This is a genomic window from Ruania albidiflava DSM 18029 (genome assembly GCF_000421225.1).
Taxonomy (GTDB): Bacteria; Actinomycetota; Actinomycetes; order Actinomycetales; family Beutenbergiaceae; genus Ruania; species Ruania albidiflava.
In genome coordinates this window covers 1-56,809 of the sequence record NZ_ATWL01000011.1, presented here as the reverse complement: position 1 = coordinate 56,809, position 56,809 = coordinate 1, and the positions used below count along the sequence as shown (strand labels likewise).

Here is a 56,809-nt window from a genome sequence, read left to right as displayed (position 1 = left end):
AGGAGCTGGAGCAGGTTGCCGCACTGGATGCGGGTGACCCGGACGTGCCGGACTCGGAGGTCGCCGGACACTGAGGTAGCGCCGGGCACTCACTGGCGGGGCAGCTGCTCGGCCACGTCCTTCAGGCGCGACAGCCGGGCCTCCCAACCGCGCCCGATCGTCTCCAGGTGGTCGGCGAGCTCGGTCAGCCGGGCCCCTAGTGCGCGGTAGCGCACCTCCCGGCCGGCGCGTTCCCGCTCGGCGAGGCCGACCTGGGCGAGCAGCTCCAGGTGCTTGGCGATCGCCTGCCGGCTGACCGGCAGCTCCCGGGCCAGCTCGCTGGCCGACGCGGCCCGGGAGCCGAGCACAGCCAGGATCTGCCACCGCGTCTCGTCCCCGAGCACAGCGCACAGCTCCACGATCGAGCCGTCGACGGCGGGACGCGCCGTCACTGCGCTGCCTCGCCTGTCGCCGTGGTCGAAGTCGAAGTCGAGGTCGTACGCGAGGCCGCGGTGACGCCATGGGTGACGAACGCGGCGAGGGCGTCCAGCACCTGGTTCCACCCGCCGACGTTCTCCTCGATCGCGGCCCGGCGTGCTGCCTCTGCCCGGCGAGTGAAACCGGACTCGACGACTGTGACCATGGTGGCTGCGCCGTCGTCGGCAAGCGTGAACCGCACCGACGTGGTGGTCTCCTCCTGCTCCAGCCCCCAGCTGAAGGCGAACACCGCTGGTGGCTCCAGCTGGTCGATCCGCACCGCGAACTGGCCACCCTCGTAGAAGAACCGGCCGCGGGACCCGGGCTTCCAGCCATCGGGGAACTCCGACGGGTGCCCCCACCAGGAAGCCAGGTGCTCCGGAGTGGTCAACGCCGTCCAGACCGCGCTGCGCGGGGCGTCGACGCGCACCGTGCGCAGGATCGTGCCCGCCTCGAGGTCGGCAGCAGCGGGCCCGCCCGCGCGGGAGAGGGAGAGGGTGTAGGCCACCAGTTCGTCGAGCTCGGCGGTCCAGCCGGAGGCGTTGTCCTCCATCGCGGCCCGACGGCCAGCAGCATCGCCCAGGGTGTCGAAGCCGGACTCCACCACCCGCAGCACCGTCTGCCCGGCATCCTCCCGTAGGGTGAAGGTGGCAGTGGTGGCGTTGTCCTCGCGGATCGGCTCGCCGGGTGTGCCCCAGGTGAAGGCGAACTCCTCAGTGGGGGAGAAGGTGACGATCTGCACCGGGAACGGGCCGTGCTCCGGCCAGGCGAACGTGCCGCGGGCACCGGTGTGCACACCGTCCGGGAAGAGCGCCTGTTGCCCGAACCACCCGGCGATGTGCTCCGGGGTGGTCAGCGCGGCCCAGACCGTGGCCTGCGGGGCATCGATGCGGATCTCCCGCTCGACGGTGGACGCCTCGTCGTCGATGCTGGCGGGTGGGTTGGTCATCATGCCTCCTATATGCAACGGATAGGTTGCAAGAGACCTTACTCTCGCCAACCTTGACCTGCAACCCTGTGCTTGCACGACGTTGTCTGCACGGTCGTCAGAACGGTTGTCAGAACGGTCGTCTGAACGGCTGTCAGAACGGTGGAGGTCCCCAGTCGGGCTGGTCGTCGGCATCCTCGACCGTGCTGGTGTCGTAGTGCGCCAGGTGGTCGGGGTGGGACAGCATCGTGGTGGTGCCGTCGGGCTCCCGGCGGTACCGGTGCCCGGTGGGAGTTGTCCACTCGAAGACACCCGGGCCGGTCTGGGTGAGGCGGAAGTCGCCGTGCGTCTTGACCTGGTGGTCCCGTCCGCACAGCGGCGCGAGGTTGTCGACGCTGGTAGGTCCACCCCGGGTGGGGTGAGTGTGGTTCCACTCTCGGGTGTGGTCCAGCTGGCACTCGATCGCACGATGACCGCAGCCCGGCCGGGCGCACGTGCCGTCACGGGCTCGGATGTGGTCGACCATGGCCTGGGTGGGCCGGTAGCGGGTGTGACCCACGTCCAGGACAGCACCGCTGAGGGGGTCGGTGACGATGCGGTACCAGTCGCCGCCGGCGGCCAGCGCCCGGGCGAGAGTGGGGGTGATGTGTCCGTAACCCTCGAGGACGGGGACCTGGTCGGGGCTCAGGTGTTTCCCGGGCAGGGGAGGCGGCCAGCTCGGAACCTGACCGGTCGAGGTATCCAGGCCGGCCATGGTGCCCTGATCGGCTCGATCACCCTCATCGGCTCGGACGCACTGACCGGCGCGGACGCCCTGGTCGCCGTTCTCGCTGCCGGGCCGGTTCTGCGCAGGGACGACGCCGGTTGCGGGCGTCCAGCCGGGCAGGAGCTGGTCGAGGGGGACGGTGACCATGATCGTGGGGCGGTGCCCGCCCTGGCTGGCCAGCGGCAGGTCGGCATCCTGGCCCTGCTCCCTGGCGACGAGGCGTCCGGTGGCCAGTGCTCGGTGTGCGATGCCAGCGAGGGAGTCGAAGCGCAGCTGGTCCATCGTGCGCTCGTCCCCGCTCGCCTTTGTCGCCCGTGCCGCGGCGTGCAGCGCCACGTCCAGGGCAAGGACATCCGCCGCAGGACCCTCGATGCGCATCGCCGCCATGCCATCAGGCAACGCCCGCGGGCGGGAGACCCGACGTTCGGTGGCCCGGCGGTGGGCGCGCTCGGCGGCAGCGTCCGCGTCGACCGCGACCAGGGCCTTGGCCACGTCTGAGCGCAGCTGGGCCACGGTCCGTCGTGGCGCCCGAGGCAGCACTCGTTCCTCCACGGTCGCGGCAACCTCCGGCGGGACATGGTCGAGGCCGTCGACGATCACCCGGGCGCGACTGGCATCGATCACCCCGGAAGCCAGGGCCTCTCCGGTGTCCAGCAGCACCCCGTCCAGTGCGCGACCGCGCCGGACCAGGTCGGTCCCGGCACGATGGGTGATCCGCATCCGCACCGCCAGCTCGTCTGCGGCCACGTCCTGCTGGGTGGCTTCGGTGTGCGCCAGGGCGGCGGGGTTCATCACCAGGCGGTGGGACAAGGCGGCGGCAGCGCGCAGCTTGATCGCATGGGCTGCCGCCTCCAGCCGCTCGGCTGCCGCTGCCGCCTCCACCAGGTCCTCATCGTCGGCTTCGTCGAGGTCCAGCTGGGTCAGCAGCGTGTACAGCTGGGGGTCGACGCTGCTCCGGGCGAGCTGGGTACCCACCGGGGCCGCATGAGAGGTCGAGATCAGCTCGGCCAGCGCGCGTTCACCGGCCGTGTGGGCGATCGCGCCCAGATCGATCAGGGCCACCGGATCAGCCACCGGTGCGCACACGTTGAGCACTGGCAGATCAGGTGGGCACACCACGGTCTGCTCCGGGGCGGTCTCGCCACCCGGAGAGCCCTGGTGCTCCGACTCCTGTGCCATACCAAGAAACTAGACCCGACCACTGACATTTCCGCGAGGAGCGCGAGATATCAACGAAAACGCGGCCTACGCCATCGGACACACAGGACCAGCCCGACACCGCCACCGAGCGCACACGCCGATCAGGGCGAGCCCAGCCCCACCTCGTGGTGCCGGGCCCGGGCCAGCCTGCACCGCGCGACGGAGGCACGCCTCGCGGTGTCGGCGCCGGTCGCCAGCGGATCCACGAGCGCGCGAGCGCTCGGAAGGGGATGATGAAGCATGACGTCGACGTCACCCCACCCGCAGTTTCCCGCCTCATCGGCCGGACCTGCCGCCCGCGGGCACCGGCTGGGCTGGTTGGGCGTTGCTGGCGTGGTCGCGTTCGGCCTTGCGGCACTCGCCTCGATCGTCCTGCTGTTCCTACCGGTGTACAGCACGGTCAGGACGACGGCGAAAGGCGTCCAGACCCAGGACACGGCGACCCTGTGGGCTGTGAACGGCCCGGGGATCCTCATCCCGCTCGCACTACCGGTGCTGCTCACCGCTGCGATCGCCCTCGCTCGCGGCCGGGCTGGGTTGCTGGTCGCCGCGCTGTGCACGATCGTGCTGGTCGGGTACACCGTGCTGGCGCTGGCGTCGATCGGGGTGTTCTACATACCGGCCCTGGTAGTGGCGGTCGTGGCGGTGCTCGGCCGGACGGTACGTGCCGGCTCGCGCCGGTAGCTCCAGCCAGCTCGCGCCGGTAGCCCCAGCCAGCTCGCGCCCGTAGCGACTGTCGGCCCGCGCCAGTAGCCGTGGGGCGGGCCAGTGTCCCAGGGTGGCCGTCCTAGGCCCGTTCCAGGAACGCCCGCACCGTCTCGATCGTGTCTGCCTCGGCGGCGGTCTTGTCGTCCCGGTAGCGCAGCACCCGTGCGAACCGCAGGGCCAGGCCGCCGGGATAGCGGGAGGAGCGCTGCACGCCGTCGAACGCGATCTCCACCACCTGCTCCGGGCGCACGCGCACTACCCGGTCGGAGCGCTCCGTGGCCAGCTCGGTGAACCTGTCGGTCTGCCAGGCAAGCATCTCGTCGGTCATCCCCTTGAACGTCTTGCCGAGCATGACGAACCCGCCAGCAGGGTCCCGGGCGCCGAGGTGGATGTTCGACAGCCAGCCCCGGCGCCGCCCGCTGCCCGGCTCCACCGCCAGCACCACCAGGTCCAGGGTGTGCACCGGCTTCACCTTCACCCAGGCGGCACCACGCCGCCCGGCAGCATAGGGCGCAGTCGTGGACTTCAGCACCACACCCTCGTGCCCTGCCTGCAACGCGCCGGCGAGGAACGCCTCGGCAGCCGTCTGCTCGGTGGTGAGCAGGCGTCCCACCCGGTGCTCGGCGGGCACCAGCTCCTCCAGCTGGTCCCACCGCTCCGAGGCGGGAGCGTCCAGCAGGTCGAGGTCGTCGCGGAGCAGCAGGTCGAAGAAGAACGGGGTGATCACCGTCGCCTGCTCAGGGAGCATCGTCGCTGTGCGCGCCGCCGTCTCCTGGAACGGCCGGGCGCGTCCGTCCGGGCCGAGCGCGAGCGCCTCACCATCGAGCACGAGCCGCTCTGCCGGCAGGCCCCGCACGACCTTGGCCACCTCTGGCAGCCGGTCGGTGATGTCCTCCAGCGACCGGGTCACCAGCAGCACCGTCTCGCCGTCCTTGTGCGCCTGGATGCGGATCCCGTCCAGCTTGTGGTCTACCGCCACCTGCTCGACGGCGGAGGTCACCTTGGTCCACGCCGTCGCCAGGTCCGGGGCGGAGGAGGCGAGCATCGGGGAGACTGGCCGGCCCACCTCCAGGTGGAACGTCGCCAGAGCGGCTGCACCACCCTGCCGCGCGGCAGCGGCCACCGGAGCGGTCGCCCCCGCGAGCATCACTGCGCGCCGCACCAGCGCCACCGGGATCTCACTGGCTGCCGCGACCGCCTCCTGCACCAACGCCTCCGAGGCGCCCTGGCGCACCTCGCCGGTGATCGCCCCGCGCAGCCAGGTCTGCTCGGGGCCGGTAGCACGAGCGAACAGCTCCTCGAGAGCTGCCGTGCGGGCGGTCTGGGAGCCCGGACCGGACATGGCCGCGATACGCGCCAGGGTGCTATCCACCTCGACCACGGTCAGCGACGGTTCCGCAGCTGGCGGCGGTAGCTGCTGCAACGAGCGCCAGCCCACCCCGGTGCGTCGCTGCACCAGCGCCCCGGCCAGGTAGGTGGCTACCGTCGCCACCTCCTCGCCCTCGCAGCGACGCAGCGTCTGCGCCAACGTCGCCACCTTCGCCGTGCGCGAGCGGGTGCCGGCCACCTCTGCGGAGGTCGCCACCACCTCAGCCAGTCGCATCGCCACCCTCGCGCCGCCTCAGCTGCTCCGCCTCAGCCCGCGGGGCGCCCAGACCCGGCGGGCTGGGCCTCGGGGTGCCGGGTGCGCAGCGCCGGGAGCACGTGTCGGGCGAGCAGCGGGGCCACGTCCGGCGGGGTCTGGGTCAACGGCTGCCAGCGTAGCGCCTCGATCTCGCGAGCGGCCTCCGGCTGCTCGGACAAGGAAGCGGTATACACGGTCGCCGCCACGCGGGTGTCCGCCTCGTTCGCGGCTACTTCGTCGAAGCTGCCGAGCAGGGCCAGGTCGGCTGTGGTCAGGTTGAGGCCGATCTCCTCAGACACCTCCCGCACCGCGGCCGCTGCAGCCGTCTCACCTGCGTCGAGCTTGCCACCGGGCAGCATGAACCGGGTGGTGCCCCGCTTGCGCACCGTGAGCAGCTCGGCTCCACCGGCGCCGGACCGGAGGAAGCAGACGCCGGCGATGGTCAGGACCGTAGGTGGGGAGACAGGCACGCCGCTACGTTATCGCGCCCGCCCGTCGTGCAGCTCCAGCACCTGGTCGGCCCGGCCGATCAGCAACGGGTCGTGGGTGGAGACCACGGCGGCGATCCCGCGGGAGTGGGTGAGCTCGGCGATCAGGTCCATGATCGTGGCCGCTGTCGCCGAGTCCAGCTGCCCGGTGGGCTCGTCGGCGATCAGGATGGCCGGGTTGGTCACCAGCGCGCGAGCGATCCCCACCCGCTGCTGCTGCCCACCGGAGAGCTCATACGGGCGCTGGTTCGCGTGCCCGCCGAGCCCGACCACCTCCAACGCCGCCGCCACCCGCTCCTCCCGCTCCTCGGCCGGGGTGTTCAGCAGCCGCAGCGGCACCTCCACGTTCTCCGCCGCGGACAGCACCGGGACCAGACCGAAGGACTGGAAGATGAACGCCAGCACGGTGCGCCGCAGCTCGAGCAGCTCGGTCTCCGGCATCGCGGAGACCTCCTGCTCGTCCAGGTGCACCGACCCGGAGGTGGGCCGGTCCAGCCCGCCGAGGATGTTCAGCAGCGTCGTCTTGCCGGAACCGGAGGGGCCGCGCACCACCAGCAGCGTGCCCTGGGTGACGGATACGCTCACGTCCTCCAGGGCGAGGACGTCCCCACCCGGGGTGGGAAAGATGCGCCCGACGCCCTCAGCGCGCAACGTGATCCCCTCGACCACGGCACCAGCGTGCTTGCTCACTTGCCCTCCTCCTCAGGTGAGGCCGACCCCTGCGGGCGAGCTCCGCCGTCGTGATCTCTGCTCTGGTCCCGCCACACCCCCACATGGTCCGGCTCCAGGGCGAGCCGCACCCGGTCCTTCAGGTCCAGTGCGGAGACGAAGTCCTGCGGCAGCTGCATCCGGCCGACCCGGTCCAGCACGGCGAACTCCTCGGCCACGTGCCGCTCGGCGCCGGTCTCGTCGGTCTCCTTGCGGCGCAGCACCTCGGTGGAGGTTCGTCCGTCGCGGATCTGCACCGTGCGGCGCACGTGCTCGGAGACGGTGGGGTCGTGGGTGACGATCAGCACAGTCACGCCCAGCTCGGCGTTCACCGCCCGCATCGTCTCCAGCACCTCCACGCTGGTGGCTTCGTCCAGCTCACCGGTGGGCTCGTCGGCGAGCAGCACCTGCGGGGAGTTCGCCACTGCGACCGCGATCGCCACGCGCTGCTGCTCACCCCCGGACATCTGTGCCGGAACCCGGTCAGCGCAATGATCCACCTTGAGCAGCTCCAGCAAGGAGTCCACCCGCTCAGCATCCACAGCCCCGGCGAGCGCCATCGGCAGGCTGACGTTCTCCCGCCCGGTCAGGTACGGCAGCAGGTTCCGCGAGGTCTGCTGCCAGACGAAGCCGACGACGTGGCGTTGGTAGTGCGTCCGGGTGCGGCCGGACATGCCGAGCAGGTCGATACCGGCCACCCGCGCCCGCCCGGCGCTGGGGGAGTCCAACCCGGACAGGATGGTCAGCAGCGTCGACTTGCCCGATCCGGACGCTCCCACGATGGCCACCAGGTCCCCGGCGTCCACCCGCAACGTCAGACCCTGCAGCGCCTGCACCTCGATGCCCTCGGCGGAGAAGATCCGCACCAGGTCGTCGCACTCGATCGTCCCACCGGCCTCGGCGGGAGCGCGGTCTGCAGTTCTCATGAGGCCTCTCCGATCCTCAGCACGGACAACGACAACCGGCGGGCCACCACCGTAGCCAGCCACACGCACAGCGCCAGCACCACCGCCAGCGCCGCCAGCACCCCGACCAGCAGCAGCGGGTCGTAGACCACTGGAGGCTGGGTCTGGGCACCGGTGAACGGGCGCAGGTCGATCCCGGCCGCCACCAGGTACGGCAGCGCGAGCCCGACCAGCGTGCCGGACACCATCGCGGCCACCACCACCGGCACGGTCTCCCAGGCCACCAGCCGGCCCGACGTGCGTGGTGGCACACCGAGGGTGCGCAGCACCGCCAGCAACCGTCCGCGAGCCGGGGCCGCGAGCACCAGCGTCATCACGATCGCCGCGACCGCCAGCAGCACGCACAGCACCAGCGCCGCCACGAACCCGGCCTGCATCGAGGCAGCCGCCGGGGAGGCGGAGAAGTCTGCCGCGCTCTGCGCCGGTGACTCCATGGTTGCTCGGTCCCCGAGCAGTGAGTCCAGCTCGCCGAGCACCTGGTGGGCGTCGGCGTCATCGGCGATATCGACCAGCACGGTACGAGGCAGCAGCGCCAGCCCGGTCAGCTCGCGCACCTGGGTCAGGTCCGCCAGCACCCAGTCGGTGGACTGCACCAGCAGCCCCGGGGCGGCGTCGGTCTGCTGCACCACAGTGATCGGCACATGCTCGTCGAACAGCAGGAACGGGTCCTTGTCCGCAGCCACGACCGGTGTGCTGGAAACGACCACGCGCAGCGTGCCCTGGTCCAGCTCGGCGAAGTCGTCGGGGAGCTCGACGGCGCCCGGTACGTCAGTCTGCACCTCGCCCTGGGTGCTGGACTCCACGGCATACACGGTCACCCGGTCATAGTCGTCGCCCTGGTAGAGCGGGACGCTCGGCGCGGTGGAGACAGTGGTGGTCGCGGTCACCCCGTCCACCTGGCCGATCGCCTCGACGTCCTCGGCGGAGAACCGCTCACCGGTGAGGCGCACGTCCGCGCCGACCTCCGCGCGGGCGCCGGCGTCGGTGCCGTGCTGCAGCGTGGTGATCATCGTGGTGGCGAACAGCGCGATCGCAGTGCCCACCACCAGGGCGAACAGCGGCACCATCGCCAGCCCGCCCTCACGGATGGTGCGCGCCGAACCGAGGAACGCCGACAGCCCGCGGCCGCGCCGGGCAGCGGCGTGCAGGGCGCCCAGCGGCAGCGGCAGCACCCGCACGGCCGCCACGCACACCGTCAGCGCCAGCAGCAACGGCACCGCCGCAGCCACCGGGTCGGTACCGCTGCTGCTCGCCCCCACCCCGCGGGTGACCACCAGGTACACCGCAGCCGCGGTGAGCGCCACCAGCGCCACCTCGGCCACCCACCGCCACCGGCTCGCCGAGCGCAGCGCCAGGTCGCCGCGGCGGGCGCGCAGGTTCGGCAGCCTGGCGGCGGCCAGGAACAGCCCGGGCGCCAGACCGGCCACCAGCGCCAGCCAGTAGTCGCCGATCTGGAACGACCCGGGGACGGCGACCGTGGCCACGGCGGCGCCGAGGGCCGCCACCGGCAGCCCGACCAGCGCACCTTCGGCACCGAGGAGCCCGCGCAGCTGCAGGCCCGAGGCACCCCGGGCGTGGGCCAGGGCCAAGGTGATCTCCCGGCGGGCCACGACCACTCGGGAGGCCAGCGCCAGGATCGCCAGCGCCACCCCGATCGGCCCAGCGGCGACCATGGCCAGGACCGCGGCGGTCCCGTGCCAGCGGTCGATCGCCCGGTCCAGCACAGTGATCAGCCCGGCGGAGAACTCCAACGACAGCCCGCTGCTGCCGCCCGGTGTGTCCAGCCGGTGGGTGGTGGCGACCAGTGCCCGCATCTGCGCGGTGAGGGCCTCGGCGTTGGTGGCGCTCGGCCGCACCGGGACCCAGACCTCGGTCTCCGGGTGAAGATCGCCGGCTGTCGTCAGCCAGGTGAGGTTGTCCGGGGCGATGTAGGCCATCGCGGTGGCGGCCAGGCCCCGGTTCGGGTCGTTGTCGATCCGTGGGCTGAGCGTGTTCAGCTGGAACTGCCACTGGTCGGCACCCGGGTCGTTCGCGGTGAAGATGCCGGAGACCTGCAGCGGCAGCCTCCCGAAGTACACCGGCAGGTCGAAGCGGTCGCCGACCTCGAGCCCCATCGCCTCGGCGGTGTCCTCGGCGAGCATCACGTCCGCCGGCTGGAGGCTCTGGTCCGCGGTCTGGGTCAGCAGCGCGTCCATGGTGGTCGGCCACTGGGACGGTTCGGGGGCGGTACCCTCGGCCACCGTCACGTAGTCGCCGATGTCCGGGTCGGCCCGCAGCCGGGCCGCCACCTGGTAGAAGGTGTCCGGCTTGCCGTGCTCGATCTGCATCTGCACGGCCGCAGTGGTCACCGAGGTGCGCGGGGTGCCGGTGCCGGCGGCCAGCTCCGGACCGGCCTCGGTGACCAGCTCGTCGATGGACTCCGTCCAGGCCTGCCAGCCCTCGGCGTGGTCCACCGGGTACCCCTCGGTGCTGGCGGTCAGCGCCCGCAGCGTCGGGGGAGTGGTGGCGATCTGGTAGCTGACCTCGTCGGCGAACGTGCCCCGCTCCAGGCGCGGCCAGGCGGTGAACACTGCCGCGGTCACCGCCACGATCACCAGCAGCGCGACCGTGGCACCCCGACCGGAGCGGGCCTGGCGCAGCAGCAGGCGCCACCGCATCCGGGAGCTGCCGCGGCGGGGTGCAGCGGGGCGCTGCTGGGGCGCCGGTGTGCGCGCGCTCATCGGATCTCCTCCCGCCAGGTGGTGTCCAGCACCTGCCGGCGCACCCGCCGCCCGTACCAGAACGCCACCGCCAGCACGGTGGCGGTGATCACCAGCAGCAGGCCCACACCACCGAGCCAGTGTGCGGTCAGGTCGAGCGGTACCGCCCGGGAGGTCTGCGGCGAGGTGGCCCGCACCAGGTCAGTCATCACCAGCGCCGCCACCCCGTAGCCAGCCAGCGCGCCGGCGAGCACCGCCGCGATCTCCAGCCCGAGCAGCTCCGACCGCCGGGTACGGGCCTGCAGGGCCGAACCCACTCCGACGGCACGCAGCACCACCACCTCACCGCGTCGGGCGGAGGCCTGGGCGAGCGCCACGGCTGCCACTGCCGGCAGCGCCAGCAGCAGGGCGCACACCGCGGCGATCCAGTAGACCGCCTGCGCGGGTTGGGCCACCGGGTCGGTGGCATCGGACTCGGCAGTGCTCACCTCGGCCCGTGGGCCGGCGAGCGTGGCCACCTGAGCAGCCAGCGCCGGCTGGTCCTCGGTGGCCAGCCACACTGCCGACACCGCCCGGGCGCTGAGGGTCTGGCGGAGCAGGGCGGCCTGCAGGCTGGGCAGGTCCACCAGCGCCGCGCGGGCGTCCGGGTTGCCCGGCACCACCGGGATCTGGCCCACCGAGTGCACCAGCAGGTCTGTGCCGGCCACGGTGAGCTCGGTGTCGGTCTCCAGCACCTGCTCGGCCCACTCCGGGGTGACCAGCACCGGCAGCTCGGGCACGTCGCCAGGGGGCATGAACCGGGTCACCTCCACACCTGCGCTGGTGCCGAAGCCGATCTGCAGCGGGGTGGTGGTCGCCGTCAGGGCCAGCGGACCGTCACCGCCGTCGACGCTCGCCTGGTCCGAGCGCAGCGCCAGCGTGGTCGGGTCCCACGGGCTCTCCACCTGCGTGAGCAGGTCCTGCGAGGCGGCGGACAGGCTGTCGATGCTCACCTCGTAGTCGGTCTCGATCACCGCAGCGTCCAGCAGCACGTCCACTGCCACCACCCGCCACGGTGCGGTGCTCTCCGGCAGCTCGAACGTCAGGTCGGCGGTCACCGGCTCGCCCTGGTCGGCCCTGCGCTGCACGTCTGCAGGCCCCGGTCCGGTGGCGGGGTTTCCCTCGGCGCGCAGCGCGGGCATCGAGTCGGTGCGGGTGACGATCTCGCTGCCGTTCCACAGCTCCACGCGTACGTCCACCCCCCGTCTGCTGCCGGTGTATCCGCTGGTGCCGGAGTCCGCAGAGGCGGTCACGGTCATCGCGAGCGTCTCAGCACCCTCCGGCACGTCCATCCCTGCCAGCGGGTCCTGCTCAGGCCCGAGCAGCGCAGCGGTCTGCTCCGGGTGCAGCACGGCCTCCGGTGCGGACGACACGGACAGGTCGGCCGCGCTGACCGCGGTCAGCGTGCCCGTGCTCTCCCCGGCGATCACGCTCTCCTGCACCACCGGCGCGACCGCCTCGGCACCTTCCAGCCCGGCGTAGGCGCTCACGTCCCGCGGGTGGGCGTCCGCGACCGCGGTACCCAGCTGGGCCCGGACGTCGGCGCCGTTGGTCACCTCGGCCGACGTGGTCCGCAGCGTGTCCCAGGTGCCGGCGTAGGTGGCGGCCAGCGTAGCCACCCCCGAGGCGAGCACGATCAGGATCACCGGTACCGCCATCAGCTGGATCCGGCGGGACGCCTGCCGCAGCGCCGCCACCGTGGCATAGCCGGGGCGGCGCGCCGCCCGCCCGGCCAGCCCGCGCAGCACCGGTCCGGCCACGGCGACCGCCAGCAGCGCACATGCCAGCAGCGCCAGCCCCGGACCGGACACAGCCAGCGGGTCCACTGCCGAGGTACCCGGCACCAGCGGCGAGGCGTTCCGGATGAACCGCCACAGTGTGAACGCCGCAGTCAGGGCGAGCAGCACCAGCACGCCGGAGGCCATCAGCTGAGCAGAGCGGCCGGACTCGCTGGTGGGCTCGAGCGCCCGCATGATGGCCCGGGCATTCACTGCGGTCAGGATCGCTGTGGTTACCCCCGCCACTGCCACTGCCAGCAGCGCGACCACCAACGGCTGCACCCCCGGCTGGGAGGCGAAGCCCAGCAGCACCACGGCCACCCCGACCAGCGCGCCCAGGCCCATCACCACACCGGCCTCGGCGGCTCCGGTGCCGATCAGCTGCCGGTAGGAGCCGCCCCGGGAGCGCAGCAACCGGTTCTCCCGCTCCCGCACCGTGGCCAGCAGCCGGGCGATCTGCCAGGTGGCCACCAGCGACACCAGCGCCACGATCACCAGTGGCACGGTCGCCGCAGCGCTCACTGACGCCAGCCCGGAGGACATGTGCGCCAGGGTCTGCGGCAGGGTGCCGGTGATGGTCAGCCCGCGCACGGACACGTCGGCGTCGTCCAGCGCACCGGGTAGTGCACCCAGCCCCGCGGTCCAGGTGTTCACCTGCGCGGGCTCCAGCGGTGTCGGTGGGGCGATGACCCACCGACCGAACGGATCCAGGTCCAGGCCGGTGATGTCCTCGACCGGTACCAGGAGCGGGCCGTAGGTGGCCGGCAGCAGCGGGTCGGTGCCGTGCTCCACCATCAGCTCACCGCCCCAGTGCGGGTCCTGCGGGTCGTCCGGCTGCCACAGCCCGGTGATCTGCACGACCTGCTCGGCCGAGCCGATGGTCAGCTCGTCCCCGACGCCCACCTCGAGCGCCTCGGCCGCCTCGGCGTGCAGGGCGCCCTGGCCGGAGCCGGTGGGCCAGTCGCCGTCGGTGAGGGTGGCCACGTCCGGCAGGCGGGGGTCGGCGAGCAGCACCATGTCTGCGTCTGCGTCAGCGACCGCCAGCGGTGGGGTGTGCACGGTCCCGGTGATCACCGCCTCGGGCAGGTGCGCCTCGACGACCGAGCGCACTGCGGCGTCCTGCGCCTGGCCGTCCGTCGCCACCCGGGTCTGCACGGTGCTGGTGGCCGCGGAGCCCTCGCTCTGGGCGAGCACCGTCTGCACCGCGGAGGCCGAGGAGGTGGACAGATAGGTGACCGTGCCCGCCAAGGCGATCGTGATCAGCGCTGCCATCGCGCACAGCACCGCCACCAACGGCAGGTGCGCGCGCGTTCGCGCCACTGCGAATCTCAGGCGTTGCACCGTTCCCCTCAGCCCCCGAGTCGTGAGTCGGTGCAGTCTATCCTGCAGACGCCGGTGTCATGTCAATGATCGACGCTCCGCGACCTGAGTCTGTCAGTCGTTACCGTCGTCGCCAGCAGTCGCTGCACGTGCTTGGCGAGCACGTCGGTCTCCAGGTTCACCCGTTCACCTACCGTCCGTGCCCCGAGCGTGGTGGCGGCCAGCGTCGCCGGGATCAACGAGACCTCCAGGTAGCCCTCGCCGAGCGCAGAGACTGTCAGCGAGACGCCGTCCAGGGCGATCGAGCCCTTCAACGCCACCTGCGGGGCCACGGACTCGGGCAGCTCGACGCGCACCACCTCCCACGCCTCGCCCGGTCGGCGCTCGAGCACTGCGGCGGTGCAGTCCACGTGCCCGAGCACCACATGCCCGCCGAAGCGGCCGTCCGCCGGCATGGCCCGCTCGATGTTCACCTGTGCCCCGACCGCCAGCGCGGCGAGTGTGCTGCGGTCCAGCGTCTCGGCCATCACATCAGCGGTGAACGTCTCCGCATCCAGGTCGGTCACCGTCAAGCACACGCCGTTCACGGCGATGGAGTCGCCCGGCTGGGCATCGGAGCAGCCCAACGGTGCCTGCACGGTGAGCACGGCTGACTCCTCACCACGCCGGAGGCGGACCACAGTGCCGAGCTCTTCCACGATCCCGGTGAACATGGCTCCGGATCCTACGACCATCGCGAACGCCCCCTTCCGCGGCGTGAATCGGTTCACGTGCCGCGGAAGGGGGCGTTCGCGAGATGGGGTTAGTGGCTGACGGCCGCCACGGCTGCCAGCAGCCGCTCCCGGAGTGCGTTCGCACGGCGGGTGAACTCCCGCTGTGCCGCCACGTAGGCCGCCTTGCCCTCGGCCGTCTCGATCGGCACCGGCTCGTACCCCCAGTCGCGCAGGTCGTAGGGGGAGGCGCGCATGTCCAGCTCCCGGATGTCCCGGGCCAGCTCGAAGCAGTCCAGCAACAGCTCCCCGGGGACCGCCGGTCCCAGCTTCATCGCCACCCGGTAGGTGTCCATGTTCGCGTGCAGGCAACCCGGCTGCTCGAGCTCCAGCTGGGAGGCGCGGTCCAGGTGCCGTTCGTTGCGGGGCACCGCGTCCTCGGTGAAGAAGCGGAAGGCGTCGAAGTGGGTGCAGCGCAGCGGGTGGGCGCGCACCACCTCGTCGGTGCCCTCGGCGCCGAGCCGCAGCGGCACCTGCTCGTGGCGCACCTGCCGGGTGCGGTACACCATCGCCCACTCGTGCAGCCCGAAGCAGGTGTACCGGCCGGGACGTGCCAGGGTGCGGGAGAGCAGCTCTCGCGCCCAGGCGACGCCCTCACCACGGTCGGCCTGGAAGGCGGCCGAGTCCAGCGACGCCCGACCAGCGTGGTCCACCCGGTACCAGCGCCACCCCGCCCGGTCCGCCGCACCGGCGAGCAGCACCCCACCGCCCGGGTGCCACCGGCGCAGCTGCGCCGGTCGGGTGGGGTAGTAGGTGAACAGGAAGTCCTCCACCGGGTGCGCCTGACCGGCTCGTCGGCGCTCGCGGTGGGCGCGGGTGAGGGCGTCGGCCCGCTCGGCGTGCCGCCTCGCCTGTTCCCGCCAGGTCGCCTCCTCCAGCACGACGGCGGAGCTCGCCGGGGCGGTCATGGCTGCCCCGGGGTGTGCGGGTCGGGCCAGCGGCCGGCCGGTGCAGCGACCGCGCCGGTGCCAGGTGCGGGGGCCGGGCGGCTGGGTGGGGCAGGTGTGCCCTCCGCAGGCGGAACCACCGCTCCGGGGCGAGGCGCACCGGTCCAGGTGGGCAGCGCCGTCGGACCCCGCCCTGGTGGGCCAGGGGTAGGCTGCGCCGGACCGGCCCAGGTGGGCTGCGCCGTCGACGGCGTGGTACGGATCAGCGCATGCACGGCCCGCTCGAACGGCCCCTGCCCCCAGAGCAGCTGCCAGGCGGTGGCCAGCACGAACGTGGCCAGCACCAGGGCGACCAGCGGCCAGTTCGACGTCGGGTACCAGACCGCGTCGTCACCAAGGATGCGGATGTAGACGATGTGCAGGCTGTACACCGTCAACGACATCGCCCCGCTCGCACTCACCGGGGTGAGCAGCACCCGTCCCACCGTGGGACGCGTGAGCAGCAGGCACAGCCCGACCACCGCTAGCGCCACCCCGGTGTTGCCGACCATCTCCACGGCCGAGTCGGTGTGCGGCTGCGTGCTCACCAGCAGTGCGCCGAACGTGTGTGGAGATGGCTGCCACAGGTCCTGCAGGAGCACCCCGGTGCCGTAGCCCACCACTGCGACGGCCACACCTGACCCGAGCAGCACCAGCTGGGTACGCACCCTCCGCAACGAGGCCCGGCCCACCGCCAGACCGACCAGCAGGTAGGCGATCCAGCTGATCGCCGGGTAGTAGCCGGTGAGCAGGTCGCCCACACCCGGCACGATCCGCCACGGCGAGGCCTCGCCGATCTCCTCGCGGACCGCCAGCACCGGCAGCTGGGCCACCAGCAGGATCCCCGCGGCCCAGCCCAGCAGCACGGGGGTGCGGACCTTCAGGAAGGGCAGCATGAGCAGGAACATCACCGCATAGGCCGGCAGGATCACCGCTACCGGTGTGCTCAGGAACGTCAGCGCCCAGCCGAGCACGTACAGCACCAGCGAACGCTTCACGATCCGGATCCGCTGCCGCTGCCACTCCACCTCGTCACCGGAGGCGGCTGCACGACGGGTCATGAACGCTAGACCTACCCCGGCGAGCAGCGCGAACAGCGCCGACGGACGCCCGTCAGCGACGAAGAACCAGCCGGTCGGAGTGAGCAGACCGGTGTGCCGCTCCAGCCCCAGGTGCGCGACGAACATGCCGAGGATCGCCAGTCCTCGCGCCGTGTCCACCCCTACGATCCGCTGCACCGCACCAGGCTAGACGACGCGCCCGCGGGTGTTCTCCTCCGGGTGCGGGGGAAGGGGCCGCTACTACACTCGCGATATGGCACGCGACGGCAGCTACCCCCACGGGCACCACCCGAGCGTGCTGGCCTCGCACGGCTGGCGTACTGCGGAGAACTCCGCCGGGTACCTGCTCCCGCACCTGACCGAAGGCTCGGACCTGCTGGACGTGGGCTGTGGGCCGGGGACCATCACCGTGGGGCTGGCCCGCCGGGTCGCTCCGGGGCGTGCGGTCGGGTTGGATCCGGCCAGCGAGGCGCTGATGAAGGCCTCTGAGCTGGCCGACGCCAGCGGGGTGGAGAACGTGCTGTTCGAGCAGGGGGACGTGCACTCCCTGCCCTATGCCGACGACGCCTTCGACGTGGTGCACGCCCACCAGCTGCTGCAGCACCTGTCCGACCCGGTCACCGCCCTGGTGGAGATGGCGCGGGTCACCCGCCGGGGCGGGCTGATCGCCGTACGGGACGCCGACTACGCCGCGATGACCTGGTACCCGGACTCACCCGGCCTGGACCGGTGGCGCGAGCTGTACCACACCGTGGCCCGCCGCAGCGGTGGTGAGCCGGACGCAGGCCGCCGGTTGCTCGCCTGGGCGCACGAGGCCGGCTTCCAGGACGTCACCGCCAGTGCTGGGGTCTGGTGCTACGCCGACGCCGACGACCGGGCCTGGTGGTCTCGCACCTGGGCCACCCGGGTGACCCGGTCGGGCCTCGCCGAGCATGCCCTGGAGGAAGGGCTGGCCACCGCCGAGGAGCTCGAGGAGCTCGCCCAGGCCTGGCGGGACTGGGGCGGCCATGACGACGGCTGGTTCACCGTGGTGCACGGGGAGATCCTCATCCGGGTCTGAGCCCCCAACGGGGCCGTCCTGCCAGAGGTGCGCTAGTGCGCACTCCTGGCAGGACGACCCCGAGGGTGGGGTGTGGGGTCAGGGGGCCAGGCGCAGCATCGTCCAGGACACCGGCGGCAGCTGGGCGGCCAGGCGGCCCTCGGTCACCGTGGCGGTGCTGTTCGGCTGCGGAGCCACCTGGTCCTGGTTGTCCGGGGTCGCCGCGAGGTACGGGTCCGGGTTGGCCAGCGTCACCGCCTCCACCACCTGCAGCTCGCCGAGGGCACGCACGTCCGCCTCCAGGGTGAGCGGTTCGGTGACCGAGCGGTTCACCACGAACACGCTCAGCGCGCCGGTCTCCTCCTCGCGGGTGGCCACCGCATCGAGCAGCGGCACGTCCCCGAACTTCGCGGTCTGCGTCTGCGGCGCCCGCACCGCCACGTCCAGCACCTGACCGGCAGCGTGCGCAGAGGTGAGCGCGAACGGGTGGAAGATCGTCTGCTTCCAGGCCCGGCCACCGGGTTCGGTCATGATCGGCGCGATCACGTTCACCAGCTGCGCCAGCGAGGCGGCGTGCACCCGGTCGGTGTGCCGGAGCAGGGAGATGAGCAGGTTGCCGACCACCACCGCATCGGCCACGTTGTACTTGTCCTCCAGCAGCACCGGGGCCACCGGCCAGTCCTGGCCCGAGGGTGGGCGGGACTCGGCGCGGTGCTGGTACCACACGTTCCACTCGTCGAAGGAGATGCCGATCTTCTTGGTGTGCTTGCCAGCCGCCCGGACCGCGTCGGCAGTGGCGCTCACCGACTCGATGAAGTGGTCCATGTCGACGGCGGAGGCCAGGAAGGAGGCCAGGTCACCGTCGTGCTCGGCGTAGTAGGCGTGCGCGGAGATGAGGTCCACGTGCTCGTAGGCCTCCTCGAGCACCTCCCGCTCCCAGGTGCCGAACGTGGGCATGGAGGAGCTGGAGGAGCCGCACGCCACCAGGGTCAGGTCCTCGTCGATCATCCGCATCGCCCGAGCGGTCTCGGCAGCGAGGCGGCCGTACTCGCGGGCCGTCTTGTGGCCGATCTGCCACGGGCCGTCCATCTCGTTGCCCAGGCACCAGAACTTGATGTCGTGCGGCGCCTGGGCGCCGTTGGCCCGGCGCAGGTCGGAGTAGTGCGTGCCGCTGGGCACGTTGCAGTACTCCAGCAGGTCGAGCGCCTCCTGCACCCCGCGCGTGCCCAGGTTGACCGCCATCATCGGCTCCGTGCCGGCCTCGCGGCACCAGGTGACGAACTCGTCCACTCCCACCTCGTTCGTCTCGGTGGAGTGCCAGGCCAGGTCCAGCCGCCGCGGGCGCTGTGCGCGGGGGCCGGTGCCGTCCTCCCAGCGGTAGCCGGAGACGAAGTTCCCGCCCGGGTAGCGCACAGTGGACACTCCCAGCTCCCGGGTGAGGGCGAGCACGTCGCCGCGGAAGCCGTCTGCGGTGGCAGTGGGGTGGTCGGGTTCGTAGATGCCGGTGTACACGCACCGGCCGAGGTGCTCCACGAACGTGCCGAAGGTGTTCCGGCGGACCGGGCCGACGGTGAACGCCGGGTCGAGGGTCAGGTGGGCGACGGGCATCGGTTCTCCAGTGGTCGATAGGGGTTCGGGGTATCGGTGACGGCGGCTGCCGTCGTGGTCGTGGTCGCCAGCGGCGGTCGTCGGTGCGGGTCAGCGGGTGCGCAGCAGGGCGACCCCGTGCGGGGGCAGGTCGAGCAGCAAGTCCCCAGCGGCGTCCGGGCGGACCGGGGCGCCGGACCACACCTCGGTGATCTCGGCCACGGGGTCCAGGCCGGTGGAGGTCAGTGGCACCCGGTGCCGGCATGGTTCGTCCGCAGTGGAGAAGACCCCGGCCCAGGCGGTGCCCTGCTCCGGACCGGTGCCGTAGGCGCCCCAGAGCACCAGGTCGTCCTCGCGGAGCAGCTCGGCGTTGCTGGTGGAGTGCCGGCCGACGGCGAGCACGTCGGTGCGGGTCAGGTCGGTCAGGGTGTCCTCGTCGCTGCTGGGCAGGTCGCCGCCGACGAACATCGGGGACCGGCCCAGGCACCACAGGGACAGCAGCGTGCGGCGTTCGTCCACGGTCAGGCGGGAGTCGCGAGGCTCGCCCCGCTCGGCACGCAGACCGATGCGGCCCAGGGGCAGCATGTCCGCGTCGGCCCAGCCGTCCGGGCCCTGGTGCGGAGCCCACCGGGCCAGCCTGCCGAGCTGGGCACGGACGTCCTGCCACCGGTCCCACAGGTCGTCGGAGATGCGCCACATGTCGGCGTGCGCGCGCAGGTGCTCCAGGTGGGCCAGGGACAGGTGGGTGCCGGGGGACAGCGAGATGAGCACCTCGCGGCCGTGCCGCTCCTCGGCCCGGGAGACCGCCCGGTGCAGCGCCTCGATCGCATCGGTGTGGTAGGGGGCGAGCATGTCGTCGACCTTGAGGAAGTCCACGCCCCAACCGACGATCCGGTCGATCTGCCGATCGAGCCAGACCTGCGCGCCCGGGTGGGTGAGGTCCAGGCCGACGTTGTCGCTGTTCCAGGAGCAGGTGCTTCGCGGGTCGGCGATCTCGGCCGTGGTGGCCACCACGGTGCCGGCCTCGTCACGCACCGGCAGGTCCGCGGCCACCACCCGGCGGGGGATGCCGCGCATCAGGTGCAGCCCGAACCGCAGCCCGAGCTCGTGCACCCGGGCGGCCAGCGGAGCAAAGCCGGCACCGCCAGCCGCACTGGGGAACCGGGCGAGGACCGGCTGCTGCACCCCGTCCTCGTCATGGTCGATCGGGGCGTCGGTGTTGTAGCCGCCGGCCCGCGCAGTCGGCTCGTACCACTGGATGTCCACCACCACGGTGTCCCAGCCGGCCGGGTGCAGCCGGTCGGCCATCACCTGGGCGTTGGCCAGCACCTCCGCCTCGGTCACCGTGGTGCCGAAGCAGTCCCAGGAGTTCCAGCCCATCGGTGGATGGTGTGCGGCGGTGTGGGACACGAGAACCTCATGTGTACATCGATGTAGAAGTGGACGGTGACCATCGTGCCTGGTGCACCGGCAAGGGTCAAGCACGCCCGCCCGCAGCAGCGTCTCCGGGGGAGACCGTGCCCGAGCGGTGACCGAGGATCCCGAGGATCGAGGATGTCCAGCACCGCCGAGGTGCCCGAGGAGCTCAGCGAGCGGGGAGCGCCGCCGTGGTGCTCCCCGGCAGCACGGTGACCTCCCGTTCGGCCGGCTCCCCGGTGGACTGGCGGGCCAGCACCCGCGCCTCGGTGACGATGCGCACGAACGGGCGTTGCGCCGTCGACGGCTGGATCCGTTCGGCGAGGAGGCGGACCGCGGTGCGGGCGATCTCGTCCCGACCGGGGGCGACGGAGCTGATCGTCGGGGTGGCGAACCGGACGTCCTCCACATCGTCGAAGCCGATGAGCGCGACCTGGCCAGGCACGTCCAGCCCGCGGGCGTGCAGCGCATAGAGCGCACCGAGGGCCAGGGCGTCGTTCAGCGCAAACACCGCATCCACCGGCACACCCCGGTCCAGGACGGCACCGAGCGCCTGCGCCCCCTCCAGCCGGTGCCACTGTGCTGCTGGGACGACCAGCGCGGGGTCGAGGTCCAGACCCGCCGCTGCCAGCGCCTCTCGGTGTCCGTCCAGGCGCAGCGTGGCTGAGGTGGGTGCGTCGTCGGTGAGCTCACCGCCGAGCAGGGCGATCCGGCGCCGGCCCAGCCCCAACAGGTGCTCGGTCGCGGCCCGGGCGCCGGCGACGTTGTTCATGGTCACGTGGTCCGCGGGAGCCCCGAAGATCCGTTCACCGAGCAGCACCATCGGAAAGTCGACGGCGAACGCGTCCAGGTCCGCGGGGCCGAGCGCCAACGGGGAGAACAGCACACCGTCGGTGAGGGTGCGGCGCGCACCGGCGAGCACTGCCAGCTCCCGGTCCCGCCGGCCGGAGGTCTGCTCGATCAGCACGGTCAGGTCCTGGGCATCGGCTGCGCGGATCACCGCATCGGCCAGCTCGGCGAAGTAGGGCAGGGACAGCTCCGGCACCGCGAGCGTGATCAGCCCGGTACGGCGGGTGCGCAGCAGCCGGGCGGACAGGTTCATCCGGTAGCCGAGGGTCTCGACCGCCTCCTCCACCTTCGCCCGGGTGGCGGGACGGATGTGCGGGTAGCCGTTGATCACGTTCGAGACAGTCTTGATGGACACTCCGGCCCGGCGGGCGACATCCGCCATGGTCACCGCCCCGGCCATGCTGCTCCCTCCGCTCGGCTGTCTGCGCTGGTCACCCTAGCGCTCGAGGCCCCGATCCCCGGTAGCGTGGCGTCCATGAAGATCGCGCGCTTCACGTCCGGGGACGATCCGCACTATGCCGTGGTGGAGGGTGAGGAGCTGGTGGTGCTCACCGGCGACCCGCTGTACACCCCACCCATCCCGACCGGTCAGCGGGTGCCGATCGACGCCGTCCGGCTGCTCGCTCCGGTGATCCCGCGCTCGAAGGTGGTCTGCGTGGGCCGCAACTATGCCGAGCACGCTGCCGAGCTCGGCCACGAGGTGCCCGAGGAGCCGCTGCTGTTCATCAAGCCGAACACCACCGTCGTCGGTCCTGACGACCCGGTCGTGCTGCCCCGGTACTCCTCGGAGGTGCACCACGAGGCGGAGCTGGCGGTGGTCATCTCCCGGATGTGCAAGGACCTGTCCGCAGAGCGCGCCGGGGAGGTCATCCTCGGCTACACCGCCGCCAACGACGTCTCCGCCCGGGACGCTCAACGCAGCGACGCCACCTGGACCCGGGCGAAGATGTTCGACACCTCCTGCCCGCTCGGTCCCTACCTGGTCACCGACCTGGATCCGGCCGACCTGCGCATCACCGCCCGGGTGGACGGTGAGCTGCGCCAGGACGGATCCACCGCGCAGATGGTGCGGTCCGTGGCCGAGCTGATCGCCTACGCCTCGACGATCTTCACGCTGCTGCCTGGAGACGTGCTGCTCACCGGCACGCCCGCCGGGGTCGGTCCGATCGAGCACGGCCAGCGGGTCGAGGTCGAGGTGGAGGGCATCGGCGTGCTCGGCAACCCGGTGCTGCGTCGCTGACTACCCTAGGCACATCATGACCGAATCCTCTGTGCCTTCTGGCGTCCGCGTCCGCTTCTGTCCCTCGCCCACCGGTACCCCGCACGTGGGGCTGATCCGCACTGCGCTGTTCAACTGGGCCTACGCCCGGCACACCGGCGGCACGTTCGTGTTCCGGATCGAGGACACCGACGCCGCCCGGGACAGCGAGGAGAGCTACGCCCAGCTGCTGGACGCGCTCGGCTGGCTCGGCCTGGACTGGGACGAGGGGGTGGAGGTCGGCGGCCCGCACGGTCCCTACCGGCAGTCGCAGCGGATGGAGACGTACGCCGACGTGGCCGCCCGGTTGCTGGCGGCCGGGCACGCCTACGAGTCCTTCTCCACCCCGGAGGAGGTCGAGGCCCGGCACCGTGCCGCCGGCCGAGACCCCAAGCTCGGCTACGACGGCTACGACCGGGACCTGACCGAGGAGCAGAAGGCCGCCTTCCGTGCGGAGGGGCGCACCCCGGTGCTGCGGGTGCGGATGCCCGAGGGGGACGTCACGTTCCAGGACCTGGTCCGCGGTGAGGTCACGTTCAAGGCTGGGTCGGTGCCGGACTTCGTGATCGTGCGCGGCAACGGTCAGCCGCTGTACACGCTGGTCAACCCCGTCGACGATGCGCTGATGGGTATCACCCACGTGCTCCGCGGGGAGGACCTGCTCTCCTCCACCCCACGCCAGGTGGCGCTGTACCGCGCCCTGGTGGACATCGGTGTGGCTGACCAGGTGCCCGCCTTCGGCCACCTGCCGTACGTGATGGGGGAGGGGAACAAGAAGCTCTCCAAGCGCGACCCCGCCTCCAACCTGTTCCTGCACCGGGAGCGCGGTTTCGTGCCCGAGGGCCTGCTGAACTACCTTGGCCTGCTCGGTTGGTCGATCGCCCCGGACAACGACATCTTCACCCGTGAGGAGATGGTCGCCGCCTTCGACGTGGCCGACGTGAACCCGAACCCGGCCCGGTTCGACCAGAAGAAGGCCGAGGCGATCAACGCTGCCCACCTGCGGCTGCTCGCACCGGAGGACTTCCGTGCCCGGTTGGTGCCCTACCTGCACGCGGCCGGTGTGGTCCCGGCAGCCACCTACGACCAGCTCGAGGCGGCACAGCAGGAGCTGCTGGTCGCGGCCGCACCGCTGGTGCAGGAGCGGATGACGCTGCTCGGCGAGGCCCCTGGCATGCTCGGCTTCCTGTTCGTCGCCGATGGAGACCTGGTCATCGAGGACGACGCCCGCAAGGCCTTGCGCCCGGAGGCCGCGGAGGTGCTGGACCGCTCGATCGCGGTGCTGGCCGACCTGCCGGACTTCGCCGCGGACGCCCAGCAGGAGGCGCTGCGGGCGGTGCTGGTCGACGAGCTGGGCATCAAGCCGCGGTTCGCGTTCGCCCCGCTGCGGGTGGCGGTCACCGGTCGCCGGGTCTCCCCACCGTTGTTCGAGTCGATGGAGATCCTCGGCCGGGACTCCACCCTGGCCCGGCTCCGCGCGCTGCGCGCCACGCTGTGACCCCCACGGGGCCGCTGGGCGTGCAGGCGGTGCTGTTCGACCTGGACGACACGCTCGTGGACACCGCCGCTGCGTTCGCCGCAGCAGTGGCGGCAGTGGCCGAGGAGTTCCTGCCGCACCTGGAGGCTGCCCGGCACCCGGAGGTGCTGGCCACCTGGCGGGCGGACACCGGTGGCTACTACCAGGCACATGTGGACGGGTTGATCGACTACCGCACCCAGCGGCGTGCCCGCGCGGAGCAGATCCAGGAGCGGTTCGGCGGCGAGGCGCTGTCCGAGGCCGGCTTCGGCCGCTGGACGCAGCTCTGGGACCGTGCGTTCAGCAGCTCCTGGGTCGCGTTCGACGACGCCGTCCCCGCCCTGGGTGCGCTGCGTTCTGCTGGTCTAGGAGTGGGCTGCGTGACCAACGCCGCGGCCGCGCAGCAGCAGGCGAAGCTCGCCGCGACCGGGCTGACCGAGACCGTGCCGTTGCTGGTCACCCTGGACACGTTCGGGGTCGGCAAACCTGATCCACGGGTGTTCCACGAGGCGGTCCGACGACTGAACGTCCCCGCCGGACGGGTGCTGTACGTCGGCGACGAGCCGGTCATCGACGCCCGTGCCGCCCATGCGGCTGGGCTGCGCGGCATCTGGCTGGACCGCCCCGGGCGCCGCCGGGGGCACGCCGGCGAGGATCCTGAGGCGCTACGGGCCGACGGTATCGCCGTGGTCCAGGACCTGCAGGGCGTCCTCGACCTCCTCCACCTGCCCCCACCAGTCGCGAACGACTGGAGTGGGGCGGTGGGTCAGCGGTCGATGTCGAAGGAGGAGTAGCCCTGCGGCTGCTCCTCGGTGACGTCCCGGTCGGTGACCGTCGCGTGCCGCGGCCCGTCCGCGAGCCAGTCCACCAGCTCGGCAACCGCCTCCTGGTCGCCTTCCACCCACACCTCCACGCTGCCGTCACGGCGGTTGCGCACCCAACCGGCCACCCCCGCCGCCTGCGCCTGCCGAACCGTCGCGGCCCGAAAACCCACCCCTTGCACGATGCCGCTGACCACGATGCGGCGCGCCGCCTCGTCACCCTGCTGCTGGGCTCGTCTCCACCACACCATGCCTCCATGATGCCCCGTCCAGATAACTCTCCTGCGGGCGGTGGCCCCGGGTGGTGCGCACCGCCTTCTGTGCCCAGCACCGGACCGGGGAGACTGGCCCCTGCCCAACAGCCAAGGAGCATGATGACCAGCCATACGAGCGCGGTCCCGGGCCGCTCGCCCGGACGGCACCTGCCGGCACGGCTGCGCACCGGGAGAGGTGGGCTGTGAGTCTCGCCGCGTTCGTGCTGCTCGGTGTGACCGTGCTGGTCGCCGCCTTCGTGCAGGGGTCTGCCGGGATGGGTTTCGCGATGATGGCGGCGCCGATCGTCAGCCTGGTCGACCCGGCGCTCATCCCGGTGCTGCTGCTGGTGCTGATGATCCCGTTGAACAGCTACGTGGCCTGGCGGGAACGCAACGAGCTGGACTGGCGCGGCGTGCGCTGGATCAGTGTCGGCCGCTTTGCCGGGACGTTCCTCGGCCTGTGGATCCTGCTCGTGGTCAGCCTCTACCAGCTGTCCTTGCTGATCGGGATCTCTACGGTGCTGGCGGCAGTGGTCGCGCTGCTGGCGCCCGCGTTCCAGCCGAACCGGACCAGCCTTGCGGCCGTCGGGTTGGTCACCGGGATCACCGAGACCTCCACCGGTGTGGCTGGGCCGCCGCTCGCGCTCGCCTACCAGCACCAGTCCGGTCCGACGCTACGCGCCACTGTCGCCGCGTGCTTCCTGGTCGGCGAGCTCATCTCCCTGGCCGTTCTCGGTCTAGGTGGCCAGATCGACGGCGGCGCTCTCCTGGCCGCGCTCGCGCTCCTGCCGTTCCTCGTCCTCGGATCGTTCGCGAGCCGGTTCACCCACCACCGCCTGGACGGTCCGCTGCTGCGCTACCTGGTGCTCGCCTTCGCGATCGTGTCCGGAGTCGTGGTGATCATCCAGGCCTGACTGCCCGGGTCGCTGGTGCAGCGTGGGCGGCGCTGCGCGCTGTCGCGGTGCCCAGGCGCAGCTCGACATACATAGGAAGCCTATGTAAAATGGTGGCACGTGACAGTATCCGACCCGGTGACCGGCCCGACCGGGCCCGCCCCAGCGCCTGCAGCTGGCACGCTCGGACCCGACCTGCTGGCGGTCATCGCCCGGCTGAACCGGTGGGCCACCTCCCAGGCGAACCTGGAGATCCCCGCCGCACAGGCTCGCCTGCTGGCAGCGGTGGAGCAGATCGGGCCGGCCCGCACCTCGGACCTGGCCCGGCTGGACAGCTCCAGCCAGCCGACGATCACCGCCCAGCTGCAGCGCGCGGAGCAGGACGGCTGGGTGCGCCGCACCCCCGATCCCAGCGACGGGCGCGCCAGCCTGGTCGCGCTGACCGACGCGGGCCGGGCAGTGCTGGGCGACGTCCGCCGCGCCCGTGCCCAGGTGCTCGCCGGCCGCCTGGACGAGCTCAGCGCCACCGAACGGGACGTGCTCACCCAGGCGATCGCCGTCGTCGAACGCCTCCTGGACGGGCCCTGAAGCAGGGGCCTGCTCACTGGACCAGGGCCCGCGCCTGGACCGGCAGCTGCCACCGGTGCGCCGCCCGCCACCGACCGCACGACCGGGGCCACGGCCCCAGACAAGGAGCTCCATGCTGCGTCAACCCCGCTCGGTGCTGGCCGTGGCCTTCGCCAGCATCATCGCTTTCATGGGGATCGGCCTCGTCGATCCCATCCTGAAACCGATCGCTGACGAGCTCGGGGCCACCCCGTCCCAGGTGTCCCTGCTGTTCACCAGCTACATGGCAGTGATGGGGCTGGCGATGCTGCTCACCGGTGCGGTCTCCAGCCGGCTGGGGGCGAAGACGACGCTGCTGCTCGGCCTGGTGGTCATCATCGTCGGCGCGGGGATGGCCGGGATGCAGGACGGCGTCGCCGGGATCATCGCCTGGCGAGCGGTCTGGGGGGCTCGGCAACGCCCTGTTCGTCGCCACGGCTCTCGCAACGATCGTCTCCTCGGCCCGCGGCTCGGTCGGCCAGGCGATCATCCTCTACGAAGCAGCCCTCGGCGTGGGCATCGCCGTCGGCCCGCTGGTCGGTGGGCTGCTCGGCCACCTGTCCTGGCGCGGACCGTTCTTCGGCGTCTCCGGCCTGATGGTCATCGCCGCTGTGGCCACGATCGTGCTCGTGCCGCCCACGCCCCGCCCGCCGCGCGCCACGTCCCTGGCCGAACCGCTGGCAGCCCTGCGGCACCGCGGGCTGCTGATCACCGGGCTGACCGCGCTGCTGTACAACTTCGGCTTCTTCACCCTGCTCGCCTTCACCCCGTTCCCGCTGGACCTGGGTGCTCTGCAGATCGGCGGCATCTTCTTCGGCTGGGGTGCGTTGCTGGCGATCACCTCCGTCTGGGTCGCACCCCGGCTGCAGCGCCGGTTCGGCACGCTGCGCCCGATCACCTGGGCGCTGCTGACCTTCGCCACCATCCTGGCGGTGATGGCCGTGTGCACCGACCAGAAGGTGGTCCTCGCCGTCGGCGTGGTGCTGGCCGGTGCAGCGCTGGGCATCAACAACACGCTGATCACCGAGACGGTGATGAAGGCGGCACCGGTCGAGCGCGGGGTGGCCTCGGCCGCCTACAGCTTCGTACGGTTCGCCGGGGGAGCGGTGGCGCCATGGCTGGCTGGCTACCTCGGCGAGCAGGTCAGCGTGCACCTGCCGTTCTGGGTCGGGGCGGTCTCCGTGCTGGCCGCCGCGGTGCTGATCACCGCCGGTCGGAAGGCGTTGGCGCACGTGGAAGCATCCGGACCGCCGGTGGCTACAGTGGCTGAGGCGGAGGAGCTCACCGCTGCCGACTCCTGAGGCGGACAGGGACGGGCGCCGGTACTGTGACCATGCCCACTCCTGAGATTTTGGGCAGCGGGCCCGGCTCCGGTAGAGTCAACCGGCGGTAGCGCGATTGCGGGCCAGGCCACAAGCTGACGGCACGCACGCGGTACCCCATTGGGGTATGGTGTAATCGGCAGCACGACTGATTCTGGTTCAGTTAGTCTAGGTTCGAGTCCTGGTACCCCAGCGGAGATCGTTTCGAGCACCGCCTCGGTTCCGGTACGATTTTCTCTGCCCGGCCCCGTCGTCTAGTGGCCTAGGACGCCGCCCTCTCAAGGCGGTAACGCCGGTTCGAATCCGGTCGGGGCTACCACCACGAGACCCCCAGCCGACAACGGTTGGGGGTCTCGCCGTCCCTGCAGTCCAGAGGGCAAGAGGACTTGCGGCCAGACCGATACGTGCCACCATGGGCCGATGGACCCTCTCCCGCAGCACTGGACCACCGCCGAGGACCATGTGCAGGGACCGGACGGACGCCGGTATGCCTTGCGGGTGTGGGGCTGGTCGGCACGGTCGATGGCCGAGGCAGCCGACGTGGCCCGGGACCGCGTCGCAGAGCTGGTGGAACGGGTGCGCCAGGGTGGCCCGCTGCGCCGGGACTCCTACTACCCGCGCCTGCCGTTGCGCGAAGAGGTCCTCACCGAGATCCGCGACGCCGATGGCGCCCTGGTCGCAGCGATCACCAGGAACCGGTACGGGGCGCTGGTGCTGAACACCGACCGGCTGCTGATCGCCGACGTGGACAGCCCCGAGGGGGAGCGGGCCGCTCGCCGTGCGGTGCGGAAGGTGCGGGCCGATCGAGAGCGCGGCGGCAGCCTCGGCCGACTGGTCGGCCGACTGCTGGGTCGCTCCGGTCCCGCGGAGCACATGTTCGACCCGCCGGCCACCAGCACGAGCGGCGCGGTGCCGGAAGACGGCTCAGACGAGGAGCCCACCCCGCCCGAGCTCACCCGGATCGACACCTTCGCCCAGGCCCACCCGGAGCTCGGCGTGCACGTGTACCGCACCGCCGCCGGGTACCGGGTGCTGATCACCGGTGCGGACGCCGCGCCGGACTCCGAGCAGGCAGCGGCGATCATGCGGGAGCTGGCCTCCGACCCGGTCTACGTCACGTTGTGCGCCACCCACCGCACCTACCGGGCACGACTCACGCCGAAACCCTGGCGGGTCGGCCTCCCTGCGCTGACCGCACGCTGGCCGTGGCAGGATGCCCGCACCGCCGACCGAGCCTTCCGGTGGCAGGCCCGGTACACCGAGGCGTGCGCAGGCAGCGCTGTGTGCCAGAAGGTGCGCGACGCGCGCCGGGAACCGCGTCCGGAGGAGGGGCTGGTGCTCGACGCGCACGACCGCGCGGTGCTCGGTGCCCCCGGTGCGCCACTGGCCTGACCGAGACCGGCACAGTGCCCCCTCGTGGCGGGCTGTCCCGCGGGTCGGCCCGGCGAACCCAGGTTCGCCGGATACGCTCACCTCTGACCTGGGGAGGTAGCGGATGAGGCAGAGCACGGCACAGCGGCCGTGGCGACCGACTGCCGGTGGGCTGCGCGCTGCCGGTGCGCTCCGTGCCGCGGCGGTGCTGGCGGCGGCGGGGCTGGTCCTGACCGCCTGCACCGACCCGGACGACGGCGGGCCGGAGGCAGTCGAACCGCATCCGGAGGTGGCAGCCGCCGAGGCCCTGGCGCAGGCACTGACCACCGGAGACTTCTCCGCTGCGCCGCTGAGCGAGGAGGACCGGGCGCTCGCCACCGAGCAGGCCGAGGAGGTGCTCGGTGAGGTCGCCGCCGTGCTGGACCGCACAGTCGAGGTCACCTGGTCCTCCAGCACCTACGAGGAAGGCGAGGGCAGCGCTGCCGACGCCGCACTCACCTGGACCTGGGACGTGCCCGGTAGCGAGGAGGACTGGTCCTATCCGGTCTCGGTGCACCTGGTCGCTGCCGACGACGGCCCGTACCTGACCACCTGGTCGCCCGACCTGCTCGCCCCCGACCTGGGCGAGGACGAGGTGCTCACCGTGACCCAGGGCTCGGCGCCGCGAGGGCAGGTGCTCGGTCAGGACGACGAAGTGCTGGTCACCGAGACGGACATCTACCGGATCGGCATCGACAAGACCTACATCGACCGGGACCAGTGGGAGGACCAGGCGGTCGAGCTGGCCGAGGCCCTCGACCTGGACGACCCCGAGGCCTACGCCGACCGGGTCATGTCCGCCGGTGACCGTGCTTTCCTGGTCGCCATGGAGGTCCGCCAGGACGATCCGGGCGATGTGGACATGGATGCCGTGCGCGCTGTCGAGGGTGTCAACCTCGTGCCGGCAGTGCGTCAGCTCGGTCCCACCCCGGGATTCGCCACCGAGGTCCTCGGCCGGGTGGGGGAGGCGACCGCCGAGATCATCGAGGCGTCCGACGGCGCAGTGCAGCAGGGCGACCAGGTCGGCCTGTCCGGTCTGCAACGCGCCTATGACGACAGCCTGCGCGGGTTCGGCGCCCTGACCATCAGCGTGACCACCGGTGCCGACGATGCTGAGCCCACCGAGGCGTTCACCGCCGAGGCGGTCCGGGGCCAGCCGTTGCGCACCACGCTGGACGCTGACCTGCAGGAGCGTGCGGAGAACCTCCTCGCCGACGAGGACTCGCCCAGCGCGCTGGTGGCCATCCGGCCATCGACCGGTGAGCTGCTCGCGGTCGCCAGCGGGCCGGCCAGCCAGGGCTGGTCGACCGCCACCCTGGGTCAGTACCCGCCAGGGTCGACGTTCAAGGTAGTCACCCTGCTTGCGCTGCTGCGCTCCGGGATGGAGCTCGACGATGCGGTCAGCTGCACCAGGACCCTGGACGTGAACGGCCGTGAGTTCGAGAACTATCCCGGCTACCCCTCGGATCATCTCGGCGAGATCACCCTGGAGCAGGCGATCGCCCAGTCCTGCAACACCGCCCTGATGGGCCAGCGGGACCAGGTCAGCGCCGCCGACCTGGCCAGTGCGGCCGAGGCGCTCGGCCTGGGCCGCGGTGACTCGGTGGACCTGGGCTACCCGGTGTGGCTCGGGTCCGTGCCGGAGCAGGCCGAGGGCACCCAGCTCGCTGCGGAGATGATCGGCCAGGGGCAGGTGCTGGTCTCCCCGGTCGCGATGGCCGCTGTGGCGGCTTCAGTGGCTGCTGAGCAGCGGGTCACCCCGCAGCTGGTCGTGGCGGATGCCGGTGACGGCGCAGCACAGGCGGATGAGCAGGCCTCGCCAGGCGAGGAGGGTCAGGACGGCGAGACCAGCGAGGGTGCGGAGGCCGCCGAGGGTGCGGAGGCCACCGACACCTCCGGTGAGGAACCAAGTACAGGCGAGAGCGATACGGCGGCTGCCGCCGAGAACGCTCCGGCGGCCGCCGAGGAGGTGGCTGCCCCGCTGACCCATACCGAGGCGACGCTCCTGCAGCAGGCGATGCGCGCCGTCGTCACCGATGGCACCGGAACGGGTCTGCGCGACGTGCCGGGAAAGGACGTGCTGGCCAAGACCGGCACCGCCGAAGGGGCCGAGGACACCACGCACGGCTGGATGATCGCCATCCAGGATGACCTGGCGGTGGCCGCGTTCGTCGGTGATGGCGGTCGCGGCGGTGCTGCCACCGCCGGCCCGCTGGTCGAGAAGTTCCTCAGCGAGAGCGGAACCTGACCCCGTGCGGACGATCACTGGGGTCATGGCCCCACCGATCGTCCGCACGAGCTCAGGCCCGGATCAGTTCTCCTCGCTGGCGCGCAGCACCTCGGTGAGCCGGTTCGCGGCAGCCATCACCGCATTCGCGTGCAACCGGCCCGGCTGACGGGTCATGCGCTCGATCGGTCCGGAGACCGAGACGGCAGCGATCACCCGGCCCGAGGGCCCGCGCACCGGCGCCGACACCGAGGCCACGCCCACCTCCCGTTCGCTCACGCTCTGGGACCAGCCACGCCGGCGCACCCCGGAGAGGATCGTGGCGGTGAACTTCGCCCCGTGCAGCCCGCGGTGCAGCCGGTCCGGCTCCTCCCAGGCGAGCAGCACCTGGGCGGCCGACCCGGCGAGCATCGACAAGGTCGCACCGACCGGGATCGAGTCGCGCAGCCCCATCGTCTTCTCCGCTGCAGCCACGCAGATGCGCTGGTCTCCCTGACGGCGGAACAGCTGGGCACTCTCCCCGGTGTGGTCCCGCAGGGCGAGCAGCACCGATCCGGCGGCAGCGAGCAGTCGGTCCTCTCCGGCCGAGGCCGCGAGCTCGGCAAGACGTGGACCCAGGATGAACCGGCCCTGCATGTCCCGGGCGACGAACCGGTGGTGCTCCAGGGCGACCGCCAGGCGGTGCGCAGTGGGACGGGCCAGGTGTGTGGCGGCGACGAGCTGCGCGAGCGTCGCGGGACCTGCCTCCAGGGCTCCCAGGACGGTCGCGGCTTTGTCGAGAACGCCGACTCCGCTAGAATTGTCCATAGATCGATATTGACGTCTCATACCGTGAGATGCAAATCGGCGGGCTGGACGCCCCGCCACCAGCGGGGGCACAAGTGATGAACGAAGGTGACGTGCGATGGCCGGAACGTTGGCTGAGAAGGTGTGGCGGGACCATGTGGTCCGCAAGGGAACCGGTGGTGAGCCGGACCTGCTCTACATCGACCTGCACCTCGTGCACGAGGTGACCAGTCCGCAGGCGTTCGAGGGGCTCCGCCTGGCCGATCGTCAGGTGCGCCGTCCGGACCTGACGATCGCCACCGAGGACCACAACACCCCGACCCTGGACATCGACCTGCCGATCGCGGACCTGACCAGTCGCACGCAGATCGAGACGCTGCGCCGCAACGCCGAGGACTTCGGCATCCGGCTGCACTCCCTGGGGGACGCGGACCAGGGCATCGTGCACGCGGTGGGCCCGCAGCTGGGCCTGACCCAGCCGGGGCTGACCGTGGTCTGCGGGGACTCGCACACTTCCACCCACGGTGCCTTCGGCGCGTTGGCCTTCGGGATCGGCACCTCCGAGGTGGAGCACGTGCTGGCCACCCAGACCCTGCCGCTGGCGCCGTTCAAGACGATGGCGATCACGGTCAACGGTGAGCTGCCGGCCGGGGCGACCTCCAAGGACATCATCCTGGCGATCATCGCCAAGATCGGCACCGGCGGCGGCCAGGGCTACGTGCTGGAGTACCGGGGTGAGGCGATCCGCAAGCTCTCCATGGAGGCGCGGATGACGATCTGCAACATGTCGATCGAGGCGGGCGCCCGGGCAGGCATGATCGCCCCGGACGAGACCACGTTCGCCTACCTCAAGGGCCGCCCGCACGCGCCGGAGGGTGCCGAGTGGGACGCGGCGATGGAGTACTGGAAGACGCTGCGTACCGACGACGACGCCGTCTTCGACGCCGAGGTCGTGCTCGAGGCCGCCGACCTGGAGCCGTACGTGACCTGGGGCACCAACCCCGGGCAGGGGCTGCCGATCTCCGGCCGGGTGCCGGTCCCGGAGGAGATCGCGGACGAGAACGCCCGGGTCGCCGCTGAGCGTGCCGTGGAGTACATGGACCTGGTGCCCGGCACCCCGCTGCGGGACATCGCCGTGGACACCGTGTTCATCGGCTCGTGCACGAACGGGCGCATCGAGGACCTGCGCTCGGTGGCCAAGGTGCTCAAGGGGCGCACGAAGGCGGAGAACGTGCGCGTGCTGGTGGTGCCGGCCTCTGCGCGGGTGCGGTTGCAGGCCGAGGCCGAGGGGCTGGATCAGATCTTCCTGGACTTCGGAGCGGAGTGGCGCAACGCCGGCTGCTCGATGTGCCTGGGGATGAACCCGGACCAGCTTGCCCCGGGTGAACGAGCGGCCTCCACCTCGAACCGGAACTTCGAGGGCCGGCAGGGCAAGGGCGGGCGCACCCACCTGGTCTCCCCGCTGGTCGCGGCCGCCACTGCGGTGCGCGGCACCCTCTCCGCGGTCTCCGACCTGGACCTGGCTGGTGACGTGGACCTGACCTCCTTCGACGGCTCACCGCTGGCTCCGCTGGACCCCAGCGTCCCGATGCACGTCTGAGCCCCGACGATCTTCTAGGAGAACCTGATGGAGAAGTTCACCACCCACACCGGTATCGGGGTACCGCTGCGGCGCAGCAACGTCGACACCGACCAGATCATCCCGGCCGTGTACCTCAAGCGGGTCACCCGTACCGGGTTCGAGGACGCGCTGTTCGCCGCCTGGCGCGGTGATGCGTCCTTCGTGCTGAACCAGGAGGCCTACTCCGCCGGCTCCGTGCTGGTGGCCGGCCCGGACTTCGGGACCGGTTCCTCCCGCGAGCACGCCGTCTGGGCACTGAAGGACTACGGTTTCAAGGCCGTGCTCGCCTCCCGGTTCGCCGACATCTTCCGCGGCAACTCCGGTAAGCAGGGACTGCTCGCTGCCCAGCTCGCCCAGGAGGACATCGAGCTGATCTGGAAGGTGCTCGAGGCCGAACCTGGCACCGAGATCACCGTGGACCTGGAGCACAAGACCGTCACCTGCCGCGACGTGGTCGCCGCCTTCAGCATCGACGACTACACCCGCTGGCGGCTGATGGAGGGCCTGGACGACATCGGCCTGACCCTCGGTCACGAGGAGGACATCGCCACCTTCGAGGCCAACCGCGCCGCCTGGCGCCCGCACACCCTGCCGGCCAAGCACCTGCCCACCGTAGAAGTGACGCCCGCCCGCCCGGTCTCCTGACCGCCGCTGGCGGAATTGCTCGTCGATCTGGTCACCAGGAGCAGCCAGATCGACGAGCAGCTTCTGAGCGGGGGCGGGGTTGCTCGTCGTGTCCGGACTGGGTTCTGCGGTGGGGGGGCTTACCCTGGACCGGTGCCGACCGCCGATCGGCGGGACGGGTCGGTCGAGGTGACGAGGATGGCGCAATGAGTCAGCTACGGGTCGACGGCGGAACGCCGCTCAGCGGCGAGATCACCGTTCGTGGGGCGAAGAACTTCGTCTCCAAGGCGATGGTGGCAGCACTGCTGGGTGAGGAGCCGAGCGAGCTGCGCAACGTCCCGGAGATCCGCGATGTGAACGTGGTCGCTGGGCTGCTGCAGCTGCACGGTGTGCAGGTCGCCCGGGACGTGGCCGGGGGAGTGGTGCGCCTGGACCCCAGCAACGTGGAGTCCGCGCACAAGGCGGACATCGACACCCACGCCGGCGCCAGCCGCATCCCGATCCTGCTCTGCGGCCCGCTGCTGCACCGGCTCGGCGAAGCCTTCATCCCGGACCTGGGCGGGTGCCGGATCGGAGACCGCCCGATCGACTACCACCTGGACATCCTGCGCCAGTTCGGCGCTCAGGTGGACAAGCTGGACACCGGCATCCTGATCACCGCCCCGCGCGGGCTGCAGGGCACCAAGGTGCACCTGCCGTACCCGAGCGTAGGTGCCACGGAGCAGCTGCTGCTCACTGCGGTCCGCGCCGACGGGGTGACCGAGCTCTCCGGTGCGGCGATCGAGCCGGAGATCATGGACCTGATCGCCGTGCTGCAGCGGATGGGCGCCATCATCTCCGTGGACACCGACCGGGTGATCCGGGTGGAGGGGGTGGACCGGCTCGGCGGCTATGTGCACACGGCGCTTGCGGACCGGATCGAAGCAGCGTCCTGGGCTGCGGCTGCGCTGGCCACCGGCGGCGACGTGTACGTGCGCGGCGCCGAGCAGCCATCGATGATGACCTTCCTGAACACCTTCCGCAAGGTCGGCGGCACGTTCGACATCGACGACGACGGCATCCGGTTCCGCCACCCCGGCACCGAGCTGCGCTCTATCGTGCTGGAGACCGACGTGCACCCGGGGTTCATGACCGACTGGCAGCAGCCCCTGGTGGTGGCCCTGACCCAGGCTTCCGGACTGTCCATCGTGCACGAGACCGTGTACGAGAACCGGTTCGGCTTCACCGAGGCCCTCCGCCAGATGGGGGCGACCATCCAGGTCTACCGGGAGTGCCTGGGCGGCTTGGAGTGTCGGTTCGGCCGCCGCAACTTCTTCCACTCGGCGGTGATCTCCGGGCCCACCCGGCTGCGGGCCGCCGACATCGAGGTGCCCGACCTGCGCGGCGGGTTCTCCCACCTGATCGCTGCCCTGGCCGCCGAGGGGACCTCCCGGGTACGCGGCATCGAGCTGATCGACCGCGGGTACGAGAACTTCACCGGAAAGCTGGAGGCGCTCGGCGCCAAGATCGTGCGCGACTGAACCGAGCCACCGGCACCGGGCCGCCAGGGAGTTGCCAGGTCGTTCCCAGGTAACCATCAGGAAGCCGTCGCAACCTGAGGGACATCGGGACAAAAGCCCCGAGTCGGTCGTCGGGACAACGGCCGATCTCCCTCCCCGGTCTCCGTCTCCCGCCGGGGAGAGTGGCGCGAGCTCACTCCCCGTACGCTCGCGCCGAGGGCGCCGGGCCGCACCGGCCCGGCGCCCTCCTCCTGTCTGCAGCATCGTCGACGGCGGAGCTCGCCCGGGCGCTGGCCCGTCTCGTCGATGAGCGGCTCAGCCCGGAACGTCACAATCCGGTCACGCTCACGACATCTGCTTGCCAACCTTCTTGCCGGTGGCACCGACGTTGCACAACTGCGCCACCTTGTGCACCGACGGGCAGGTCCCGTTCCTGCTCGCCCTGCGCAACTCCCTGCTGGTCACCGTGATAACTGTGGGCGTGGCGCTGCTGTTCGGGTTCCTCGCCGCGCTGGCTGCCACCCGGTTCGCCTTTCTCGGCCGGAGAGCGTTCATCGTCATCATCCTGGTGATCCAGAGGATCCCCGGTGAGGCGATGATCATCTCGCTGTACTCGATGCTGGACTCCTGGCAGATGCTGAACACGATCCGAGGGCTGTCCCTGGTGTATGCGGCCAGCCTGCTGCCCTTCACCGTCTGGATGCTGCGCGGTTTCGTCGCCGGTGTGCCGGCCGAGCGCGACCTCCTCCTTCATCCCCCACGGATGGCACGTGCATACGTAGTGCCGAAATGCCTGCAGTGGAGTAGAACTAAGGGGTCCGATCTCTATTGGATCTCATTGAGGAGGTGCATGGCGATGGCGGCTGATGCGATCACCCCGGTCTTCGCCAACAACCGCAGGCTCAAGATCTACCAGGGCCTGTGGGGCGAGTGCCTTGCCGAGTTCCTCGGCACCGCAGTACTAGTCCTTTTCGGATGTGGATCGGTGGCGATGGCCGTGGCGGCCCTGCCCGGCACCGACCGTACCGAGGGTCCCACGACATTCTTCCTGGGCAGCGGTGACTGGCTGCTGATCACCTGGGGTTGGTGCCTGGCAGTGGTCTTCGGCGTGTACGTCGCCGGCGGCGTGACCGGAGCACACATCAACCCGGCGGTCACGCTGGCATTCGCGGCCCGCCGGAAGTTCCCCTGGCGGAAGGTGGTGCCGTACTGGATCGCCCAGCTCGTCGGCGGCTTCGTCGGCGCTGCGATCGTGCTGGCCGTGTACAAGGACGCGATCGCTGCCTTTGACTCGCAGTCGGAGACGTTCGCGGACACGGGGCATACGATCCCGACGCTCTCCATCTTTTCCACGTTCCCGGGTCCGTACTTCGACGGTGGCTGGTGGGGGCCGTTCCTGGACCAGGTGGTCGGTACCGGGCTGCTGCTACTGGCGATCGCCGCAGTGGTGGACATGCGCAACACGGCTGTGCGGGCGAACCTGGGCCCGTTGATCATCGGGTTCTCCGTGGCTGCTATCGGTATGTCGTTCGGCGCCAACGCTGGGTACGCCATCAACCCCGCCCGTGACCTCGGCCCGCGGCTACTCGCCTGGGCCGGCGGCTGGGGTGAGCTTGCGATGCCGGGCAACGGGCCCTGGTTCTCCGGATACTTCTGGATACCCATCGTAGGGCCGCTGGTCGGTGGTGTGATCGGCATCCTGGTCTACGACCTGTTCATCGGTGATGTGCTGCACGCCCGTGCGCTCGCCGCGGACGACGCCGAGGTCGGTCGCACGACTCCGCAGGACGAAGCCTGACCCCAGATGCGCGAACGCTCTGTTTCGCGGCCAGTGAACCGATTCACGCCGCGAAACAGAGCGTTCGCGCATGGGGGCGGGTGAGGTGGGCGGGAGTCAGTCGTCCACGTGCTGCACGTCGATCACCAGGCGGGTCGGGTCGGTGAGCGCGAACACCCGGAACGGCGCCTCGGCGGAGTCGATGCCGAGCACCAGCTGAGCCTGCCCCTCGAACCACCCGGCCAAGTACATCTCCTCGATCTCGGGCAGATCGGTCATGGTGGTGCCGGGCGGCACCTGCCCGTCGCCCTCGGTCGGCAGCACCAGACCGGAGACCTGCGCCACCAGGGAGGCGTCCCCCTCGGTGTCGATCGGCCGACCGCTGCCGTCCTCGGCCGGGTTGTCCTCGTACCCGACCCGCCACCCAGGCGTGCCGTCCCCCTTGAACGTGAGCACCACCCGGTCGTAGCTCTCGTGCTCGCCGCTGGTCAGGTCCACCAGGAGCAGCTCGGCACCGGTAGACGCCTCGGACTGCACCGGTTGGGCATGCTCCGGGAACGGCTCCAGGTCTGAGGACGGCGGGCCGGAGTCCGTACCGCTGGGCCTCTGCGACGTCGGTTCGTCGCTGGGCGCCTCGCTCGGCTCCTGTGTGCCGGTCGCCGGGGCCGAGGTCGGCGACGGGCTGGTCGGGTGCTCCGCCTCGGGTGAGCCGGTGCAGGAGGTGAGCAGCACAGCCACGGTGAGCACCGCCGTCATCGGCAGGACCGACAGCCTGACCATCATGACCTCCTCAGCACAGTGACCGCAGACTACTCCCCGCCCGCCGCACGTGCTCGACGGACCACCTGCAGGTGGGACACGGGCGCAGCCGTGCGCGCGGGCCCCGTCCGGCAGGTACTCTCGTTGACGATGAGCCAGGAGAACCGTGTCCGGGTCGCCGTGCTGTTCGGCGGCCGTAGCGACGAGCACTCGATCAGCTGTGCCACCGCCGCCGGTGTGCTGGCCGCTATCGACCGCGACCGGTACGAGGTGGTGCCGGTCGGTATCACCCGCACCGGGGAGTGGGTCGGGGTGGCCGACGAGCCGGAGCGGTGGCAGATCACCGACGGCCAGGTTCCTGAGGTCACCGGCAGCGACACCCCTCGGTTGATGCTGCCGATGGGCGAGGCAGGTCAGGACCTGGTCGCCTACCAGCCGGGCGCGGTGCCGGCGCAGCTGGGCGCGGTGGACGTAGTGCTGCCGCTGCTGCACGGCCCGTTCGGTGAGGACGGCACGCTGCAGGGCATGCTCGAGCTCGCCGGTCTGCCGTACGTGGGCTCCGGAGTGCTCGCCTCCGCAGTGTCCATGGACAAGCACTACATGAAGATGGTGCTCGCCGGCGCGGGCCTGCCGATCGGCCCCTACACGGTGATCACCGACCGGCAGTGGCGCACCGACCGGGCGGCGGCGCTGGAGCGGGTGGCCGACCTCGGCTGGCCGGTGTTCGTCAAGCCCTGCCGGGCCGGCTCCAGCATCGGCATCACCAAGGTGGACGCCCAGGCCGACCTGGCCGCCGCGATCGAGACTGCCCGCGCGCACGACCCGAAAGTGATCGTCGAGGCTGCGATCGAGGGGCGGGAGGTGGAGTGCGCGGTGCTGGAAGGGCGCCACGACGCCCCGGCGCGCAGCACGCTGCCCGGGGAGATCGTGGTCACCTCGAGCGACCACGGGTTCTACGACTACCGGGCGAAGTACTTCGACGCCGACGGGGTCACCCTCGCCTGGCCGGCGGAGCTGCCGGAGGCGGCGACCGCGCGGGTGCGGGAGCTGGCGGTGGCCACGTTCGAGGCGCTCAGCTGCGAGGGGCTGGCCCGGGTGGACTTCTTCTACACCCCGACCGGTGAGGTCGTCGTCAACGAGCTGAACACGATGCCTGGGTTCACCCCGTTCTCCATGTACCCGATGATGTGGGAACGCTCCGGGCTGCCGTACACCGACCTGATTACCGAGCTGGTGGAGCTGGCCCGGGAGCGGCCGACTGGGCTGCGCTGAGCTCAGACGCAGGCGCGCTCTGCGTCGATGAGCGACACGGCAGCGCCCAGGTCCACCAGCGTGGTGGTCGCATCATCACCGGCATAGTCCACCGGTACGGTCACCTCGATCGCCGGCACCCGGCCGTAGGTGGTGAACTGCCAGGTGTCCTCCTCGGTGCTGCCCAACGGTGCCATCACCCAGTCGACGCTGGCGTCGTCCGCCCCGGTGACCGAGATGCACCGGTCGGTGGTCGGTCCCGGGGGAGCGACACCGCAGCGCAGCGTGATCGGCGGATCACCCCAGGCGGCGGTCGCCTGGCTGTTCGTGGACCGCCGGTCCGCGCCAGAGAGTTCCTCCGGCAGCGCCCGCAGCACCTCAGCGCACACCGGTGCACTCGCAGTCGGACCAGGTTCCACTGTGGCAGCCGAGCCGCACCCGGCAGCAACCAGGAGCAGGCCGGTCGCCAGCACGGCCAGCAGACGGGAGGGAGCAACAGCACGCACACCTCTACGGTAGCTCTCGTCGCGGACCTGCCCGGACCGCCGGTCGGGCCACGGCGGGCAGCCAGGCCGCCCCCGAGGAGAGCACCGAGCAGAAGGACTCGCACTAGGCTCGGCACCAGAGCCTCGGCTCCGATGAAGGACTGCACTCCCATTAGGCTCAGCACGTCCGGAGCCCACGACCAGGAGGAGCGCAGGTGCGCATCAGCGACGTCTCCGAGGAGGACCTGCTCGCCCAGATCACCCCGCTGCTCCCGCTGGGCCCCGCCACGCTCGTGGGACCAGGGGACGACGCCGCGGTCGTGTCAGCCGCTGACGGCACCTTCGTAGTCACCACCGATGTGCTGGTCGCAGGTCGGCACTTCAGCGAGGACTGGACCAGCGGCGCAGACGTCGGCTGGCGAGCAGTGGCTGCGAACGTGGCCGACGTGGCCGCCATGGGCGCCCTGCCTACCGCCCTGGTGACCTCTCTGGTGCTCCCGGCGAGCACCGCCGTCGACTGGGTGCTCGACCTGGCCACCGGGCTGGGTGAGGCGTGCACGCACTGGCGAGCCGGCGCCGTCGGCGGTGACCTCTCCAGCGGCGACGTGCTCACCGTGGCGGTCACGGCACACGGCGACCTGCAGGGGCGCGCCCCGGTGCTGCGCAGCACCGCATGCCCTGGTGAGGTGCTCGCCCACGCTGGTGTGCTGGGCCGGTCCGCTGCCGGCTGGGCGCTGCTGGCCGCAGGGCAGCAGGCGACCGCGGTGTCCGGTGCGGCAGCAGCGCTGCAGGCATTCCGCCGACCGCAGCCTCCGGTGGCGGCCGGGGCGCGGGCAGCCGACGCAGGGGCCACGGCGATGATGGACGTCAGTGATGGGCTGCTCCGCGACAGCGGCCGGATGGCACGGGCCTCCGGGGTGCATCTGGACCTGGACCCTGCAGCGTTCGGTAGTGCCACCGCCGAGCTCGCGGACTTGGCCAAGCTGTGCGCCGCCGACCCGCTGACCTGGGTGCTCACCGGGGGAGAGGACCACGGGCTGCTCGCCACGTTCCCGGCCGGAACAGCTCTCCCGGAGCCGTTCCGAGCGATCGGCAGCGTGGGCGCCGGCGCAGCCCAGGTGACCTACGGAGGTGAGGCACCGAGCGTCCCCGGCACCGGGTGGGACCACTTCTCACCGTGAGCGGATGTGCTGCGGATCACAGTGTCGTACGGTGAAGCATGCGTATCTCAGAGGTGATCCGGCGCAAGGGAGCCGAGGTGGTCACGATCCGCCCGGAGGTCACGGTGACCGACTTGCTCACCCTGCTCGCCGAGCGGAACATCGGCGCAGTGGTGGTCTCTACCGACGAAGGGCGCACTATCGCCGGCATCGTCACCGAGCGGGACGTGGTCCGGCACCTAAACAGCGACGGTGCGCAGGTCCTGGACGGGCCGGTCGCCGCGCTGATGACCACCGAGGTGCTCACCTGCAGCGTGGAGGACGACCTGCAGACTCTGGCCCGGACGATGACCGACAAACGGATTCGGCACCTGCCGGTGGTCGAGGACGGCGAGCTGCTGGCGATCGTCTCCATCGGGGACATCGTGAAGAACCGGATCGATGAGCTGCAGGCGGAGAACGAGCAGCTGGTGGACTACGTGCACGGGTAGCAGCCCAGCGGCGGGTGCCGTCGGCCGGCACGTTCGTGCCGGGCGGGCAGCGAGGGCGGGCCGGGCAGCGAACGGCCTGGCCGGTAGCGAACGAGAAGAGCCGCCCACCACGAGGGTGGACGGCTCCGCTGCCGGCGCTGGCCGCGCCGTGGAGCGATGGGCCTCAGACGGCGCGGACGACCTTGCCAGCCTTGAGGCAGGAGGTGCAGACGTTCAGCCGCATCGGCGTGCCGTTGGTCACGGTGCGCACCTTCTGGATGTTGGGGTTCCAGCGCCGCTTCGTACGACGGTGGGAGTGCGAGATGCTGTGGCCGAAGCTCGGGGCCTTGCCGCAGACGTCACACGTAGCAGCCACGGTGTGTCTCCTCTAGGTCAGTCCTCGCCACAGGGTGAAGCGGCGGTGAATCCGGGCTCGGCCAGGGCGCCGAGACGGCGGGCCGAGGAGTGCCTTTGCCAGGCAACCGCATCAGAATACTCCACCGCCGGCGTCTGGCTCAAACCGGTCCGCGCCGGTACCGCGTGAGACAGCGCACACCCAGGGGCCCTCCGGCGGAGGAGGACCTGCTCGGAACAGGCGTGCAGGCGTGCAGTGCGGGCTGCCCGGGGTGTCGGTGGGCCCGGATACCATCGATCACGGTGGCACATACATCGGATGGGACGGTCTGGGGCGGGGACAAGCGCGCCCTGGTGCACCTCGTGGGCGAGCGCGGCGCGAAGCGGCTCGAGCAGCTCGACATCCACAGCCCTCGCGACCTGCTCCGGCACTATCCCCGCAAGTACTTCCACCGCGGTCGGTACACCCGGCTGCGGGACCTGGTCTCCGGTGAGCACGCCACAGTGATGGCGCAGGTGAAGGGGATCGAGGACTTCAAGTCCCGGAACAAGCGCCTGCACGTCGTCAAGGTCTCCATCACCGATGGTGACACTGTGGTGCCGTTGACCTTCTTCGCGCGCCGCCCCTACATGGTGGACTACATCAAGAAGCAGCTCCGGCCCGGCACCTCGGCGATGTTCTCCGGGCAGGTGAAGTTCTACGCCGGCCACCTGGAGCTCATCCACCCGGACTACGAGCCGCTGCCGGCAGCGATGGACGAGGAGGAGGCGGCACGTCGGGCGGCCCGGCCGGTGCCGGTCTACCCGGCCACCGCCAAGCTGCCCACCTGGCGGATCTCCGACATGGTGCGCCTGGCGCTGGAGCCGCTGCAGCCCAGCGAGGTGGCCGACATCCTCCCGGATGAGGTGCGCCAGCGCCGCGAGCTGCCTGGCACGATGGCCGCCCTGCACCTGATCCACCAGCCCGCCAACGACCTGGACTGGCAGGCGGCCCGCCGCCGGTTCGCCTACGAGGAGGCGTTCCTGCTGCAGACCGCGCTGGCACGCCGGCGGGCGGAGATCGCTGCCCGGGACGCCACTCCTCGGCCGGGCACCGGTGACGGGCTGCTGGCAGCGCTGGACGCCCAGCTGCCGTTCACCCTCACCGACGGGCAGCAACAGGTCAGTGCGGAGATCGCCGAGGACCTGGCCGGCAGCAGTCCGATGCAGCGGCTGCTGCAGGGTGAGGTCGGCTCCGGGAAGACCGTGGTCGCGTTGCGGGCGATGTGCCAGGTGATCGACTCCGGCGGGCAGGCCGCGCTGCTCGCGCCCACTGAGGTGCTCGCCGCACAGCACGCCCGCTCGATCAGCCACCTGCTCGGACCGCTCGCAGAAGCCGGCATGCTCGGCGGTGACGTCCGCGGTACCAAGGTGACCCTGCTGACTGGCTCGGTGACCGGCCCGGCGCGGCGCCAGGCGTTGGCCGACGCTGCCTCCGGCGCGTCCGGGATCGTGATCGGCACGCACGCGCTGCTGGAGGAGAAGGTGCAGTTCGCCGACCTGGCGCTGACCGTGATCGACGAGCAGCACCGGTTCGGGGTGGAGCAGCGTGATGCCCTGCGCGCCAAGGGGCGCACGATGCCGCACCAGCTCTACCTGACCGCTACGCCGATCCCGCGGTCGGTGGCGATGACCGTGTTCGGGGACGTGGAGGTCTCCACCCTGCGGGAGATCCCGGCCGGCCGCTCCGGGGTGACCACCTACCTGGCTCCGGCCGGTCAGCAGAAGTGGATGCAGCGCATCTGGGCGTTGATCGCCGAGCAGGTCGCGGCGGGACATCGCGCCTACGTGGTCGCCCCCCGCATCACCTCCACCTCCCTCGAGGACGACGGCGCAGCTCCCCTGGACCTGGACGGTCCTGCTGGTCCGGACGCACCCGGGCAGGGTGGACCCGTCCCAGGGGACGGCGGGCCGGCCACGGTGGAGGACACCTACGCGCGGCTGGGCAAGGAACCAGCGCTGCGGGGCATCTCCCTGGGCCTGCTGCACGGCCGACTGAGCGCCGAGGAGAAGGACGCGGCGATGGCGGCGTTCGCTTCCGGGCAGACCCCGGTGCTGGTCACCACCACAGTGATCGAGGTGGGTGTGGACGTGCCCGAGGCCACGGTGATGGTGGTGCTGGACGCGGACCGGTTCGGCCTGTCCCAGCTGCACCAGCTGCGCGGTCGGATCGGCCGGGGCAGTGCCCCTGGCACCTGTGTGCTGGTCACCGGTGCGCACCCGGACTCTCCCTCGGTGCGGCGGCTGAAGGTGATGACCGAGACCACCGACGGCTTCGTGCTGGCCGAGCAGGATCTGGCCCAACGGCGTGAAGGAGACGTGCTCGGCGCCGCCCAGTCCGGGAGAGGTACCTCGTTGCGGCTACTCTCGGTGGTGCGTGACCGTGAGCTGATCGAGCAGGCACGCCAGGACGCTCGCGCGCTCATCACCGCCGACCCGAACCTGGTGCACCACGTGGAGGTGCTCACGGCGATCACCGAGCTCGTCGACCCCGACCATGAGGAGTTCCTGGACCGTGCCTAGTTCGGCCAAGGGTGGCAAGGCGAAGAAGGCTGCTGCGGCGCTGCTGAAGGCCAGCTCGGTGAGCGTGGGCTACGGGTCTACGATGGCCAGCGCCGTCTGCCCGCCGATCAGCGTCACCATGTCCGCAGGTCAGGGCCTGGCCGTGGTGGGCGCCAACGGCACCGGCAAGTCCACCTTCCTGCGCGCCGCTGCGGGGCTTCTGGAGGTGCTCGGTGGGAGCATCGACGTGCTCGGCGTGCCGGTGGACGAACGCTCCCGCCGGTTCCGGGCCGAGGTGGCGGTGGTGCTGGACGAGGACTCCTACCTGCCCGCGCTGACCGTGCGCGAGCACCTGCTGCTCACCGCCCGCGGGCACGGGATGAAGGAGGTCAGCGCACTGGTGACCGAACAGGTGGAGGCGTTCGGGCTGACCGAACGGCAGAACGCGCTGCCCACCGCCCTTTCCTCCGGGCAACGTCGCCGGCTGCTGCTCGCCGCCGCGTTCGTGCGCCCGCGCACGCTGCTCGTCCTCGACGAGCCGGAGCAGCGCCTGGACTCCGGTATGCGGGACCGGCTCGCCGCACGGCTCGCTGCCGAGCGGGACGCCGGCGGGGGCGTGATCATGGCGACCCACGACCCGGTGCTGGTCCGTGAGGTGGCCACCAAGGCGCTGCTGCTCGGTGAGGACTCCGTCCGCGTGGTCTCACCGGACGAGGGCGCTGAGGCGATCGAGGCACTGTGACCAGCACCGACATCGACGAGTCCTGGCCCAGCGGGCGCCAGCTGCGCACGCTCACCCGGGCGGCCACCGAGGCGCACACCGGTGGGCACATGGGTGAGCTCGTCTCCGAGGTCTACTCCGTGCTGTTCTCCGGAACGATCGCTGTGGTCATGGTCCTCGGAGCGGTGCAGGGCCTGAATGCCTCCATCCACCCCGGTCCGGAGCAGGCCACCGTGGACCCGAGCTGGCTGGCTCTGGTGGTCGCCCTCGTGGTCGCCGGAGCGGTGCTCGGTGTGGCCGGTCGGCTCGGCCCCGTGGGCATGGGTGGGGCACACGCTCTGTGGTGGCTGACCACCCCCGCAGACCGGCGCACCCTGCTGCGCCCCCGCCTGGTGCTGCTGCCCGTGCTGGGCGCACTGGCCGGACTGGTCGGTGGGTTGCTGGTCGGGTTCCTGGCGTTCGGCTCCTTAGGCCCGGACCTGCTCTGGCTCACCGTCGACTTCGTGGTGGCCGGTGCTGCGATGATCCTGGCCGTGGCCGCGGGACAGGTGCGCGCCGGGGCTGGCAGCACCAAGGGGATGCGACCGGCAGTGCTGGTCGGGGACCTGCTCACCGCTGCCGGTCCGGTGGCGGCTGTCGCCCTGGTGCTCATCCGCCCCGAGCCCGTCGACGTGGACTGGGCGCACCTGGGGCCGGTGGTCGCCGGAGTGGTGGCCGTGCTGCTGCTGGGCGCGCTCTGGTGGCTGGACCACAGCCTGGAGCTGATCTCCGGCCGGGAGCTGCGCGCCCGCGGCTCCGTGGCCTCCTACGCCTCCGGTGCGGTCACCTCGATGGACACCCGGGAGCTGGGGCGTGCGTTGAACGTGAACACCACCCGGGACTCCCGTCGCCGATCCGCAGCGATGCGCGGGGCCCGCGGACCGGTGACCGCGATCCTGGTGGGAGACGCGACCGTGCTCGCCCGCACACCCCGGCACCTGATCCAGATCGCCGTCGGATTCTGCGTGGCGCTGCTCGGTGTGGCGGCCGGCTGGTCGGTGGTGATGAACGTCATCCTGCTGCTGGCGGGCGGGATCCTCACCGCGATGGCCACCGGTGAGGGCGCCCGCCGGGCGGAGATGGCACCAGTGCTGGACCGGCACTTCCCGATCGCCGGTGCGGACGTGCGCCGGGCCCGGGTGCTGCTGCCGCTGCTGGTGATGGTGCCCTGGACGGTGCTGGTCCTCGGACTGTGGGGCTGGGCGCACCAGGCGCTCCTCGGCTACGTGCTGCTCGGGCTGGTCACCGGGCCGGTGTTCGCCGCCGGGGTGCTGCGCGCCGCCTACCGCAAGCCCCCGGACTGGTCCAAACCGCTGGTGCCCGGACCGTTCGGCCCGATGGCTCCCGGGGTGATCGCGGCGTTCGCCCGCGGTCCGGACATCGTGGTGCTCTGCGCGGTGCCGATGATCGTGGGTGTGGTGGCGCTGGGGGTGTCCCCGATCCTGCTCGCAGTGCAGCTGGGCACCTCCCTGATCGCGCTCGCCGTGGCCACGCGCGCCCCGAAGGGCGGCGGCAAGGGCTGGATGCAGCGGATGAGCGAGCAGGCCGAGGCACAGCGTGAAGAGATGCAGCGGCAGCGCGGCGGGCGCCGGTGACCCGGATCGTGGCCGGCCGCGCCGGCGGACACCGGCTGCAGGTGCCGACCAAGGGCACCCGGCCCACCAGTGAACGCGTGCGGGAGGCGCTGTTCTCCCACCTGGACCACCTCGGCTACACCGACGCCACCCGGGTGCTCGACCTGTATGCCGGATCCGGGGCCCTCGGCCTGGAAGCCGTCAGTCGTGGTGCGGCGTCGGCCACGCTGGTCGAGTCTGCTCGGGTTGCGGTGGCTGCCTGCCGTGCCAACGCGGCCAGCACCCGGCTGGCCGACCGGGTGCAGCTGCGTCCGGTGCCGGTGCTCCGTTATCTGGCTGCCGGGCCGCCGGCCGAGCCGTTCGACCTGGTGCTGGCCGACCCGCCGTACGCCGACGAGGACGTCGACGCTGTGCTCGCGGCGCTCGCCGAACCTGGCTGGTTGGCCGACGACGCGCTCGTGGTGCTCGAACGCGACGTCCGCAGCTCGCCACCGGTGTGGCCCGCGACCTGGCGGGTGCAGCCGGACCGCCGCACCGGGGAGACGGTCCTGTACTCCGCCCGCACCCCCTGACCTCGAGCGAGCACGAACGGTCGCGAACGCTCTGGAGTGCGACTTGCGCCCGGCGTGTCGCCGCGAAGGCGAGCGTTCGCGAGTCCTCAGCGGGTCCAGGGGGCGCCGAGGGCGGTAAATGTGTCCAGCTCCGTGGCCACCTTCTGGCACCAGGAGTCCACCCCGTGCAGCACCCGGTACTCCTCCTCACCAGCGCCGTGGCGGGTGAAGTACTGGTCATCCACCTGGTGCGGGTCGGGGGCTGTGCGCACCGCCTCCAGTACCCGCATGAACGCACCGGTGTCCGCCAGGCCGGAGAGCAGCGGGGCACCGGTGGCCAGGTGGTCGGCAAGGTTGCGCAGCAGCCCGGTGCGGCCGAGCTTCTCCGTGTGCTCCCCGGCGGCGGACCGGATGGTCAACACGTCCTCGGTGTAGGACAGCTCCAGCTCACCGGCGGAACCGCGCACCGTCACCGTCGGCGCTACCCAGCCCTCGGACTCGGTGGCCAGGGTCAGCCCGAGCGCGATCGGGGTGCCGCGCCGGGTGCGCATCCGCACAGCGGAGGTGTCGTCCGCCTCGATCTCGTTCACCCGGAACAGGTCCACCTCCACCTCGGCGACGTCCTCGGCGCGGGTGGAGCCATCGATCCGCAACGCCGTGGCCACGGCATGCGCGAGCGGGTTGGTGACCACCCCGTCGACGACGTCCACGCCGTCCAGGTGCCGCCGGCCGGCCCACCGGGACCGGTTGTAGTAGGAGCGCGTGCGCCGCCACAGGCCCTTCCCGCCGATACCTGTGACCGCACCGATCGCCCCGGCCCGCACGTACTCCTCGATCCGGTCCAGCGCAGCCGAGCCGAAGCTCTGGAACCCGACCTGCACCGGACGACCGGCCTCGGCGGCGACCTCCAGCAGCTGGTCGAACTCCGCCAGGGACGCCGTGGTCGGCTTCTCCAGCAGCACCGCCGCACCAGCCTGCAGCGCCCTGGTGGCCAGCGGCAGGTGGGTGTGGATCGGGGTGGCGATCACCACCACGTCCGGGACCACCTCGGCCAGCAGCGCCTCCAGGTCCTGGTGTACCGGGGTGCCCTCGGGCAGGTGCTGGGCGCCCTGCCCGCCCCGTGGGTCGGCCACTGCGATCACCTCGCCGACGCCGTCCGCGCGCATCCGCTCCAGCTCAGCCAGGTGCTGTGCGCCATATCCGTGGATGCCGACGACGGCGAAGGTGGTGGTCACGAGAGGTCCTCCAGCTCGGTGTAGAGAGTGCGGGCAGCAGCGGCATCGATGCGGCGGTCGAGCAGCACCCCGGTCAGGTGCAGGTCGAGAGTCTGCCCGGCCGCCACATGGCGGTGCGAGGACCAGGCTACGGCCGGCCCTGCGCCCACATATCCGGTGGTGCGCACGAACCAGGGGAGCACCGCCCCGGCGCGCTGGGCCAGCAGCAGACTCACCGGCCCGGAGGGCCGCTCCTGGACGAGCAGCAGCCACGGTGAGGTCGACCCGAGGACCTCACCTCCGCCGTCGACCTCGGCCGTGGTGGGCACCTGCTCTCCGGAGACACGCCAGAACAGGCCGCCGTACCCCGCACCGGTGCGCCCCCGGGTGGCCGGTGAGCCGATCGTCAGCGCGCCGGCGTCGGCGATCATCCGGCTGTGCCAGCCCAGCGCCCACGCCTCCCGGGCAGGCAGCAGGTCGGCGGTGATCCGGCGCTGCTCGGTGAGCAGGTGGCTGCCGTCGCAGGCGAGGAACTCCACCTCCTGGTTGATCATGTGGTCGGTGGCGTCCACCGGGCCGCCCACCTGCCGGCCGTGGTTGTCCAGCAGCTGGTAGCCGTCCGGGTGCACGTAGCTGCCGCCGCCCCAGAACATCGAACCGTTGATCTCCACGACGGCGTTGCTCACCCCGTAGTGGTGGCGGTGGTCGCTCGGGGCTACTTCGGTGCACGTCTCGCCGGCCAGCGTGGTCACCGGGTGCAGGTACGGGCGGGGGGAGAGCTGCGCGGGCATGTCCTGTCCGTCGCAGTAGCGGGCCACCTCACGGGTGCCGATACGCAGGCTGGTCACAGAGCTCCTTCAGGTTGCGAGGTGACGGCCACTCGGGCTCGTGGCAGTCTAGGGTAATCGCTTACCGAGTGTGGTCGGCAGGAGGGATCGTGGACATGAGGGCAGTGGTGGTCAGCGGCGCGGGTAGGTATGCCGACCCGTGGCACGACTTCGCGGGGACATCCGCTCGGCTGGCTGCCGAGCTGGTCTCGCTCGGCCTGGACGCCGAGGTGCTCACCCTGGGGGAGGCGGACGTGCCCAGCACCGGGGTGGAGCTCCTCGTGGTGAACGCCGGCGGTGGCAGCACCCCGCGCGAGGTGACCAGCACCGAGACGGACCGGCGCGCCGAGGCGCTCGCGGACTGGGCCCGGGAGCAGACCGCCGGCGGGCTGCCCACCCTGGTCACCCACACCGGTTCGAACACCTTCTACGACGACGACCAGTGGGAGCAGCTGATCGGTGGCCGCTGGGTCCCCGGCACGTCCTGGCACCCGCCGCTGGCACCCGCGCAGGTGCAGGTCACCGCTGCGGTGCACCCGATCACCGCCGGGCTGGGGGAACAGCTCAGCGTGGTCGACGAACGCTACTGCGACCTGCGGGTGGCACCGGACGTGACCGTCCTGGTCGACCAGGAGGAGGACGGCCGGCGGCACCCGATCGTCTGGGCCCGGGCAGCGGGCGGTGTGCGGGTGGTGCACGATGCGCTCGGGCACGATGTGGCCGCCTACGACAGCCCCGACCGGCGGGCGCTGCTGGCTCGCGAGGTCGACTGGCTGCTGCAGCGCTGAGCGCCACCGCCCCTGTGCTCCGGACCTCAGGTGACGGCCCCGACGTGCCACGGGATGAACTCCTCCTGGCCGATGTCCAGCTCCTCGCTGACCGTCTGCCTGCCGGAGGCCACGGCCAGGATGGTCTCGTAGATCTCCCGGCCGACCTCGTCCAAGGTGGCGGTGCCATCCACGATCCGACCGGCGTTGATGTCCATGTCCTCGGCCATCCGCTGGTACATCTCGGTGTTCGTGGCCAGCTTGATCGACGGGGTGGGCTTGCAGCCGAACACGGATCCGCGGCCAGTGGTGAAGCACACCACGTTCGCCCCACCTGCGACCAGACCGGTGACCGACACCGGGTCGTAACCGGGGGTGTCCATGAACGTGAACCCCTTGTCGGTGATCGGCTCGGCGTACTCGTAGACCGCCGTCATCTCCGCCTGCCCACCCTTGGCCACTGCGCCCAGGGACTTCTCCAGGATCGTGGTCAGCCCGCCGGCCTTGTTCCCCGGAGAGGGGTTGTTGTCCAGGGTGCCGGCCCCGGCTGCGGTGTAGTGCTTCCACCACTCGATCCGGTCCAGGAGCTTCTGCCCGACAGGTTCGCAGACCGCACGGCGGGTGAGCAGGTGCTCGGCGCCGTAGACCTCCGGGGTCTCGGCCAGCACCGACGTGCCCCCGGCAGCGACCAGCAGGTCGGAGGCGTGGCCGAGCGCAGGGTTGGCGGTGATACCGGAATAACCGTCGGACCCACCGCAGTTCAGCCCGAGCACCAGCTCGGAGACATCTGCCGGCGCCCGCTCGGCCTCGTTCACCCGCGGCAGCATCTCGCGGATCTTGGCCACACCGGCGCGCACTGTGGCCCGCACACCGCCGAGCTCCTGGATGGTCATCGTCTCGGTGTACGTGCCCTCGGCCAGGTCGAGGTCCTCGACCAGGGACTGCACGGCGATCATCTCGCAGCCCAGGCCGAGCACCAGCAGCCCACCGAAGTTGGGGTGCTGGGCATAACCGCGCAGCGTGCGCAGCAGCATCTGCCCACCTTCGGAGTCCGGCACGAGGCCGCAGCCGCTCTGGTGGGTGATCGCCATGACACCGTCGACGTTCGGGAACTCTGCCATCGAGACGTTCCGGAACTGGTCGGCGATCATCTTCGCCGAGCTGGCCGAGCAGTTCACCGAGGTGATCACACCGATGTAGTTGCGGGTGCCGACCTTCCCGCCGGGCCGGTGGTAGCCGAGGAACGTGCGCGGTAGGTCCGTCGGCAGCTCCGGGCGCACCCGGGCGGTGCCGAACTCGTGCTCCCGTTCGGTGGCATCCATGCCCAGGTTGTGGCTGTGCACGTGGTCGCCGGCGGTGATCGCAGCGGTGGCCCGGCCGATGGACTGCCCGTACTTGAGGACCTGCTGCCCAGCAGGCACGTCCCGGACCGCGACCTTGTGCCCGCGTGGCACGTCTGCGCGCAGCAGCAGCCGGCCGTGCGGGCCGGTCACCTCGCTGCCAGCGCTGAGGTCTGCGGTGGCGATCGCCACCTGGTCCTCACCTCGCAGGTGGAGCAGGAGCGCGCTCGGCACAGTTGCAGTCATCGATGAAGGCCTTCGCAGGGTAGGGAGCAGGGGCGAACCTGCGAGAGTCTAGCCGAGAAACCGGTCTCCCGGCGGGGTGTGGCACCTGGCGGGACGGCACAGGAGGGTACGTTAGCCGTGTGATGTCACGTATTGCTGTGTGCCCGGGGTCCTTCGACCCGGTGACCCTGGGGCACCTCGACCTGGTGCGCCGCGCACGGTCCATGTTCGACGAGGTGGTGGTGGCCGTGGGCATCAACGCCGGTAAGTCGCCGCTGCTGGATGCGGAGAGCCGCGTCTCGCTGTTCGCCGCCGCCGTGGCCGACCTGGACGGGGTACGGGTGGTGCGCATGCCCGGCCTGCTGGCCGACCTGTGCCGGGAGGTGGGCGCCAGCGCTATCGTCAAGGGGCTGCGCGGCGGCGCCGACTTCGACGCCGAGCACCCGATGGCGCTGATGAACCGGCACCTGTCCGGTGTAGAGACTGCCTTCGTGATCGGGGACGCGGCCCTGGCGCACGTGTCCTCCACGATGGTCAAGGATGTGGCCCGCTACGGCGGCGACATCACAGATCTGGTTCCCCCGCCCGTGGCCGAGGCGGTCTCGACCGCGTTCGGCGCGCAGAAGGATGGTGCACGATGACCGAAGAGACCCAGGGCGAGTCGCTGGTCGCGATCTTGGACGAGCTGGCTGATCTGATCGCCTCGGCCCGGTCGATGCCGATGAGCGCCTCAGTGCTGGTGAACCGCGCCGAGGCGCTGGAGCTGATCGAGTCCGCCAAGTCGGTGCTGCCGGCGCAGATCACCCGCGCCCAGGGTGTGGTGGCCGATGCGGACGCCGTGCTCGGCCGGGCCCGGCTGGAGGCCAGCGACCTGGTGGAGCGAGCCAAGGAGCGGGCCGAGGAGCTGGTCTCTGCCGAGTCGGTGGTGAGCCAGGCGAAGGTCCGCGCCGAGGAGATCGTCGCTGAGGCGCAGGCCGCTGCGGACACGCTCTCCCGGGAGGCCGACGACTACTGCGACCGCCAGCTTGCCCAGTTCGAGATCGACCTGAACGCGATCAGCTCCCAGGTGGCTGCCGGTCGCGCCCGCCTGGAGGAGCGGGCCCGGCGCCGTCCGGAACCGGCACCAGCCGGCCGTGAGGCTTCAGGGAGCTCGGAGGAGGAGGAGTGACCGAGACCAACCCCTACCGCGTCTCCACCCACGACCTGGGCCGCCGGCCCGGGTCGATGCGCACCGTCGAGCTCGACGTGGTGGTGACCGAACCGATGGGCAACGAGGTGATCGTCGTGCCCGCCGGGGCGGAGATCTCCCTGGACCTGCGGCTGGAGGCGGTGATGGACGGTGTACTGGTCACGGGTTCTGCGACCGCGACCGCGCAGGGGGAGTGCGTCCGCTGCCTCGACCCGGTCAGCCGGGACCTGACGCTGGATGTCACCGAGCTGTTCGCCTACCCCGGCACGCAGCAGGACACCGTGCGGGACGAAGACGACGAAGAGCTGCCCGAGCTGGACGGCGAGATCGCGGACCTGGAGACCACGATCACCGACGCGGTGGTGCTGGCGCTGCCGTTCCAGCCGCTGTGCCGGCCGGACTGCCCAGGGCTGTGCTCGGTGTGCGGCATCCGCCTGGCCGACGCTGAGCCGGGTCATGCGCACGAACAGCTCGACCCACGCTGGGCCGCGCTGAGCGCGTTGCGCGACGTGGTCGGAGCGGCCGACGATGCACAGGATGATGGCGAGCAGGACTCCGGCAGCACCGGCGCACCGGGGACGGGCGGACGCGGATGAGCGCCGGCCCCACCGACGCGCTGCAGGCCGCGCTCGGCATCGACCTCGACCCCGAGCTGCTGGTGCTCGCCCTGACCCACCGGTCCTTCGCGCACGAGGCCGGCGGGATCCCGACGAACGAGCGGTTGGAGTTCCTCGGTGACTCCGTGCTCGGCGTGGTGGTCACCGAGCACCTGTACCGCACCTATCCGGACCTGCCCGAAGGCGCGTTGGCGAAGATGCGTGCGGCTAGTGTTTCCCAGCGGGCGCTGGCCGAGGTCGCCCGCACGCTGAACCTGGGCGACTACCTGCTGCTCGGCCGCGGGGAGGAAGGCACCGGCGGACGGGACAAGGACTCCATCCTCTCGGACACGATGGAGGCTGTGATCGGTGCCGCCTACCTGTGCCACGGGCTGGAGCCGACCCGGGAGCTGATCACCCGGCTGGTCGGGCCGACGCTCACTGCCGCCGCCGGCCTGGGCGCCGGGCTGGACTGGAAGACCAGCGTGCAGGAGGTCGCCGCAGAGCGCGGCCTGGGCGTGCCGCACTACGACGTGCAGGCCACCGGGCCAGACCATGAGCGGCACTTCACCGCCTATCTGGTGCTCGGCGAGAAGGTCTGGGGCTCCGGGGAGGGGTCGGCGAAGAAGGTCGCGGAGACCCATGCCGCAGAGGCGGCCTACCACGCCCTGGTGGCCGAGGCACCCGGGCCCCTTCCGGAGCCGGGGGCCGCAGCGGACCAGCAGGCCTGAGCCGGGTTGGTTTGGCACCGTGCCAGAGCTGCCTGAGGTCGAGACCATCCGCGCCGGGGTGGCCGAGCACGTGCTCGGGCGCCCGATCGCCAGCGTCGAGGTCCTCCGGGAACGGTCGGTCCGCCGCCAGGAGGGCGGCCCGGCCGAGTTCATCGGGCTGCTGACCGGGCGTGCGCTGGACGCAGCTGTGCGGCGCGGGAAGTTCCTCTGGTTGCCGCTGCGCGGCGCGGACGGGCAGGCAGAGGACCACGCACTGCTGGTGCACCTGGGGATGAGCGGACAGCTGCGGGTCACCAGGGCGGGGGAGAACCCGCACCTGCGGGTGCGGCTCACGTTCGCCGACGGCGGTCAGCTCCAGTTCATCGACCAACGCACCTTCGGCTACGTCACCGTGGCGGACCTGGTGCCCACCAGCGACGGCGGGCCCGGCGGGCTGGGTGCCGTCGCCGGCCCGGCGGAGCACCTGCTGCCCGCGCCGGTGGCGCACATCGGCCGCGACCTGCTCGACCCGCTGCTGGCCGACCCTGACGGCCCGGGCCGGACCGAGCTGGTCCGCCGCGTGCGCCGGGGCCGCCGCGGGATCAAACGAGCGCTGCTGGACCAGACCCTGGTCTCGGGCATCGGCAACATCTACGCCGACGAGGCACTCTGGCGTGCCCGGGTGCACTACGACCGGCGCACCGACCTGATGCCCCGCGCCCAGGTGGCCGCCGTGCTTCAGGCGGCAGCCGAGGTGATGCGCACCGCGCTGGCGGCCGGTGGCACCAGCTTCGATGCGCTGTACGTCAACGTGAACGGGGCCAGCGGGTACTTCGACCGGTCGCTGAACGTCTACGGCCGGGAAGGCCTGCCGTGCCCGCGGTGCGGCACGCCGATCGTGCGGGAGTCGTTCATGAACCGTTCCGCGGCCTTCTGCCCCAGGTGCCAGCGGAAACGCTAGTCGAGGCCTTGCCGATGTCAGGTACGCGCAACACCAATTCTCTGTGGCCGACCTCCCTCGCTGGAGGCACGAGGTCCTTCGACCCCCTGCATATCACCGTGTACTCCCGCCTCACCCTCGAAGCCGCCGCCTGAGACCACCAGCCCACCCCAGCAACCGGTCACCACACCGTACGCACCACCCTGCACACCGAACCACCGATTTTCGGGTCAGGTAGAAAGGTCTTGGGTCGTTTCGCCGACCACCAATCGGAGACGAATAGCCTGCTGATGAAACGGTTGCGACCAGCGATGCGGTTCACGTTCATACTCGCATTGCTGAAGACGAAGTCTTCGCGACCCTCGAACCAGTGCTCTGGATTGTCCCGACGATGTGCGTCGGCGAGCCGCTTGCCGTACCACATGTCGCGGACAAGCAGCGATCCGACGAACGGCACGAGGACATTGATCCAGTGGTCCAGGTCGAATCTGTCGTCGGTCAGCATGTCCAGGGCCGTAGTGAGCCGGGGCTCGTACTCGTCCCACAGGGCGTCGACGAAGCGCGCCGTGCTGGCTGGAGGAGGTGTCGAAATCGACATCGTAGAGATCGTGGGCGAAGCCGATCGTTTCAGCTCGGGCCCGATGCGGTTGAGAAGATTCGGGCCGCATCACTGTCAGTTGCCGCCTGCGACTGGCTTGCTCCACGTCGCTGGAGAACCTCCCCAAGAACGCCGCCGGTATGAAGTGGTCGCGCGACACTTGTTTCTCCTAGTCCCGTTTGTTCTCGAGGATGGTGTCCGGCTGGTCCGTCATAGTGGCTCTTCCGGATTCAGAGTGCGTAGGGCGTCGTCGCTGACGGCGAGCTGAGGCGGATCGTGAGCGGGCCTTGGGTGAAGATGGAGGTGCTCAAACCGCCCATCCTCGACCCAAGGCCCTACCGTGGAATCTACCTCCTGCGCCCCTGCTGGCTGCCCTGTTGCTGATGTCATCTGCCGCACTCTCGAGCTCGGGGTGTTCATCACCGGCGCGAGCGTGGCCGAGGGGGAAGTGACGGTCATCGAGGCCTCACCGCGGCAGGTGCTGGGCTTCTGCCCCACGTGCGGCGCCGAGGGGCGGCTGCGGGACCACGTCATCCGAGAGCTGACCGACATTCCGA

Annotated in this window: 51 protein-coding genes, 2 tRNA genes and 1 pseudogene (1 of these 54 cut by a window edge); 30 read left to right on the top strand and 24 right to left on the bottom strand. The window is 71.3% G+C overall.

Going from position 1 to position 56,809, the window contains the following annotated elements; all coding sequences use genetic code 11:
* Positions 1-74, top strand: the final stretch of a protein-coding gene (locus tag K338_RS0113260; RefSeq protein ID WP_022918654.1) for an aldo/keto reductase. It extends 760 nt beyond the left edge of the window; 74 of the gene's 834 nt are visible here — the last part of the coding sequence; its start codon lies off the left edge, out of view; the stop codon is at positions 72-74.
* Between the two features lie 15 nt (positions 75-89).
* Here K338_RS0113260 and K338_RS0113255 read toward each other — a convergent pair whose 3' ends face one another.
* The 3 genes from K338_RS0113255 to K338_RS24570 form a co-directional block, all read right to left on the bottom strand.
* Positions 90-431 carry an ArsR/SmtB family transcription factor gene (locus tag K338_RS0113255; protein WP_022918653.1) on the bottom strand — a complete coding sequence of 114 codons (342 nt, stop codon included), beginning with the start codon at positions 429-431 and terminating at the stop codon, positions 90-92.
* A complete protein-coding gene (locus K338_RS26240) occupies positions 428-1,405 on the bottom strand; it encodes an SRPBCC domain-containing protein (RefSeq protein ID WP_169579555.1) in 978 nt (325 codons plus the stop codon). Before K338_RS26240 ends, K338_RS0113255 begins: the two co-directional genes overlap by 4 nt.
* A 133-nt stretch (positions 1,406-1,538) precedes the next feature.
* Positions 1,539-3,329 carry an HNH endonuclease signature motif containing protein gene (locus tag K338_RS24570; protein ID WP_022918651.1) on the bottom strand — a complete coding sequence of 597 codons (1,791 nt, stop codon included), beginning with the start codon at positions 3,327-3,329 and terminating at the stop codon, positions 1,539-1,541.
* Between the two features lie 261 nt (positions 3,330-3,590).
* Here K338_RS24570 and K338_RS0113240 point away from each other — a divergent pair, with 261 nt between their 5' ends.
* Entirely contained in the window at positions 3,591-4,034 is a 444-nt protein-coding gene (locus K338_RS0113240) for a hypothetical protein (protein WP_157612417.1), read from the top strand.
* A gap of 103 nt (positions 4,035-4,137) precedes the next feature.
* Here K338_RS0113240 and K338_RS0113235 read toward each other — a convergent pair whose 3' ends face one another.
* From K338_RS0113235 to K338_RS22635, 9 genes are all read right to left on the bottom strand, one after another.
* Positions 4,138-5,661: an ATP-dependent DNA ligase gene (locus K338_RS0113235; RefSeq protein ID WP_022918649.1), complete on the bottom strand. Its 1,524-nt coding sequence runs from the start codon at positions 5,659-5,661 to the stop codon at positions 4,138-4,140.
* A 32-nt stretch (positions 5,662-5,693) separates the two neighbouring features.
* Positions 5,694-6,152, bottom strand: coding sequence for an NUDIX hydrolase (locus K338_RS22650; RefSeq protein ID WP_022918648.1), 459 nt, complete (start codon positions 6,150-6,152; stop codon positions 5,694-5,696).
* A gap of 9 nt (positions 6,153-6,161) precedes the next feature.
* Complete coding sequence (locus K338_RS0113225) at positions 6,162-6,860, bottom strand: ABC transporter ATP-binding protein (protein ID WP_022918647.1); 699 nt, start codon at positions 6,858-6,860, stop codon at positions 6,162-6,164.
* Positions 6,857-7,804 carry an ABC transporter ATP-binding protein gene (locus K338_RS22645; RefSeq protein WP_022918646.1) on the bottom strand — a complete coding sequence of 316 codons (948 nt, stop codon included), beginning with the start codon at positions 7,802-7,804 and terminating at the stop codon, positions 6,857-6,859. Before K338_RS22645 ends, K338_RS0113225 begins: the two co-directional genes overlap by 4 nt.
* Complete coding sequence (locus K338_RS0113215) at positions 7,801-10,563, bottom strand: FtsX-like permease family protein (RefSeq protein WP_027286813.1); 2,763 nt, start codon at positions 10,561-10,563, stop codon at positions 7,801-7,803. The genes K338_RS22645 and K338_RS0113215 overlap by 4 nt, the downstream gene beginning before the upstream one ends.
* On the bottom strand, positions 10,560-13,679 hold the full coding sequence (locus K338_RS0113210; RefSeq protein ID WP_027286812.1) for a hypothetical protein: 3,120 nt from the start codon (positions 13,677-13,679) through the stop codon (positions 10,560-10,562). Before K338_RS0113210 ends, K338_RS0113215 begins: the two co-directional genes overlap by 4 nt.
* A gap of 83 nt (positions 13,680-13,762) precedes the next feature.
* The gene (locus tag K338_RS22640; protein ID WP_022918643.1) at positions 13,763-14,392 is read right to left on the bottom strand and encodes a riboflavin synthase; all 630 of its coding nucleotides are present in this window, start codon (positions 14,390-14,392) and stop codon (positions 13,763-13,765) included.
* Between the two features lie 89 nt (positions 14,393-14,481).
* Positions 14,482-15,357, bottom strand: coding sequence for a hypothetical protein (locus K338_RS0113200; protein WP_022918642.1), 876 nt, complete (start codon positions 15,355-15,357; stop codon positions 14,482-14,484).
* Entirely contained in the window at positions 15,354-16,613 is a 1,260-nt protein-coding gene (locus K338_RS22635; protein ID WP_022918641.1) for a DUF418 domain-containing protein, read from the bottom strand. The genes K338_RS0113200 and K338_RS22635 overlap by 4 nt, the downstream gene beginning before the upstream one ends.
* Positions 16,614-16,689: 76 nt before the next feature.
* On the opposite strand from K338_RS22635, the gene K338_RS0113190 reads away from it, so the two are divergent.
* Complete coding sequence (locus K338_RS0113190) at positions 16,690-17,496, top strand: methyltransferase domain-containing protein (RefSeq protein WP_022918640.1); 807 nt, start codon at positions 16,690-16,692, stop codon at positions 17,494-17,496.
* Between the two features lie 78 nt (positions 17,497-17,574).
* Here the strand turns inward: K338_RS0113190 and arfA are convergent, their stop codons facing one another.
* From arfA to K338_RS0113175, 3 genes are all read right to left on the bottom strand, one after another.
* Positions 17,575-19,083 (bottom strand): arabinosylfuranosidase ArfA, encoded by a 1,509-nt coding sequence (gene arfA, locus K338_RS0113185; RefSeq protein WP_022918639.1) that lies wholly within the window; start codon positions 19,081-19,083, stop codon positions 17,575-17,577.
* 90 nt (positions 19,084-19,173) lie between these two features.
* On the bottom strand, positions 19,174-20,442 hold the full coding sequence (locus K338_RS0113180; protein ID WP_040653913.1) for a glycoside hydrolase family 27 protein: 1,269 nt from the start codon (positions 20,440-20,442) through the stop codon (positions 19,174-19,176).
* A gap of 205 nt (positions 20,443-20,647) precedes the next feature.
* Positions 20,648-21,727, bottom strand: coding sequence for a LacI family DNA-binding transcriptional regulator (locus K338_RS0113175; RefSeq protein ID WP_022918637.1), 1,080 nt, complete (start codon positions 21,725-21,727; stop codon positions 20,648-20,650).
* 75 nt (positions 21,728-21,802) lie between these two features.
* Between K338_RS0113175 and K338_RS0113170 the strand changes: the two genes are divergently transcribed.
* Genes K338_RS0113170 through K338_RS22630 form a run of 3 tightly spaced genes read left to right on the top strand, consistent with a single transcriptional unit; the run spans position 21,803 to position 24,895 of the window.
* Positions 21,803-22,567, top strand: a complete 765-nt coding sequence (locus tag K338_RS0113170) for a fumarylacetoacetate hydrolase family protein (RefSeq protein ID WP_022918636.1) — start codon at positions 21,803-21,805, stop codon at positions 22,565-22,567.
* A gap of 16 nt (positions 22,568-22,583) precedes the next feature.
* The gene (gltX, locus tag K338_RS0113165; protein WP_022918635.1) at positions 22,584-24,083 is read left to right on the top strand and encodes a glutamate--tRNA ligase; all 1,500 of its coding nucleotides are present in this window, start codon (positions 22,584-22,586) and stop codon (positions 24,081-24,083) included.
* A complete protein-coding gene (locus K338_RS22630; RefSeq protein ID WP_022918634.1) occupies positions 24,080-24,895 on the top strand; it encodes an HAD family hydrolase in 816 nt (271 codons plus the stop codon). Before gltX ends, K338_RS22630 begins: the two co-directional genes overlap by 4 nt.
* Here the strand turns inward: K338_RS22630 and K338_RS0113155 are convergent.
* The gene (locus tag K338_RS0113155; RefSeq protein ID WP_022918633.1) at positions 24,868-25,173 is read right to left on the bottom strand and encodes an acylphosphatase; all 306 of its coding nucleotides are present in this window, start codon (positions 25,171-25,173) and stop codon (positions 24,868-24,870) included. The two genes, K338_RS22630 and K338_RS0113155, sit on opposite strands and share 28 nt — an antisense overlap.
* A 206-nt stretch (positions 25,174-25,379) precedes the next feature.
* Here K338_RS0113155 and K338_RS0113150 point away from each other — a divergent pair, with 206 nt between their 5' ends.
* From K338_RS0113150 to K338_RS0113120, 7 genes and pseudogenes are all read left to right on the top strand, one after another.
* On the top strand, positions 25,380-26,090 hold the full coding sequence (locus K338_RS0113150) for a sulfite exporter TauE/SafE family protein (RefSeq protein WP_022918632.1): 711 nt from the start codon (positions 25,380-25,382) through the stop codon (positions 26,088-26,090).
* 99 nt (positions 26,091-26,189) lie between these two features.
* Positions 26,190-26,657, top strand: a complete 468-nt coding sequence (locus K338_RS22625) for a MarR family winged helix-turn-helix transcriptional regulator (RefSeq protein ID WP_245542966.1) — start codon at positions 26,190-26,192, stop codon at positions 26,655-26,657.
* A gap of 112 nt (positions 26,658-26,769) precedes the next feature.
* A pseudogene (locus K338_RS22620) lies at positions 26,770-27,976 on the top strand (MFS transporter).
* Positions 27,977-28,118: 142 nt separating this feature from the next.
* Positions 28,119-28,190: transfer RNA gene (locus K338_RS0113135), tRNA-Gln, on the top strand.
* Positions 28,191-28,240: 50 nt separating this feature from the next.
* A tRNA-Glu gene (locus K338_RS0113130) sits at positions 28,241-28,316 on the top strand.
* Between the two features lie 101 nt (positions 28,317-28,417).
* Positions 28,418-29,389 (top strand): hypothetical protein, encoded by a 972-nt coding sequence (locus tag K338_RS0113125; protein ID WP_022918630.1) that lies wholly within the window; start codon positions 28,418-28,420, stop codon positions 29,387-29,389.
* Positions 29,390-29,492: 103 nt separating this feature from the next.
* Positions 29,493-31,655 (top strand): penicillin-binding transpeptidase domain-containing protein, encoded by a 2,163-nt coding sequence (locus K338_RS0113120; protein ID WP_022918629.1) that lies wholly within the window; start codon positions 29,493-29,495, stop codon positions 31,653-31,655.
* A gap of 63 nt (positions 31,656-31,718) precedes the next feature.
* Here the strand turns inward: K338_RS0113120 and K338_RS0113115 are convergent, their stop codons facing one another.
* A complete protein-coding gene (locus K338_RS0113115) occupies positions 31,719-32,441 on the bottom strand; it encodes an IclR family transcriptional regulator (protein WP_022918628.1) in 723 nt (240 codons plus the stop codon).
* 97 nt (positions 32,442-32,538) lie between these two features.
* On the opposite strand from K338_RS0113115, the gene leuC reads away from it, so the two are divergent.
* The 4 genes from leuC (at position 32,539) to K338_RS0113095 (ending at position 37,962) form a co-directional block, all read left to right on the top strand.
* Complete coding sequence (gene leuC, locus K338_RS0113110; protein ID WP_022918627.1) at positions 32,539-34,020, top strand: 3-isopropylmalate dehydratase large subunit; 1,482 nt, start codon at positions 32,539-32,541, stop codon at positions 34,018-34,020.
* 27 nt (positions 34,021-34,047) lie between these two features.
* Positions 34,048-34,686 carry a 3-isopropylmalate dehydratase small subunit gene (gene leuD / locus K338_RS0113105; RefSeq protein WP_022918626.1) on the top strand — a complete coding sequence of 213 codons (639 nt, stop codon included), beginning with the start codon at positions 34,048-34,050 and terminating at the stop codon, positions 34,684-34,686.
* 185 nt (positions 34,687-34,871) lie between these two features.
* On the top strand, positions 34,872-36,185 hold the full coding sequence (gene murA / locus K338_RS0113100; protein ID WP_022918625.1) for a UDP-N-acetylglucosamine 1-carboxyvinyltransferase: 1,314 nt from the start codon (positions 34,872-34,874) through the stop codon (positions 36,183-36,185).
* 355 nt (positions 36,186-36,540) lie between these two features.
* On the top strand, positions 36,541-37,962 hold the full coding sequence (locus tag K338_RS0113095) for an MIP family channel protein (RefSeq protein ID WP_022918624.1): 1,422 nt from the start codon (positions 36,541-36,543) through the stop codon (positions 37,960-37,962).
* Positions 37,963-38,058: 96 nt separating this feature from the next.
* On the opposite strand, the gene K338_RS24565 is transcribed toward K338_RS0113095, so the two are convergent.
* Positions 38,059-38,721 carry an AMIN-like domain-containing (lipo)protein gene (locus K338_RS24565; RefSeq protein WP_157612415.1) on the bottom strand — a complete coding sequence of 221 codons (663 nt, stop codon included), beginning with the start codon at positions 38,719-38,721 and terminating at the stop codon, positions 38,059-38,061.
* A gap of 129 nt (positions 38,722-38,850) precedes the next feature.
* On the opposite strand from K338_RS24565, the gene K338_RS0113085 reads away from it, so the two are divergent.
* Positions 38,851-39,972 (top strand): D-alanine--D-alanine ligase family protein, encoded by a 1,122-nt coding sequence (locus K338_RS0113085; RefSeq protein ID WP_022918622.1) that lies wholly within the window; start codon positions 38,851-38,853, stop codon positions 39,970-39,972.
* Positions 39,973-39,974: 2 nt separating this feature from the next.
* Here the strand turns inward: K338_RS0113085 and K338_RS0113080 are convergent, their stop codons facing one another.
* Positions 39,975-40,457 carry a DUF3515 family protein gene (locus K338_RS0113080; protein WP_022918621.1) on the bottom strand — a complete coding sequence of 161 codons (483 nt, stop codon included), beginning with the start codon at positions 40,455-40,457 and terminating at the stop codon, positions 39,975-39,977.
* 194 nt (positions 40,458-40,651) lie between these two features.
* Here K338_RS0113080 and K338_RS0113075 point away from each other — a divergent pair, with 194 nt between their 5' ends.
* Positions 40,652-41,617 (top strand): thiamine-phosphate kinase, encoded by a 966-nt coding sequence (locus K338_RS0113075; RefSeq protein ID WP_022918620.1) that lies wholly within the window; start codon positions 40,652-40,654, stop codon positions 41,615-41,617.
* Positions 41,618-41,655: 38 nt separating this feature from the next.
* Entirely contained in the window at positions 41,656-42,087 is a 432-nt protein-coding gene (locus K338_RS0113070) for a CBS domain-containing protein (RefSeq protein WP_022918619.1), read from the top strand.
* Positions 42,088-42,250: 163 nt separating this feature from the next.
* Here K338_RS0113070 and rpmB read toward each other — a convergent pair whose 3' ends face one another.
* Complete coding sequence (rpmB, locus tag K338_RS25180) at positions 42,251-42,442, bottom strand: 50S ribosomal protein L28 (RefSeq protein WP_022918618.1); 192 nt, start codon at positions 42,440-42,442, stop codon at positions 42,251-42,253.
* A gap of 281 nt (positions 42,443-42,723) precedes the next feature.
* Between rpmB and K338_RS0113060 the strand changes: the two genes are divergently transcribed.
* Genes K338_RS0113060 through rsmD form a run of 4 tightly spaced genes read left to right on the top strand, consistent with a single transcriptional unit; the run spans position 42,724 to position 47,867 of the window.
* Entirely contained in the window at positions 42,724-44,982 is a 2,259-nt protein-coding gene (locus K338_RS0113060; RefSeq protein WP_084481173.1) for an ATP-dependent DNA helicase RecG, read from the top strand.
* Positions 44,975-45,703, top strand: coding sequence for an ABC transporter ATP-binding protein (locus tag K338_RS0113055; RefSeq protein ID WP_022918616.1), 729 nt, complete (start codon positions 44,975-44,977; stop codon positions 45,701-45,703). The genes K338_RS0113060 and K338_RS0113055 overlap by 8 nt, the downstream gene beginning before the upstream one ends.
* Positions 45,700-47,316 carry a DUF6297 family protein gene (locus tag K338_RS22600; RefSeq protein WP_022918615.1) on the top strand — a complete coding sequence of 539 codons (1,617 nt, stop codon included), beginning with the start codon at positions 45,700-45,702 and terminating at the stop codon, positions 47,314-47,316. The genes K338_RS0113055 and K338_RS22600 overlap by 4 nt, the downstream gene beginning before the upstream one ends.
* A complete protein-coding gene (gene rsmD, locus K338_RS0113045) occupies positions 47,313-47,867 on the top strand; it encodes a 16S rRNA (guanine(966)-N(2))-methyltransferase RsmD (RefSeq protein ID WP_022918614.1) in 555 nt (184 codons plus the stop codon). The genes K338_RS22600 and rsmD overlap by 4 nt, the downstream gene beginning before the upstream one ends.
* Before the next feature lie 86 nt (positions 47,868-47,953).
* Here rsmD and K338_RS0113040 read toward each other — a convergent pair whose 3' ends face one another.
* Positions 47,954-49,081: a Gfo/Idh/MocA family protein gene (locus K338_RS0113040; protein WP_022918613.1), complete on the bottom strand. Its 1,128-nt coding sequence runs from the start codon at positions 49,079-49,081 to the stop codon at positions 47,954-47,956.
* Complete coding sequence (locus K338_RS22595; RefSeq protein ID WP_022918612.1) at positions 49,078-49,908, bottom strand: DUF6807 domain-containing protein; 831 nt, start codon at positions 49,906-49,908, stop codon at positions 49,078-49,080. The genes K338_RS0113040 and K338_RS22595 overlap by 4 nt, the downstream gene beginning before the upstream one ends.
* 95 nt (positions 49,909-50,003) lie before the next feature.
* Between K338_RS22595 and K338_RS0113030 the strand changes: the two genes are divergently transcribed.
* Positions 50,004-50,675, top strand: a complete 672-nt coding sequence (locus K338_RS0113030; RefSeq protein WP_027286805.1) for a ThuA domain-containing protein — start codon at positions 50,004-50,006, stop codon at positions 50,673-50,675.
* Positions 50,676-50,701: 26 nt separating this feature from the next.
* Here K338_RS0113030 and K338_RS0113025 read toward each other — a convergent pair whose 3' ends face one another.
* Positions 50,702-52,240 (bottom strand): UxaA family hydrolase, encoded by a 1,539-nt coding sequence (locus tag K338_RS0113025; protein WP_027286804.1) that lies wholly within the window; start codon positions 52,238-52,240, stop codon positions 50,702-50,704.
* Positions 52,241-52,362: 122 nt separating this feature from the next.
* Here K338_RS0113025 and coaD point away from each other — a divergent pair, with 122 nt between their 5' ends.
* From coaD to mutM, 5 genes are read left to right on the top strand one after another with little or no spacing between them, the layout of a single operon-like run.
* Positions 52,363-52,860 (top strand): pantetheine-phosphate adenylyltransferase, encoded by a 498-nt coding sequence (coaD, locus tag K338_RS0113020; RefSeq protein WP_022918609.1) that lies wholly within the window; start codon positions 52,363-52,365, stop codon positions 52,858-52,860.
* Entirely contained in the window at positions 52,857-53,387 is a 531-nt protein-coding gene (locus tag K338_RS22590; RefSeq protein WP_022918608.1) for a hypothetical protein, read from the top strand. Before coaD ends, K338_RS22590 begins: the two co-directional genes overlap by 4 nt.
* Positions 53,384-54,004 carry a YceD family protein gene (locus tag K338_RS22585; protein ID WP_022918607.1) on the top strand — a complete coding sequence of 207 codons (621 nt, stop codon included), beginning with the start codon at positions 53,384-53,386 and terminating at the stop codon, positions 54,002-54,004. The genes K338_RS22590 and K338_RS22585 overlap by 4 nt, the downstream gene beginning before the upstream one ends.
* Positions 54,001-54,735 (top strand): ribonuclease III, encoded by a 735-nt coding sequence (gene rnc, locus K338_RS22580; protein WP_022918606.1) that lies wholly within the window; start codon positions 54,001-54,003, stop codon positions 54,733-54,735. Before K338_RS22585 ends, rnc begins: the two co-directional genes overlap by 4 nt.
* Before the next feature lie 19 nt (positions 54,736-54,754).
* Complete coding sequence (gene mutM / locus K338_RS0113000) at positions 54,755-55,675, top strand: bifunctional DNA-formamidopyrimidine glycosylase/DNA-(apurinic or apyrimidinic site) lyase (protein WP_022918605.1); 921 nt, start codon at positions 54,755-54,757, stop codon at positions 55,673-55,675.
* Positions 55,676-55,835: 160 nt separating this feature from the next.
* Here mutM and K338_RS0112995 read toward each other — a convergent pair whose 3' ends face one another.
* Positions 55,836-56,252 (bottom strand): hypothetical protein, encoded by a 417-nt coding sequence (locus tag K338_RS0112995; RefSeq protein WP_022918604.1) that lies wholly within the window; start codon positions 56,250-56,252, stop codon positions 55,836-55,838.
* Positions 56,253-56,809: the final 557 nt, after the last annotated feature.

Bases quoted from the DNA above. Each gene is read 5' to 3' on its own strand.
- K338_RS26240 (WP_169579555.1), bottom strand. From the start codon at position 1,405: ATGACCAACCCACCCGCCAGCATCGACGACGAGGCGTCCACCGTCGAG.
- K338_RS24570 (WP_022918651.1), bottom strand. From the start codon at position 3,329: ATGGCACAGGAGTCGGAGCACCAGGGCTCTCCGGGTGGCGAGACCGCC.
- K338_RS0113240 (WP_157612417.1), top strand. From the start codon at position 3,591: ATGACGTCGACGTCACCCCACCCGCAGTTTCCCGCCTCATCGGCCGGA.
- K338_RS0113235 (WP_022918649.1), bottom strand. From the start codon at position 5,661: ATGCGACTGGCTGAGGTGGTGGCGACCTCCGCAGAGGTGGCCGGCACC.
- K338_RS22645 (WP_022918646.1), bottom strand. From the start codon at position 7,804: ATGAGAACTGCAGACCGCGCTCCCGCCGAGGCCGGTGGGACGATCGAG.
- K338_RS0113215 (WP_027286813.1), bottom strand. From the start codon at position 10,563: ATGAGCGCGCGCACACCGGCGCCCCAGCAGCGCCCCGCTGCACCCCGC.
- K338_RS22640 (WP_022918643.1), bottom strand. From the start codon at position 14,392: ATGTTCACCGGGATCGTGGAAGAGCTCGGCACTGTGGTCCGCCTCCGG.
- K338_RS0113200 (WP_022918642.1), bottom strand. From the start codon at position 15,357: ATGACCGCCCCGGCGAGCTCCGCCGTCGTGCTGGAGGAGGCGACCTGG.
- K338_RS0113190 (WP_022918640.1), top strand. From the start codon at position 16,690: ATGGCACGCGACGGCAGCTACCCCCACGGGCACCACCCGAGCGTGCTG.
- arfA (WP_022918639.1), bottom strand. From the start codon at position 19,083: ATGCCCGTCGCCCACCTGACCCTCGACCCGGCGTTCACCGTCGGCCCG.
- K338_RS0113180 (WP_040653913.1), bottom strand. From the start codon at position 20,442: ATGGGCTGGAACTCCTGGGACTGCTTCGGCACCACGGTGACCGAGGCG.
- K338_RS0113175 (WP_022918637.1), bottom strand. From the start codon at position 21,727: ATGGCCGGGGCGGTGACCATGGCGGATGTCGCCCGCCGGGCCGGAGTG.
- K338_RS0113170 (WP_022918636.1), top strand. From the start codon at position 21,803: ATGAAGATCGCGCGCTTCACGTCCGGGGACGATCCGCACTATGCCGTG.
- gltX (WP_022918635.1), top strand. From the start codon at position 22,584: ATGACCGAATCCTCTGTGCCTTCTGGCGTCCGCGTCCGCTTCTGTCCC.
- K338_RS0113155 (WP_022918633.1), bottom strand. From the start codon at position 25,173: ATGGTGTGGTGGAGACGAGCCCAGCAGCAGGGTGACGAGGCGGCGCGC.
- K338_RS0113125 (WP_022918630.1), top strand. From the start codon at position 28,418: ATGGACCCTCTCCCGCAGCACTGGACCACCGCCGAGGACCATGTGCAG.
- K338_RS0113120 (WP_022918629.1), top strand. From the start codon at position 29,493: ATGAGGCAGAGCACGGCACAGCGGCCGTGGCGACCGACTGCCGGTGGG.
- K338_RS0113115 (WP_022918628.1), bottom strand. From the start codon at position 32,441: ATGGACAATTCTAGCGGAGTCGGCGTTCTCGACAAAGCCGCGACCGTC.
- leuC (WP_022918627.1), top strand. From the start codon at position 32,539: ATGGCCGGAACGTTGGCTGAGAAGGTGTGGCGGGACCATGTGGTCCGC.
- leuD (WP_022918626.1), top strand. From the start codon at position 34,048: ATGGAGAAGTTCACCACCCACACCGGTATCGGGGTACCGCTGCGGCGC.
- murA (WP_022918625.1), top strand. From the start codon at position 34,872: ATGAGTCAGCTACGGGTCGACGGCGGAACGCCGCTCAGCGGCGAGATC.
- K338_RS24565 (WP_157612415.1), bottom strand. From the start codon at position 38,721: ATGGTCAGGCTGTCGGTCCTGCCGATGACGGCGGTGCTCACCGTGGCT.
- K338_RS0113085 (WP_022918622.1), top strand. From the start codon at position 38,851: ATGAGCCAGGAGAACCGTGTCCGGGTCGCCGTGCTGTTCGGCGGCCGT.
- K338_RS0113070 (WP_022918619.1), top strand. From the start codon at position 41,656: ATGCGTATCTCAGAGGTGATCCGGCGCAAGGGAGCCGAGGTGGTCACG.
- K338_RS0113030 (WP_027286805.1), top strand. From the start codon at position 50,004: ATGAGGGCAGTGGTGGTCAGCGGCGCGGGTAGGTATGCCGACCCGTGG.
- K338_RS0113025 (WP_027286804.1), bottom strand. From the start codon at position 52,240: ATGACTGCAACTGTGCCGAGCGCGCTCCTGCTCCACCTGCGAGGTGAG.
- coaD (WP_022918609.1), top strand. From the start codon at position 52,363: ATGTCACGTATTGCTGTGTGCCCGGGGTCCTTCGACCCGGTGACCCTG.
- K338_RS22590 (WP_022918608.1), top strand. From the start codon at position 52,857: ATGACCGAAGAGACCCAGGGCGAGTCGCTGGTCGCGATCTTGGACGAG.
- rnc (WP_022918606.1), top strand. From the start codon at position 54,001: ATGAGCGCCGGCCCCACCGACGCGCTGCAGGCCGCGCTCGGCATCGAC.
- K338_RS0112995 (WP_022918604.1), bottom strand. From the start codon at position 56,252: ATGTCGATTTCGACACCTCCTCCAGCCAGCACGGCGCGCTTCGTCGAC.